Origin of the sequence: Streptomyces sp. NPDC057854 (assembly GCF_042797055.1) — a bacterium.
In the GTDB taxonomy this organism is placed as follows: Bacteria; Actinomycetota; Actinomycetes; order Streptomycetales; family Streptomycetaceae; genus Streptomyces.
Window position 1 is genome coordinate 1 of sequence record NZ_JBHVMF010000011.1, and the last position, 57,671, is coordinate 57,671.

The 57,671-nt window shown below is 71.1% G+C and carries 42 protein-coding genes and 6 pseudogenes (1 of these 48 running past the window's edge); 17 read left to right on the plus strand and 31 right to left on the minus strand.

Going from position 1 to position 57,671, the window contains the following annotated elements:
• The first annotated feature begins 765 nt into the window (after window positions 1-765).
• Both ACFVQZ_RS17395 and ACFVQZ_RS17400 read left to right on the plus strand, forming a co-directional pair.
• Window positions 766-3,657, plus strand: a complete 2,892-nt coding sequence (locus tag ACFVQZ_RS17395; RefSeq protein ID WP_383623411.1) for a Helicase associated domain protein — start codon at window positions 766-768, stop codon at window positions 3,655-3,657.
• Between the two features lie 369 nt (window positions 3,658-4,026).
• Window positions 4,027-4,419 (plus strand): hypothetical protein, encoded by a 393-nt coding sequence (locus ACFVQZ_RS17400; RefSeq protein WP_383623413.1) that lies wholly within the window; start codon window positions 4,027-4,029, stop codon window positions 4,417-4,419.
• A gap of 444 nt (window positions 4,420-4,863) precedes the next feature.
• Here the strand turns inward: ACFVQZ_RS17400 and ACFVQZ_RS17405 are convergent, their stop codons facing one another.
• Window positions 4,864-6,003, minus strand: a complete 1,140-nt coding sequence (locus ACFVQZ_RS17405; RefSeq protein WP_383623415.1) for a PucR family transcriptional regulator — start codon at window positions 6,001-6,003, stop codon at window positions 4,864-4,866.
• Between the two features lie 132 nt (window positions 6,004-6,135).
• On the opposite strand from ACFVQZ_RS17405, the gene ACFVQZ_RS17410 reads away from it, so the two are divergent.
• The 3 genes from ACFVQZ_RS17410 to ACFVQZ_RS17420 all read left to right on the plus strand — a co-directional run bounded on the left by ACFVQZ_RS17410 (window position 6,136) and on the right by ACFVQZ_RS17420 (window position 9,403).
• Complete coding sequence (locus ACFVQZ_RS17410) at window positions 6,136-7,146, plus strand: ferredoxin reductase (protein WP_383623417.1); 1,011 nt, start codon at window positions 6,136-6,138, stop codon at window positions 7,144-7,146.
• 7 nt (window positions 7,147-7,153) lie between these two features.
• Window positions 7,154-8,275 (plus strand): fatty acid desaturase family protein, encoded by a 1,122-nt coding sequence (locus ACFVQZ_RS17415; RefSeq protein ID WP_383623420.1) that lies wholly within the window; start codon window positions 7,154-7,156, stop codon window positions 8,273-8,275.
• 606 nt (window positions 8,276-8,881) lie between these two features.
• Window positions 8,882-9,403 carry a hypothetical protein gene (locus ACFVQZ_RS17420; RefSeq protein ID WP_383623423.1) on the plus strand — a complete coding sequence of 174 codons (522 nt, stop codon included), beginning with the start codon at window positions 8,882-8,884 and terminating at the stop codon, window positions 9,401-9,403.
• A gap of 317 nt (window positions 9,404-9,720) precedes the next feature.
• Here ACFVQZ_RS17420 and ACFVQZ_RS17425 read toward each other — a convergent pair whose 3' ends face one another.
• Complete coding sequence (locus tag ACFVQZ_RS17425) at window positions 9,721-9,924, minus strand: cold-shock protein (RefSeq protein WP_329201883.1); 204 nt, start codon at window positions 9,922-9,924, stop codon at window positions 9,721-9,723.
• A 241-nt stretch (window positions 9,925-10,165) separates the two neighbouring features.
• Window positions 10,166-10,504, minus strand: a complete 339-nt coding sequence (locus ACFVQZ_RS17430; protein WP_383623427.1) for a MerR family transcriptional regulator — start codon at window positions 10,502-10,504, stop codon at window positions 10,166-10,168.
• Window positions 10,505-11,161: 657 nt separating this feature from the next.
• On the opposite strand from ACFVQZ_RS17430, the gene ACFVQZ_RS17435 reads away from it, so the two are divergent.
• The gene (locus ACFVQZ_RS17435) at window positions 11,162-11,548 is read left to right on the plus strand and encodes an ATP-binding protein (RefSeq protein WP_383623430.1); all 387 of its coding nucleotides are present in this window, start codon (window positions 11,162-11,164) and stop codon (window positions 11,546-11,548) included.
• A gap of 213 nt (window positions 11,549-11,761) precedes the next feature.
• Here the strand turns inward: ACFVQZ_RS17435 and ACFVQZ_RS17440 are convergent, their stop codons facing one another.
• The 4 genes and pseudogenes from ACFVQZ_RS17440 to ACFVQZ_RS17455 all read right to left on the minus strand — a co-directional run.
• A complete protein-coding gene (locus ACFVQZ_RS17440; RefSeq protein ID WP_383623433.1) occupies window positions 11,762-11,956 on the minus strand; it encodes a hypothetical protein in 195 nt (64 codons plus the stop codon).
• Between the two features lie 104 nt (window positions 11,957-12,060).
• Entirely contained in the window at window positions 12,061-12,756 is a 696-nt protein-coding gene (locus ACFVQZ_RS17445; RefSeq protein WP_383623436.1) for a hypothetical protein, read from the minus strand.
• Window positions 12,757-12,856: 100 nt separating this feature from the next.
• Window positions 12,857-13,585 (minus strand): annotated as a pseudogene (locus ACFVQZ_RS17450) (hypothetical protein); the annotation flags it as partial.
• Window positions 13,586-14,660: 1,075 nt separating this feature from the next.
• Window positions 14,661-15,050 (minus strand): annotated as a pseudogene (locus ACFVQZ_RS17455) (pentapeptide repeat-containing protein); the annotation flags it as partial.
• Between the two features lie 298 nt (window positions 15,051-15,348).
• On the opposite strand from ACFVQZ_RS17455, the gene ACFVQZ_RS17460 reads away from it, so the two are divergent.
• From ACFVQZ_RS17460 to ACFVQZ_RS17470, 3 genes and pseudogenes are all read left to right on the plus strand, one after another.
• Complete coding sequence (locus ACFVQZ_RS17460) at window positions 15,349-15,510, plus strand: hypothetical protein (RefSeq protein WP_383623439.1); 162 nt, start codon at window positions 15,349-15,351, stop codon at window positions 15,508-15,510.
• Between the two features lie 11 nt (window positions 15,511-15,521).
• Window positions 15,522-16,988 carry a glycosyltransferase gene (locus ACFVQZ_RS17465; protein ID WP_383623442.1) on the plus strand — a complete coding sequence of 489 codons (1,467 nt, stop codon included), beginning with the start codon at window positions 15,522-15,524 and terminating at the stop codon, window positions 16,986-16,988.
• A gap of 49 nt (window positions 16,989-17,037) precedes the next feature.
• Window positions 17,038-17,271 (plus strand): annotated as a pseudogene (locus ACFVQZ_RS17470) (hypothetical protein); the annotation flags it as partial.
• A gap of 295 nt (window positions 17,272-17,566) precedes the next feature.
• Here ACFVQZ_RS17470 and ACFVQZ_RS17475 read toward each other — a convergent pair.
• Genes ACFVQZ_RS17475 through ACFVQZ_RS17485 form a run of 3 tightly spaced genes read right to left on the minus strand, consistent with a single transcriptional unit; the run spans window position 17,567 to window position 18,673 of the window.
• The gene (locus tag ACFVQZ_RS17475) at window positions 17,567-18,031 is read right to left on the minus strand and encodes a hypothetical protein (protein WP_383623445.1); all 465 of its coding nucleotides are present in this window, start codon (window positions 18,029-18,031) and stop codon (window positions 17,567-17,569) included.
• A gap of 29 nt (window positions 18,032-18,060) precedes the next feature.
• A complete protein-coding gene (locus ACFVQZ_RS17480) occupies window positions 18,061-18,429 on the minus strand; it encodes a fic family toxin-antitoxin system, toxin component (protein WP_383623448.1) in 369 nt (122 codons plus the stop codon).
• 16 nt (window positions 18,430-18,445) lie between these two features.
• On the minus strand, window positions 18,446-18,673 hold the full coding sequence (locus ACFVQZ_RS17485) for a hypothetical protein (RefSeq protein WP_383623451.1): 228 nt from the start codon (window positions 18,671-18,673) through the stop codon (window positions 18,446-18,448).
• Window positions 18,674-18,941: 268 nt separating this feature from the next.
• Between ACFVQZ_RS17485 and ACFVQZ_RS17490 the strand changes: the two genes are divergently transcribed.
• The gene (locus ACFVQZ_RS17490; RefSeq protein WP_383623453.1) at window positions 18,942-20,729 is read left to right on the plus strand and encodes a hypothetical protein; all 1,788 of its coding nucleotides are present in this window, start codon (window positions 18,942-18,944) and stop codon (window positions 20,727-20,729) included.
• Window positions 20,730-20,925: 196 nt separating this feature from the next.
• Here ACFVQZ_RS17490 and ACFVQZ_RS17495 read toward each other — a convergent pair whose 3' ends face one another.
• Window positions 20,926-21,480, minus strand: a complete 555-nt coding sequence (locus ACFVQZ_RS17495) for a DUF6292 family protein (RefSeq protein WP_383623455.1) — start codon at window positions 21,478-21,480, stop codon at window positions 20,926-20,928.
• On the opposite strand from ACFVQZ_RS17495, the gene ACFVQZ_RS17500 reads away from it, so the two are divergent.
• Window positions 21,386-21,931, plus strand: a complete 546-nt coding sequence (locus tag ACFVQZ_RS17500; protein WP_383623458.1) for a helix-turn-helix domain-containing protein — start codon at window positions 21,386-21,388, stop codon at window positions 21,929-21,931. The genes ACFVQZ_RS17495 and ACFVQZ_RS17500 overlap by 95 nt on opposite strands.
• 1,683 nt (window positions 21,932-23,614) lie before the next feature.
• On the opposite strand, the gene ACFVQZ_RS17505 is transcribed toward ACFVQZ_RS17500, so the two are convergent.
• The 4 genes from ACFVQZ_RS17505 to ACFVQZ_RS17520 all read right to left on the minus strand — a co-directional run bounded on the left by ACFVQZ_RS17505 (window position 23,615) and on the right by ACFVQZ_RS17520 (window position 27,361).
• Window positions 23,615-24,130: a DUF2716 domain-containing protein gene (locus tag ACFVQZ_RS17505; RefSeq protein ID WP_383623862.1), complete on the minus strand. Its 516-nt coding sequence runs from the start codon at window positions 24,128-24,130 to the stop codon at window positions 23,615-23,617.
• 139 nt (window positions 24,131-24,269) lie between these two features.
• The gene (locus ACFVQZ_RS17510) at window positions 24,270-25,736 is read right to left on the minus strand and encodes a hypothetical protein (RefSeq protein ID WP_383623864.1); all 1,467 of its coding nucleotides are present in this window, start codon (window positions 25,734-25,736) and stop codon (window positions 24,270-24,272) included.
• Window positions 25,737-25,930: 194 nt separating this feature from the next.
• Window positions 25,931-26,593: an alcohol dehydrogenase catalytic domain-containing protein gene (locus tag ACFVQZ_RS17515; RefSeq protein ID WP_383623461.1), complete on the minus strand. Its 663-nt coding sequence runs from the start codon at window positions 26,591-26,593 to the stop codon at window positions 25,931-25,933.
• A 198-nt stretch (window positions 26,594-26,791) separates the two neighbouring features.
• Window positions 26,792-27,361: a DUF4230 domain-containing protein gene (locus ACFVQZ_RS17520; RefSeq protein ID WP_051787999.1), complete on the minus strand. Its 570-nt coding sequence runs from the start codon at window positions 27,359-27,361 to the stop codon at window positions 26,792-26,794.
• Window positions 27,362-27,862: 501 nt separating this feature from the next.
• Here ACFVQZ_RS17520 and ACFVQZ_RS17525 point away from each other — a divergent pair.
• Window positions 27,863-28,390: a VanZ family protein gene (locus tag ACFVQZ_RS17525; RefSeq protein WP_383623464.1), complete on the plus strand. Its 528-nt coding sequence runs from the start codon at window positions 27,863-27,865 to the stop codon at window positions 28,388-28,390.
• A gap of 105 nt (window positions 28,391-28,495) precedes the next feature.
• Here ACFVQZ_RS17525 and ACFVQZ_RS17530 read toward each other — a convergent pair whose 3' ends face one another.
• From ACFVQZ_RS17530 to ACFVQZ_RS17570, 9 genes and pseudogenes are all read right to left on the minus strand, one after another.
• Window positions 28,496-31,255: an AAA family ATPase gene (locus ACFVQZ_RS17530; protein WP_383623467.1), complete on the minus strand. Its 2,760-nt coding sequence runs from the start codon at window positions 31,253-31,255 to the stop codon at window positions 28,496-28,498.
• Between the two features lie 294 nt (window positions 31,256-31,549).
• A complete protein-coding gene (locus ACFVQZ_RS17535; RefSeq protein ID WP_383623470.1) occupies window positions 31,550-32,482 on the minus strand; it encodes an NADP-dependent oxidoreductase in 933 nt (310 codons plus the stop codon).
• 135 nt (window positions 32,483-32,617) lie between these two features.
• Window positions 32,618-33,601, minus strand: a complete 984-nt coding sequence (locus ACFVQZ_RS17540) for an alpha/beta hydrolase (RefSeq protein WP_383623473.1) — start codon at window positions 33,599-33,601, stop codon at window positions 32,618-32,620.
• A 240-nt stretch (window positions 33,602-33,841) separates the two neighbouring features.
• The gene (locus ACFVQZ_RS17545) at window positions 33,842-34,498 is read right to left on the minus strand and encodes a hydrolase (protein WP_383623476.1); all 657 of its coding nucleotides are present in this window, start codon (window positions 34,496-34,498) and stop codon (window positions 33,842-33,844) included.
• Between the two features lie 581 nt (window positions 34,499-35,079).
• Window positions 35,080-36,273 (minus strand): PP2C family protein-serine/threonine phosphatase, encoded by a 1,194-nt coding sequence (locus ACFVQZ_RS17550; RefSeq protein WP_383623479.1) that lies wholly within the window; start codon window positions 36,271-36,273, stop codon window positions 35,080-35,082.
• A gap of 275 nt (window positions 36,274-36,548) precedes the next feature.
• On the minus strand, window positions 36,549-37,148 hold the full coding sequence (locus tag ACFVQZ_RS17555) for a SpoIIE family protein phosphatase (protein ID WP_383623867.1): 600 nt from the start codon (window positions 37,146-37,148) through the stop codon (window positions 36,549-36,551).
• Window positions 37,129-37,221, minus strand: a pseudogene (locus ACFVQZ_RS17560) (hypothetical protein); the annotation flags it as partial. The pseudogene ACFVQZ_RS17560 and the gene ACFVQZ_RS17555, both read right to left, overlap by 20 nt.
• Window positions 37,222-37,724: 503 nt before the next feature.
• Window positions 37,725-38,660, minus strand: a complete 936-nt coding sequence (locus ACFVQZ_RS17565; protein WP_383623870.1) for a discoidin domain-containing protein — start codon at window positions 38,658-38,660, stop codon at window positions 37,725-37,727.
• Window positions 38,643-39,425, minus strand: a pseudogene (locus tag ACFVQZ_RS17570) (Tat pathway signal sequence domain protein); the annotation flags it as partial. The pseudogene ACFVQZ_RS17570 and the gene ACFVQZ_RS17565, both read right to left, overlap by 18 nt.
• 1,119 nt (window positions 39,426-40,544) lie before the next feature.
• Between ACFVQZ_RS17570 and ACFVQZ_RS17575 the strand changes: the two are divergent.
• The gene (locus ACFVQZ_RS17575) at window positions 40,545-40,994 is read left to right on the plus strand and encodes a hypothetical protein (RefSeq protein WP_030495773.1); all 450 of its coding nucleotides are present in this window, start codon (window positions 40,545-40,547) and stop codon (window positions 40,992-40,994) included.
• Window positions 40,995-41,018: 24 nt separating this feature from the next.
• Here ACFVQZ_RS17575 and ACFVQZ_RS17580 read toward each other — a convergent pair.
• The 3 genes and pseudogenes from ACFVQZ_RS17580 to ACFVQZ_RS17590 all read right to left on the minus strand — a co-directional run.
• Window positions 41,019-41,318, minus strand: a pseudogene (locus ACFVQZ_RS17580) (transposase); the annotation flags it as partial.
• A gap of 346 nt (window positions 41,319-41,664) precedes the next feature.
• On the minus strand, window positions 41,665-41,868 hold the full coding sequence (locus ACFVQZ_RS17585) for an EF-hand domain-containing protein (RefSeq protein ID WP_030495772.1): 204 nt from the start codon (window positions 41,866-41,868) through the stop codon (window positions 41,665-41,667).
• Window positions 41,869-42,199: 331 nt separating this feature from the next.
• Window positions 42,200-42,865, minus strand: a complete 666-nt coding sequence (locus tag ACFVQZ_RS17590) for a hypothetical protein (RefSeq protein ID WP_383623484.1) — start codon at window positions 42,863-42,865, stop codon at window positions 42,200-42,202.
• A 464-nt stretch (window positions 42,866-43,329) separates the two neighbouring features.
• On the opposite strand from ACFVQZ_RS17590, the gene ACFVQZ_RS17595 reads away from it, so the two are divergent.
• A complete protein-coding gene (locus ACFVQZ_RS17595; protein ID WP_383623873.1) occupies window positions 43,330-43,704 on the plus strand; it encodes a VOC family protein in 375 nt (124 codons plus the stop codon).
• Between the two features lie 1,158 nt (window positions 43,705-44,862).
• On the opposite strand, the gene ACFVQZ_RS17600 is transcribed toward ACFVQZ_RS17595, so the two are convergent.
• Window positions 44,863-45,228, minus strand: coding sequence for a hypothetical protein (locus tag ACFVQZ_RS17600; RefSeq protein WP_051787990.1), 366 nt, complete (start codon window positions 45,226-45,228; stop codon window positions 44,863-44,865).
• Window positions 45,229-45,457: 229 nt separating this feature from the next.
• The gene (locus ACFVQZ_RS17605) at window positions 45,458-51,709 is read right to left on the minus strand and encodes a DNRLRE domain-containing protein (RefSeq protein WP_383623487.1); all 6,252 of its coding nucleotides are present in this window, start codon (window positions 51,707-51,709) and stop codon (window positions 45,458-45,460) included.
• 799 nt (window positions 51,710-52,508) lie between these two features.
• Here ACFVQZ_RS17605 and ACFVQZ_RS17610 point away from each other — a divergent pair.
• A complete protein-coding gene (locus ACFVQZ_RS17610; RefSeq protein WP_383623490.1) occupies window positions 52,509-53,132 on the plus strand; it encodes a hypothetical protein in 624 nt (207 codons plus the stop codon).
• A gap of 323 nt (window positions 53,133-53,455) precedes the next feature.
• Here ACFVQZ_RS17610 and ACFVQZ_RS17615 read toward each other — a convergent pair whose 3' ends face one another.
• Together ACFVQZ_RS17615 and ACFVQZ_RS17620 are read right to left on the minus strand one after the other, a co-directional pair.
• Entirely contained in the window at window positions 53,456-54,358 is a 903-nt protein-coding gene (locus ACFVQZ_RS17615) for a serine hydrolase (protein WP_383623493.1), read from the minus strand.
• Window positions 54,355-55,296 carry a LysR family transcriptional regulator gene (locus ACFVQZ_RS17620; protein WP_383623495.1) on the minus strand — a complete coding sequence of 314 codons (942 nt, stop codon included), beginning with the start codon at window positions 55,294-55,296 and terminating at the stop codon, window positions 54,355-54,357. The genes ACFVQZ_RS17615 and ACFVQZ_RS17620 overlap by 4 nt, the downstream gene beginning before the upstream one ends.
• A 105-nt stretch (window positions 55,297-55,401) precedes the next feature.
• Here ACFVQZ_RS17620 and ACFVQZ_RS17625 point away from each other — a divergent pair, with 105 nt between their 5' ends.
• Window positions 55,402-57,000 (plus strand): penicillin-binding transpeptidase domain-containing protein, encoded by a 1,599-nt coding sequence (locus tag ACFVQZ_RS17625; RefSeq protein ID WP_383623498.1) that lies wholly within the window; start codon window positions 55,402-55,404, stop codon window positions 56,998-57,000.
• Between the two features lie 267 nt (window positions 57,001-57,267).
• Window positions 57,268-57,671, plus strand: partial view of a class A beta-lactamase gene (gene bla, locus ACFVQZ_RS17630; RefSeq protein ID WP_383623501.1) — the 5' portion only. 529 nt of this gene lie beyond the right edge of the window; only the first 404 of its 933 coding nucleotides appear in the window; the start codon lies at window positions 57,268-57,270; the stop codon falls past the right edge of the window.

Consider the following 57,671-nt stretch of genomic DNA (forward strand, 5'->3'; position numbering starts at 1 on the left):
ACAGGCGGGTACCACCGCGCTGCGCGCGGTGCAGGGAACCCCCCGGCTTCGCCGGGGGGGTGAACGGGCACGCTTCGCGTGCCCGTTCACCCCCTGCGGGTGCTGCGCACCCGCAGGGGGTGCCCTTCCGCTGCGCTTCAGGGCAGCGGTCTCCGCTGCGCTTCGACCGCCGGCCGATCCGCCGTCAGGTCTGGTACGGGTGGATAAGGGTGAGGGCCCGTCCGCTGCGCTCCCGGGCCCGGCCCGCATTCGCGGGCGGCTGGCTACGAGAGAGGGGGGGGGGGTGGGGCGGGTGGGCTGCATCGGATTTGATGCAGCATGTAGTATTGGTAGAAACCGATAACTACCTAGGGCGCTTGTGAATCAGATCAGGACGGCATATTTCACAGGCGCCTCGTCGAGCTTGCACATCGCTGCGTGGGACGGACTGAATATCGTGGATCTCGTCTCCCCTCCAACGAGCGTACCGCTGACCGTCTTGGATACCTTCACAGTCAGGAATCCTGTGGTAGACGCTCCCGCCTTTGGTGACGTACACCCGCCGGGAAAGTTCCGACCGTGCGGTTCGGCAGTGGTCGCACTGGGAGCTGGGCAGGAGCATCACTTCACAGAAGTCTTCGGCCATGCGCCCAATTTTCCCGTACCGGAGGCCGTCGTGACCAGCCCATATAAGTCAACTACCGTGCCACGGCAGACCTTGACAGTTAGTTTTTGAGCCGCTCGTACCCGAGGTCCGTCAACAGGCAAATGTGGGGTTCCATCTCGATGATCCAGCTTCGTGAGCACCAGGTGGACCAGCGGAGGGCGTTCCGCGAGTGGGTGGGATTTCCTTCAAGGTCATCTGTGCCGCCGCAGGGTGCCCGTGCCACGATCGTGTCAGCAACCGGGTCGGGTAAGACGATCACGGCTGCCGCGTGTGCGCTGGAGTCGTTCGCGGAGGGGCGGATCCTCGTCACGGTCCCGACCCTGGACCTGCTCGTACAGACCGCCCAGGCGTGGCACGCGGTGGGCCACCGGGCGCCGATGATTGGGGTGTGCTCGCTGGAGAACGACCCCGTGCTGAACTCGCTGGGGGTGCGCACCACCACCAACCCGATCCAGCTCGCCCTGTGGGCTGGGCACGGACCCGTGGTCGTGTTCGCCACGTACGCCTCTCTCGTGGACCGCGAGGACCCGGAGGATCCGACGGGCCGGAGGAAGGTTCGCGGGCCGCTGGAGGCCGCTCTGACGGGCGGGAAGCGGCTCTACGGGCAGCGCATGGACGGCTTCGACCTCGCCATCGTGGATGAGGCCCACGGGACCGCTGGTGATCTTGGGCGTCCGTGGGCGGCGATCCACGACAACGTCCGGATCCCGGCGGACTTCCGGCTCTACCTGTCCGCGACCCCGCGTATCCTCGCCGCTCCCCGACCGCAGAAGGGCGCGGACGGCCAGGAGGTGGAGCTGGCGACGATGGCCGACGACCCGGAGGGCACGTACGGCGCGTGGATCGCGGAGCTCGGGCTGTCGGAGGCGATCGAGCGGGAGATCCTCGCCGGGTTCGAGATCGACGTGCTGGAGATCCGCGACCCCTCCCCCGTTCTGGGCGAGTCGGAGGAGGTGCGGCGGGGCCGGCGTCTGGCGCTGCTGCAGACGGCGCTCCTGGAGCACGCCGCCGCGTGGAACCTGCGTACGGTCATGACGTTCCACCAGAAGGTCGAGGAGGCCGCCGCGTTCGCGGAGAAGCTGCCCGAGACCGCGGCCGAGCTGTATATGAACGACGCTTCCGAGGCCGACCTGGCGGCCGCGGAGAGGCTGCCCGCGTCGTCGATCGAGGCCGAGTTCTACGAGCTGGAGGCCGGCCGTCACGTGCCGCCGGACCGGGTGTGGTCGGCGTGGCTGTGCGGCGACCACCTCGTGGCCGAGCGGCGCGAGGTCCTGCGGCAGTTCGCCAACGGCATCGACGCCAACAACCGTCGGGTCCACCGCGCCTTCCTCGCCAGCGTGCGCGTGCTCGGGGAGGGCGTGGACATCACCGGCGAGCGAGGCGTCGAGGCGGTGTGCTTCGCCGACACCCGCGGCTCGCAGGTCGAGATCGTGCAGAACATCGGGCGGGCGCTCCGGCTGAACCGCGACGGCAGCATGAAGCTGGCCAGGATCATCGTGCCGGTGTTCTTGGAGCCGGACGAGGACCCCGAGGACATGGTCGCCTCCGCCAGCTTCAAGCCGCTTGTCGCCGTGCTCCAGGGCTTGCGCAGCCACGATGAGCGCCTGGTCGAGCAGCTCGCTTCCCGCGCGCTCACGAGCGGCAAGCGCAAGGTGCACTTGCGGCGGGACGAGGACGGGCGGATCGTCGGCGCCGGCGGCGCGGACGGAGGCGAGGACCAGGAGGACGACGACACCCCGGCCGCCGCCGAAGCCGCCCTGCTGCACTTCTCCAGCCCGCGCGACGCCGCGACGATCGCGGCGTTCCTGCGGACGCGGGTGTATCGGCCGGAGTCGCTGGTGTGGCTGGAGGGCTACCAGGCGCTCATCCGGTGGCGGAAGGAGAACGGGATCACCGGCGTCTACGCCGTCCCCTACGACGTCGAGACCACGGTCGGCGTCACCAAGGACTTCCCCCTCGGGCGGTGGGTGCACCAGCAGAGGAAGGCGCTGCGGGCCGGGGAACTGGAGGATCGGCGCAAGACGCTGCTGGACGCGCCGGAGGCCGGGATGGTGTGGGAGCCGGGCGAGGAGGCGTGGGAGGCCAAGCTCGCCGTACTGCGCTCGTACCGGCGGGCCACCGGGCACCTCGCGCCCCGGCAGGACGCCGTGTGGGACGACCCGGCCAGCGGCAGCCCGGTGCCCATCGGGCAGTACATGGCGAACCTGCGCAGGAAGGGCGGCCTGGGCAAGGACCCGCAGCGGGCGGCCGAGCGCGCGGAGCAGCTGGCGGCGATCGATCCGGACTGGAACTGCCCGTGGCCGCTGAACTGGCAGCGGCACTACCGGGTGCTCGCCGACCTCGTCGACGCCGACGGCCACCTGCCCTACATCGCGCCGGGCGTTGTCTTCGACGGCGATGACATCGGCACCTGGCGGTGGCGGCAGCAGGAGCCGGGCACCTGGGCGCAGCTGATGCCCGAGCAGCGGGAGCGGCTGACCGCGCTGGGCGTGCAGGGCGCTGCCCTCCCCGTGGCGGCCGCCGCCCCGGCGGAGCTGCGTCCGGAGCTGGCCGCCGCCCTCAAGGGGCCGAAGAGGCCGGGGAGCAAGGCGGAGGCGGCGTTCCAGCGCGGCCTGGCTGCCCTGGCCCAGTGGGTCGAGAAAGAGGGGCAGCGGTCCGTCCCGCGCGGCGCGGTCGTCGAGGTCGAGGTCGAGGTCGAGGTCGACAGCGAAGCGGAACCGGTGCCGGTCAAGCTGGGCGTGTGGCTCTCCAACACTAAGAGCCGGCGGGACAAGCTCACCCCGGAGCAACGCGCCGCGCTCGCCGGGCTGGGCATGGCGTGGGCGGGCGTGGTGCCGGCCGCCGAGCCCCGGAGCCGCCCGCCCCGGCAGCCCGCGCTGGTGGCGGCCCCGGTGAGGCGGCGGGTGCGGGAGCACCACGTGGAGTGCGACGGGGAACTGTACGAGGGCGGGAACTGCACCTGCTGGCCCACCGAGCGGTTCGGGCCGCCCTCCGATCAGGAGAGCTACTGACCGGTTCCCGCGTCGTGACCGGACCCCGGGCCTGCAGTGGGCCTGGAGCGCAGATCAGACAGAGGATTCGATCCGCTCGTCGAGGACGGGCTTGTGTCCCGGCGTGCTGGCCGAAGCCGGCTCCAAGCCGTCCAGCCCACTGAAGCGCGTATGAAAGCGGACCTACCACAGTCGTCGCCGGCAGTCGCACTCGGCCGACTGTCTCCCGTCGAATCCGAGACTGTCATGACGGGACCGGCCCTCCAGGCCGTATGACTCGACCTGTGGCCCGAACCTACATCCGACTCGTCGGGTTTCCGTCTCGGATACCGTGTTCCTCTATGGGGTGCCATTACGGATGTGACGCCCCCCATCGGAGGTAATCAGCGTATGAGTTCAAAGCGCAGCAAGAATCCAGCCCTGCCCGTACTTGACGACGCGTTCCGACTCGAGTCGGTCAAGGACGCTGAAGAGTCCGCCCGTGACTTGGCCGCGCGGCTGGCCACCACCGAGCTGCGCCGTGTTTCTCATCCGGGCCGGGTCACCTGGGAGCCCGTCGATCAGGCGGAGCCCGTTCCGGTGCCGCCGACTGTGGTCGACGGTGACGGGGACCTGTGGCTGCGGGACCGGGGCACTGGCACCTGGACCATGCCCGAGTTCAACCCGAAGGAGTTCCCGGACCGCTGCGGCGAGGTTCTGACGTGGAACGAGCTCGCCTGCGAGTTCGGCCCACTTACCGCACTGGCCGACGACCGCCGCATCGGCGGCGGCCGGCGTCGCTGACCACGCGTTCTTCGCGCGGATCGTAGGGCCGAACAGGACTCTGGATTGCCGTCGGGTCCGGTGTTCGCGGCTAGCAGCGAGGCGGCTTGGCTGGCGAGGACAGCGGCCGCGGTCGTCCCCACCGGGCGCGGACCTCGATCAGTTTGCGCACGGCGTCGTCGATGCGGTTCGCGGCCTCCTCGTTTCGGAGGAACAAGCGAGCCGGTCGGCGAGGAACATGCAGAGGACCGCCACACCGTCGGCCTGGTCGGGGGTGAGGGGGTGTGCTGGATGGGGGCACCGCTGCAGACGCGGGTGAGGGGGCGTCGCCGTCGAGCACCAAGGCGCGGTACGCGGGCTCACCATGCGGTGGTCAGCTCCTTCGCGGTGGGGCGGTCGGCGTGGTCGGGGGCGACGGCGCGGGCGGTGCCGGTGAGCAGCGGGGCCGTCTGGTCGACGTACGTGTCAGCTGACCCGAAGGCCGACCGCCAGCATCAGTTCAAGGACCCGGTGCGGCGATGCGAGATCCGGAAACAGCTCCCGCAGCTGCGACAGCCGGTACCGGACCGTCTGGGGATGGACGAACAGCGCCGCCGCCACTTCCTCCCGCCTGCCCTGGTGCAGCAGCCACGCCCGCAACGTTTCCTCCAGTCGCCGTGCGGTCGCGGCAGGCAGGGGCCGCAGCGGTGCGAGGGCTCGGGCACGCAGGTCTGTGAGCGCGTCCATGTCGGCGCTCAGTACCAGCTCGGGCAGGTGGTTCTCGGTGTCGCGGATGTCGGGGTCGAGGGAGCGGGCGCGTGCGGCTCGTGCGTAGGAGGCGGACGCGTGAGTCCATGGCCGGGCGGGGCCGGCCACGGCGGTGCGGTCGGTGAGTTGCCTCAGGAGATGTGGTCGGTCGGCATCGGGGACGAGCAGCACGCCGGTGGCGTCCGGCAGGTCGTCGAGGACGAGGGTGTTCGGGTCGAGCGTGCGGTAGGCGGGCCGGGTCTGGGCGGCGGGTAGCAGGACTGCGGTGAGGGAGGCCGGGGGCTGCCACCCGGCCCGTTGCGCGGAGGCCAGCAGGACGTCCGGGCTCGCGCCGGCGAGGAGGTCGCGGGCCAGGTGTTCCAGGTGGCGCTCGTGGGCTCTGCCCCGGGCGGCGAGTTCGTCGGCGTGGCCCGCGGCGCTCGAGGCGGAGAGCTCGTCGATGTAGGCGAAGGTCAGCTCGGCGAACTTGGCGACCTGGGCGGCGGGGAGACCTGCGGATACGGCGCCCGCTGCCAGGCATCGCCAGGCCACGCGGGCGCCGACGCGGTAGGCGCTGAGCAGGGCGTCCATCGAACGGCCGTCGCGGACCTCGCCGCGGCCCAGTTCGTAGGCCGCGTCGCCGCCGTCGCCGCCGGTGGCGTTCCCGCTGGCGAGGTCCAGGTAGTGGCCCAGGGCGGTGCGGACGGCTCGGCGGATGGTGGCGCCCATGTGGCCCGAGAGGGCGTTGGCGTAGGGAGGGACCTCGTCGATGATCGCCTGGACGACCTCGTCGGCGGTGGTCTTCAGTGCGGCCCGAAGTGCGGTGGCTGTCGTCTCGTCCAGGGCCAGTTCGCTGACCCTCCGAATTGCATGGCTCACGGTTTTGTTTCCTGCGAACAATTCAGTCGATTATTTTTACGTCTTGCGGTCAGGACTTTACGTCTTGAGGGGTAGCAAGCTGGTGTCATGACGAGTGCAGCCCTTCGCGGCAGGGCGTGGAAATTGTTGGAGATGGTCACGACGCCGCTGCTGCCGTCGGACTACCTCGACCTGGTCAGCCCGCTGCGTGCGGGCGCTGACCTGCGCGGGCGCATCGAGGCCGTGCACCCCGAGACGGGTGACGCCGCGACTGTCGTGATCAGGCCGGGGCGGGGCTGGCGCGGCCACACGGCCGGCCAGTACGTGCGGATCGGGGTCGACGTCGACGGGGTGCGCCTGTGGCGTGCCTACTCCCTCACCTCGCCGACGAACCGTAAGGACGGCCGCGTCACGATCACCGTGAAGGCGATCCCGGGCGGCAAGGTCAGCAATCACCTGGTCCGCAGGGCGAGACCGGGCACGCTGATCCGGCTCGACCAGCCGACCGGTGACTTCGTGCTGCCGCAGGCCGAGCCCGCCAGGGTGCTGTTCCTGACGGCCGGCAGCGGCGTCACTCCCGTGATGGGCATGCTGCGCGACACCGAGTTCGACGACGTCGTCATGGTCCACTGCGCGCCGCGGCCGCAGGACGTGATCTTCCGCAGGGAACTGCACGACCTGGTCGCGGCCGGGAAGCTGCGGCTCACCGAGGTGCACACCGAAACGGACGGCATGCTCGACATCGCCCGGCTCGACGAGCTCGTGCCCGACTGGGCCGAGCGCGAGACCTGGGCCTGCGGGCCCGCGGGCCTGCTCGACGCCGCCGGGGAGCACTGGAGCGAGCACGGTGTACCGGAGCGCCTGCACACCGAACGCTTCCGCCCCGGCAGCGTCGTGGCCGGCGACGGCGGCGAGGTCACGTTCAGCACGACCGGTAAGACCGTCGACGCGGACGGCGCCACGCCGTTGCTGGACATCGGCGAGGAGGCCGGCGTGCTCATGCCCTCCGGGTGCCGCATGGGCATCTGCTTCGGCTGCGTCACGCCGCTCAGGGCGGGTGCCGTTCGTGACCTGCGCACCGGCGAGATCACCGAGGCCGAGCCGGGCGTCCTCATCCAGACCTGTGTGTCCGCCGCGGCGGGCCCCTGTGACATCGAACGGTAGGAACACCTTGGTCGCTATCGACCCCACCGCCCACCTGACCGCGGAGCAGATCGAGGAGCTCGGCCGCGAGCTGGACGCGATCCGCGACGAGGTGATCGCCGGCCGCGGTGAGAAGGACGCCGTCTACATCCGCAAGGTCATCTCGGCGCAGCGCAAGCTCGAGCTGGTCAGCAGGGGTGTGCTGCTGTTCTCGATCTTCCCGCCCGCGTGGCTGCTCGGCACCGCCGGTCTGTCGGTGGCAAAGATCATGGACAACATGGAGATCGGCCACAACATCCTGCACGGCCAGTGGGACTGGATGCGGGACCCGAAGATCCACTCCACCACCTGGGAGTGGGACCACGTCTCGCCGGCCGACCAGTGGAAGCACTCGCACAACGAGCTGCACCACACGTACACCAACGTCCTCGGCAAGGACAACGACCTCGGCTACGGGATCATGCGCGTCGACGAGGACCAGGAGTGGCACCCGTTCCACCTCGGCCAGCCGCTGTGGAACTTCGTCAACGCCTGCTTCTTCGAGTACGGCATCGCGGCGTACGACCTGGAACTCGGCAAGAACCTGCACAAGCGCCGCCGCAAGGACCCGGAGTTCCGCGCGCGGGCCAAGGCCGTGGGCCGCAAGATCCGCAAGCAGGTGCTCAAGGACTACGTGATCCACCCGCTGTTGTCGGGCCCGTCGTTCCTCCCCACGCTCGCCGCCACCTTCACCGCGAACCTGGTCCGCAACCTCTGGACCCACTCGGTGATCATGTGCGGGCACTTCCCCGAGGGCGTGCAGGTCTTCGAGCGCCGGTCGATCAAGGGGGAAACGCGCGGCCAGTGGTATCTGCGCCAGATGATGGGCTCGGCGAACATCAGCGGCAGCAGGGCCCTGCACTTCATGACCGGCAACCTGTCGCACCAGATCGAGCACCACCTGTTCCCGGACCTGCCGAGCAACCGGTACGCCGAGGTCGCGGTGAAGGTGCGCGCACTGTTCGAGAAGTACGAGCTGGAGTACGTCACCGGGCCGCTGCCCAAGCAGGTGTTCTCCGCGTGGCGCAAGGTCTTCCGGCTCTCGCTGCCGAACAAGAAGCCCAAGGGCACCTCGTCGGACCGCCGCGAGCAGGAGCTCGTCGCGGCCTGATTCCCGTGTTGCATCCCTCCGGCGGGTCAGCCCGAGCGGTCGTGGCCTCCGGGTCGGCCTGGGCGAGGCTCCCGGTGAACTCGGGGTCGCCGTCGACCGGGGTGCCAGTGCGGGCGAGAACAGCGAGGCACGGGCGCGGCGCGGACGGGGACGCGGACGGGGACAGGGACAGGGACGGGGACGGGGACAGGGACGGGCAGCAGGCCGACGGCGGCGGCGGCGCGGTAGTCGCCGTCCTCGTCCAGGAGGTCAGGTGGTAACGCGCCCCGGTGGCCGCTGACACCGAGGACCTCCTTCGCGCCCCGGTTCCCCTGCCGGAATCGGTGGCCAGGGACGTCCTGGCCCGAGCATGAACGGGAACTCGTGAAGCGCGCTGTCACCTCACGCGGATGATCAGCGAGTTCGCGGGTGTACTGGCCGCAGTCGGTGAGGCCGCGTCCCGACCCACGCCATCGGATGACATGGCTCGGCCAGACGAGTGATAGCGGCCACTGCCGGACGGGGCGGTGTTCCAAGATCGGTGCCGCCGCCTCCGGCGACATCTGCTCTCCGCCGCGTCTGTGCCGTGTGATCGGATCGACCACGGCTGTTCGAGGAGTCCCACCCATGCGTTCACGCGTCATCGCCCTCATGGCCGCCGGGCTGGCGGCCACCGCAGCACTCGCGCAACCCGCCCACGCCGCCCCGCTCGCCGACGGGGTCTACCGGTTCGCGGCTCTCACGGACGGCACGTGTCTGGTCTGGCCCAAGACACACGCGAGCATCGGCGTGGTGTCGTTGGGCGACTGCGCGGAGACCGCGTCCACCTCAGCGAACTGGCAGGTGCTGCGCCGCCCCGACGGAATGATGGAGGTCTCCCCGTCGGGTTCGGACCCGCGCACCTGCATGAGAGTGACGTCACAGCACAGCGTGTCGGTCGCCAGCTGCGGTGACAGGCACGCCGAGTGGACCGTCTCCTACGGCTCCGCCGGGCCCGGCAGCGTGGTGTGGGCCGACATCGAGCACACCCCTGGCGACTTCTCCCCCTCATACGGAAAGATCGTGGACGATCCCGGCGTCAACGGCCGGATCGTGGTGAGGCACGCCCCCATCGAACCGCACTACTGGACACTGCAGCCGGCCGGGTAAGGGTCGTCGGGCCGATCGCGGTCCCGGACGCCCGGTACCCCTTCCCGCCTCGTGCCGCAGGCGTGTCCCACTGGCCCTGCTCGATGCCGGGAGACCTGCTCGGCGAGCGCGGCCGGACTTCCCCTGCCGTACGCCGACGGCACCAGAGCCTGTCCCTCCCACCTGGGCGGGACGACTGCGCGGTGGGCGGTGTCGACCGGGCGGTAGCTGGTCGACACCTCGTACGGCGGAGGCCCGCACCTGTGGGGTGCGGGCCTCTTCTGCATACGTCGGCCCGGGCCAAGGACCGCAACGATCTCGGTTCCCGCGGGTCAAGGTCAGGCGAGGGTGATGTTCTCCGCCTGGGGGCCCTTCTGGCCCTGGGTGACGTCGAACGTCACCATCTGGCCCTCCTGGAGCTCACGGAAGCCCGTCGAGTTGATCGCCGAGTAGTGGGCGAAGACGTCCGGGCCGCCGCCGTCCTGGGCGATGAAGCCGAAGCCCTTCTCCGCGTTGAACCACTTCACAGTTCCCGTAGCCATGTCCCGTGCCTTCCAGTCGATGAACGCCGCCCACACAGTGCGGGAGGCGGAGGTGATCGCCCTGGCTCCTGCGGCACAGCACAGCAAAAAGCCCACGCCGGAGGCATGGGCAAAGGGAAGATCCGAACCACGACAGCTAACAGGGACGGTACACGCCCGCACCCACTGTCACCACAGAAAAGGCTTCCTGCTTCACGTCTTGCCCTGTGCGGGGGGCCGGTGTCTGGCGGGCGCGCAGGTCTCAGACTGCGGTCGGCGGCCTTGCCGTTTCGGTGGTGCGGCGGTATTCGGCGTTGATGCGCTGGGCTTCTTCGAGCTGGTCTTCGAGGACGATGATGCGGCAGGCGGCCTCGATGGGGGTGCCCTGGTCGACGAGTTCGCGGGCGCGGGCGGCGATGCGGAGCTGGTAGCGGGAGTAGCGGCGGTGGCCGCCCTCCGAGCGCAGCGGGGTGATCAGACGGTGTTCACCCAGAGCCCGCAGGAAGGCGGGGGTGGTGCCGAGCATGTCGGCGGCCCGGCCCATCGTGTAGGCGGGGTAGTCGTCGTCGTCAAGACGGTCGTACGAGTCATCTGCTGTCATCTGCACCTCTCTCTGGAACGCGCGGAAGAGGGCCCTGGTGCCGTACTGGCACCAGGGCCCCGAAGGAACTACTACAGCACCTGCCGGCCCTGATACTGCGCCGGCCTTCTGTGTCCGCGCACCCGACCTGACCGATGCCGGGGCTGCGGGGATCGCGGCTGCTTGACCGAAGACCACCTCACTAACGATGTCCTGCGGTACCCGGACTCAAGACTTCTGTCCGGGCGATCCTGATGGTGCTTCGTTCCTCCGTTCTTCCCTCGGTGATCAACTACCTGTCGGGGTACTGCTCACTCACTTCACTGCTGGGTACTGGCGGCCCCTGATCACTGCGGGCCACCCGGTCCGGTCGTCAGTCCCGTCGCCGTCCTGCAACAACCCTGGCTTCGAAACTCCACCACCGCACCGTGCAACTGCGGGTACTGCTGCCCGGCAGTTCGTCTCTACCGGGCCGTGCGGTCTCTCTGCCTACGAGAGAAACCATAACCACACCACTACCTAATGTCTACTCCGGCCACGACAGATTTTCGTCTGTTCGGCAGCGAGATAATCGCCCTCGCGCAGTGGAAGGTGCGGGAGCGGGCCGGGTCGACGGGCCGCAGCCGGGGTACGCGCTCCGGGTAGATGGCTGGACATTTGCGGACACTGGGGGATCAGATGGACAGTGCGAGCGTCATCGCAACCCTCCGCTCGACAACGTCCACCGCCGGCGCACGCGACAGCGCCCGGGCTTTCCTCGAAGGGCTCGCACCGACCCTCGCCTCCGAGGCCACCGACACCGTGATCCTCATCGTCTCCGAGCTGGTCACCAACGCCCTGCGCCACAGCGGCGGCACTTGCACCCTGGACCTGACCGCACACCGGGACAGCATCGAAGTAGCCGTACGCGACCCCAGCCCCCAGGCCCCGCGCATGCGCACCCCCGACCTGAACGGCGGCACCGGAGGCTTCGGCCGGCCCATGGTCAACCGCCTCGCCCGCGCTACCGCCGTGACCCGCCACAGGGCCGGCGGCAAGACCGTAAGCGCCCTGCTCCCCCGCTGACGCCAAGGCGCCGACGCCGGACAGTCCTCCCGTTCGACAAGCACCCGGCAGGCCAACGGGGCCGAACGATCGGCTTGCCGCCCTCCTCTCAATCGATCCGGTCGGCCGCCGCGTGACGGTGGGGCCGCAGCGTCGTTGGACGGTGCGGCTCCCCAAGCCGGGCCCCGGGGATGTCATGGCTGCCCCCCCCCGGGCCCCTGGTGTGTCCGCCGGTCAGACCTTCTCGGCTACCGTAGCGGCGGCCCAGTCGGCGGCTTCGGTGTCGGTCAACAGCAGGACCCGCGTCGGATGGGCGGTGGCGCCCTGGACAACATGGACGCGGCCGGGGCGGTTGCTGCTCCTCGGGGCGGGGTGGATCTGCGGGGCGACGCGGCTCCAGGTGCGGGTCGTGACCCGCCCCAGAACCACGGTGGAGAGCTGCTCACGGGCGTGCGCGGCGCCGCGATCGCCGCCCTTACCGAGCAGGCGGAGTCCCGGGCAGGACGGGACGCGGCCGGTGGCGAAGGGAACCCTCAGCGTCGTCGGCAGAGCCAGCCGCGGCCCCTCTTCGCCTCGGGACCGTCCTGCGGCTCCGACGGCGCCGCGGCCTTGAGGCAGGCGGCTTCGGCGGCGGCCTCCTGGCGGGCGACGTCGTCGGCGCGGCACGGGCCGCATACCGACCTGTCCCCGGTCCGGACGGCGGTCCGGCGCACGGTGATCTCCTCCCATCGCTCGTCACTGAACTTCCGCCCGCACCGCCTGCACACCGGGCGCTGCGCCTCTAGCTCAGCGGCCCGGCGCCGCTTGTCCGCCGCGTCCGCGCGGGCTTCCTGGGCGCGGTAGAGGGTGTGGCCGTCGGGGTTGTCGAGCGCATCGGTCAGCGTCTGCTCCCCGGTCCGCCCCAGGCGCCGCCACACCGCAGCCCCGGCGCCGTGCTCCGTCACCTGTTCCAGGGTGGTGACGACGACGGGCACCGCCTGGCGGTAGTCGAGCACGGTGATGGCCTTCTCGTAGAAAGAGTCGTACCGGCGCGGCGCCCAGTAGCGGCGGCCGGCCTCCTCCAGCACGGCGACCGTGTTGGCGACCTTCGCCTCGGTGGTGTCGGCGAACACGAACACGAGGGGGGCGAGGCCCTCGCGGCCGGTCGGCGGGTAGACGCGGCGCCACAGCCGCTGCTCGTGGCGGCCGACGCGCTCGATCGCGTCCGGCCGGGAGCGGACCAGGTCCACGGTGCGCTTGTCCGCGTCCCTCGCCAGCAGGCCGGCCCCACTCCCAGTACCGGCGCAGCTTGACGACCAGGTCGTGGGCGCCCTCGGAGCGGCGGTCGACCTCCCCCAGGAGCACGGGCACCCCGGCGTCCGCCGCCCGCACCACCAGGTCCGCCCGCTGCACGTACCCGTCGGCGAGCCGGTGCGCGATCTCGGTCTGGAAGCCGAGCCGGTGGCCGATCCCGGCTCGGTGGAGTTCGGCGGCCGTCGAGGTGACCGCAGCAGTGTGGTCGTCGTAGCCGGCACCGAGCAGCTTCCCGGTGACCGGGTGGTAATTCTTCTCCCGCAGCGCCGAGATGCGTATGCCCTTCGGCTCCAGCGGCTCCTTCGCCTCGTCGTGTCCGCGCTTGGTCAGCACCCACACCTGCCGCCGGTCTCCCCGCACCGTCTCGATCCTCACCAGGCGGTGGTCCTCCAGGTCCAGGAGGTAGTCACGTACGAGTTTGTCGTGCTGGTTGCCCGGGCGGGTCAGCTTCCACAGCTGGCCGGGCGTAGCCCGCTGGAAGATCCCCAGCGCCTGCTGGATCTCCCGGCGCCGGGGCCCGGTCGAGTTCTTCCGGTGAGTAGGACGCCCTGCTACATCTCCATGAAGGAGATCGGCGCTGCGGCGACCCCCTTTCCGCCTGGCCTCACCTGCGGAAACGCCCAGCTTCCGACGGCGGGGCGCGGAGGGGGTGATGGAGGGGTCCACGGAGGGCCTGTCCGCCGGGTCAAAGGGCTGCTCGGGCTCGTCTGCGGTGCTCGCCACAGGATGCTCCTGAAGGTCGGGCGGGCCTATCCCGCCATTCACCTTCTACAGGTGCGGTTTTCGGGCTCGGTGTGACGCCGGCCTTCAAAAACCTCTCCGCCGTGACCGCATCGTGATCGGTCCTGAGGTCCTCTTGACAGTGGCCTTGGACCGCCTGAGTTCGAAGCTGGACGAATTGACCGAGCGTGGATCGGGCACCCGGGTGGCGGGCCGTAATCAGTTACACGGACGGGAGCGGGAAACGACATGTCGCTCATGCAGCTCTTGGCCAAGGGAGCGGGTGAGGGCTCCCCACCCTTCTGGATCATCGCCATCGCTTTGACCGTCATCGTTGGAGCGGCGTTTCTGGTTGCACGGGCGCGCAGGAGATAGAGCGCGACGCTCACGCCGTCCAACTTCGGTGGCAAGCGGTTCAACTGTGCCTGGCCGGCACTCAGGGCATGGCCGACACCATCGTCCGGTTCACCGAGAACATCCCCACCGAGGACCGCAGCGGCACGGGGCACGGCTGTCTGAGAAGGCCGCTCGGCGGTCGGGCGGTGGTGAACATGCGCGACCGCCCCACACCCGAAGGGGGTACGGGCAGGGCGGTCGCAAGACCACAGGCCGACGGCAGCAGTTCAGCATCGGCGAGATCGTCGCCGAGGCCGCCCGCGCCGAAGCAGAGCAAGGACCGCTGTCCTGGACCCGCGGCGACGCGCTGCGCCACCACCTCGGCGACGAAGCCACCGCCGACTACCTCCGCCGCCTCGCCCTGACCGCCTGACGCCCTGGCCGTGCCCGCCCGACACCGCCAGGCGGGCACGGTCCGCTGACGGAGGCCGCCCCGTGCGGCATCTGCCCCCTCGCGCCCCGGGGGCGGGGCATCACCTCCGGGCGCGCCGTACCAGGCACGCGTCCGCGACCACCGCTCCATGGTTCCTGCGCCGGTGGGTGCCGGGAGGCAGGCGTCCGCCCCACCCGCTTCCCGGAGCGGACTGAGGGCGTCGGCCACTTCGCTCTCCGGCCCAAGCCGAGCGTGCCGTGCACGTGTCGCGACCTGGCCTGCTCTCGGCGGACCGCCCTTGCCGGACATCTGCGGCCATGGCCGCCGCGGCTGCCGGGTTCCTGGTCGGTGTCAGCGCTTGATGCGCCCCCGGATGGCGAGGACGGCCAGGGCGAGGAGGGCGGGTTCGAGGATCCGGGAGGTCATCTCGATGTAGGTGCCGGTGGTGGTGAGGTCCTGACCGCTGGAGCGGAAGACCACCGAGTTGAGCGTGACGCTCAGGGCCCTGTCGAAGCGCTTGCCGGTGAACCTGTCCCGGGCGGGGTTCTTCAGGTCCTGCTTGTCGATGACGAAGGTCACCGTGCCGCCACCCGCCGGAACCGTGCCGGTCGCCTCCTGCTTCGGGGACGACGCCGGCAGCCCGAACGCCATCAGCAGCACGATCGTGGCGATCATCGCGGCCGCCAGCCAGCCCAGGACGCGGCCGGCGCGCAGGCCGTAGCCGGACAGCAGCCAGTACGCCCACGCCACCGCACACGGAGGGGCGCAGGCCGACCGGGACGGGGCTGTGCGTGAGTCCTCCCCGGCGCCGGCCGATGCCGGCTGTCCCTCTTTTGGACCGCTCCGCTGGTGCCAGCCCGTTCCCGCGGCCCTGCCCGGGCGGGGCGGGTCCCCTCCGAAGCGGACCGGGCGTCGGAACGCGGACGTCGGCCGGGAGCAAGCACAGGTGGAAAAGCAACACGATCGAATGACCGGGCGTTACACGAACCCAAGAAACGCACATAAAAGGCAAATCGTTTCTTCGTCTCTTGGAGGTGTCATGCCCTACGGGTCGATCGTGGGTCCGGGAAGCACGCTGGCGGCCACGGGCCTGGCGACGGGTCAGGTGTGGCTGGTGGCGATCAGCGTGATCGCGGTGCTGATGGGCGTCGTGGCGGTTCGGACGTCGTTCCGTCGGGGAAAGGGCCCGGTCGAGCAGTGACCCTGCCCTCGATGAGCCGTCGGCGCGGGCGGCGGTCGGCTGCCGGCCACACCGCGCCGCCCGTGAAGCCGGTGCCGAAGCGGTGGCCGGGCGTGGCCCCGCTCCCGCGCGCCTGGCACGCCTCGTCCTTCGGTCTGGTCCTGCTCGGGGCGGTGCCGCTGACGGCGTTCCTCGCCTGGGGCGTGGCGCATGTCTACAGCACGGTCGCCGCGCTGGCGGGCGGCAGCCAGTCGATGGTGCTGCCGTGGCTGGTTTCGTTCCTGCTGCTGTGGTGGGTGCCGCTGTCCTGGCTGGAACGCCCCCGCACCGCACAGCCCGAGGCGCAGGCGGAGCTGGACCGGCTGCGGGTCACGGTGCAGATCCCGGTCTACAACGAGGACCCGGACGCGCTGCGCGGCTGCCTGCACTCCCTGCTGGTGCAGTCCCGGCCGGTGGACCGGATCCGGGTCGTCGACGATGGCTCCGTGAACGCCGACGGCACGCCGATGACGTACGACGGCGTGCGCGCCGAGCTCTTCGAGCGCGCCGCCGCCCGCGGCGTCGAGGTCACCTGGGACCGCACGCCGAACCGGGGCAAGCGCCACGCCCAGATGCACGTCCTGGCCACCGACGACGCCGACGTCTTCGTCACCCTCGACAGCGACTCCCTCCTCGACCCCGAGGCGGTCGCCGAAGGGCTGAAGCCGTTCGCGGACCCGGAGGTCACCTCCGTCGCCGGGCAGGTCGTCGTCCTCAACCACGACGCCAACGCCCTGACCCGGCTGATCAACCTGCTCTACCTGCCCTTCACCCGCGGCCTGCGCTCCGCCCAGTCCGTCCTGGGCCGGGTCACCATCAACTCCGGTACCCTCGCCTTCTACCGGGCCCGCATCGTCCGCGACGCGGCCGGCGTCTACGAGAACGAGACGTTCCGCGGCCGGCCGATGCAGATGAACGACGACTCCATGCTCACCTTCTACGGGCTCCTGGCCGGCGACACCGTCCACCAGCCGTCCTCCCTCGTCTTCACCCTCGCCCCCGAACGCTGGTCGCACTACCTGCGCCAGCAGATGCGCTGGATGCGCGGCACCACCGTCCGCCACCTGTGGTGGCTGCGCTACATGCCCGCGACCGGCATCGTCTTCTGGTCCACGGTCGCCGAGTACGTCCACATCGCCCTCGGCATCGCCATCCCCGCCGTCGTCCTCGCCGACCCCGGCCTGCGCGCCCACGCCGGCACCCTCGTCCTCGCCGGCGCCGTCATCGGCACCGCCATGAGCTACCTGATGGCCCTGCGCCTGTTCACCGTCCACCGCACCGACATGCGCCCGCGCCAGGCCCTCCTCCTCTTCGCCCTCGCCCCCCTCGCCTCCGCCTGGCGTGCCCTCGTCCTGCGCCCGCTGTACTTCTACGCAATGGCCACCTGCCACCGCGTCAACCGCTGGGGCACCCGCACCACCGTCGAAGTCACCCGCACCCGAAAGGCCCCCGTGATGTAGGCCCGCACGCCGAAGATGAGCTCGTCGCCGCTGCCGGCGCCGCACGCGGATCGCGTTCACCGACTCCGCCGCCAAGCAGCTGGAGAACATCACCAGCGAGGCCGAGATCCACGCCCTGGACCGCGCCCTGGTCGTCGTCTCCGTCGACCCCGAAGTCGGCGAACCGGTCCCCGGCCACACCACCGGCCCCCAGCTGCGCGAATACACCGACGAAGTCGAACGCGTCCGCTTGCTGTACTGGGTCACAGCACTTCGCACCGTGGTCGTGGTCGCCTACCTCGAAACCTGCCCCCCGACATCACGGGGCAGGCGCGGCCGGCCTCCGCGCAACAGCCCCCGCCGGGCGCCGGACGCCTCCCGCTTCCAGGACGGCCTGAAGCCCCGGACCACCCCCGGCCCGCTACCTGGTGACCCTCGGTTCCCAAAGTGGTCGACATCTGCAGTCTGTGCTCGTCGCCGAAGCGGGCTTCTTCTCCCCGCCGCGGGGCGGACGTCATGAAGGTGCGCGTCGATCACGTGACAGCCGGCGTTTCCAGCCTCGGCCTCTCGGCCTGCCCGGCAAAGAAAGGGGAACCTGTCTATGCGGCCGGCCACATCTGGAAGGTGTATCGCTCCGTTCCGTCATGGTCGGGCAGCAGTCCAGCCAAGGATGCTTCGTCGACGACTCTGCAAGCTTCCTCCCTGCCGAACGCCGTAATGCGCACACGGTACATGCCTTCCGGGACAGAGATGTCCCAGGCACCGCGCGTGCGTTCCGAAATGACCAGCTGCCCGGTTGGAATCTCCAGCTGCATTTCCTGGTAGCCCTCACCTCCGTCGAGGAGTGGCGGCGCCCCCGTCCAGGTTTCGATCGCAAGTTCTACTTTAGATCGGCTCTGGGCGCAGCAGACACAGATTTCCCAACCGTTCCCTGCAACCCCTCGAAGGCGTGCGGGACTAAGCAAGTCGAGATCACGGACATCGAAATCGGCGTCATATACATCGAATCCCCCGTAATCGGGCATGACGAGGGTTCGATATTCACTCAGGCGTTGCGCCATCATTCGCCTCCAACAGGATTACGGGCGCGCTGTCAGGTGTGTGCCTTGAGTACGGCCGCGATCTGCCGGACGCCGATGGCGCCTGCCTTCGTCTTGTCGATGAGGTCGACGGCGTCGTGGCTGGTGAGGGTCGGCCGGTGGCCGGAGGCGTGGAGGTAGCCGGTGGCGACGGCCAGGGCGAACAGCTCGTTGGAGTGTTCCAGGGCGGGGACCCGGACGAGCTGGTGGAGAAGGGCCGCGGCGCGGTGGTGGGGGCGTTCGTAGACGGGGGTGTCCATGACGCGGAAGGCGTGGCGGGCGCGGGCGGCTTCGAGGGCGCCCCAGTCGGTGATCTCCGGGTCGCCGGGGATCTCGTGGTGGGCGATGTCGAGGAGCCAGGCCAGGTCGACCTGCAGGATCACGTGCTGGTCTTCCCGCTCAGGCGGCTTCGGTGGTGCCGGTGGCGGGGCGGGCGTAGCGGGCGGCGAAAGCCTCGCGGTGTTCGGCGACGGCGAGACGGGCGCCGTCGAGGAAGCGGGCCCGGGCGAGGTCGGCGTGCAGGACCTGGCCCGCGTAGTCCTCGGCGGCCACGTGCCTGGCAGCGGCCGCGTGCTGCAGTGCTTCGTACGCCTCGTCGCTGATCTCGATGCGGAGTTCCCGTGCCATAGCGACCACGGTAGCGGGCCGGGCGGCTGCAGGGCAGTCCTCGTGAGTTTTACGGCAGGCCAGCGGCGCCGGGCGGGGTTCGGCAGGATGGGTCTCCCGCCCGCCGGATGCCGCCGACGACGTTCGGCCGGAGGTCTGCTCGCCCACTTCTGCCCCTGCGACGACGAATGGATCTTCAGCCATCGTGCAGCGCTCCTCTCTCCAATCCGTACCGCGGCAGTCACCGGCGCCGGCCGCGGAATCCCCCTCACCCCTGACGTTCCAGAGCGTGCTGTCGGTCCCGCCGGGCGACGGGATCATCCCGGAGGTCCGCCGGGTGACCGGGCGGTGGCTGAACCGCAAGTTCGGCTCGCCGGCGCCACTGGAGACGGGGGTGCACTTCCTGCGCGAGGACGTGGTGCTGGCGTCGCAGGCGTCCTACCACGAGGACGGCGGCGAGCTGGGGCTGCGGATCCAGCTCCGGGAGGACAAGCCGGAGGCGACCTGGCGCGTGACGGTCACCGCGGTCGCTCCGCTCGCCAGCGAGCAGGCGGTGTGCGTGAGCCTGGAGTGCTTCGACAACAACATCACCGCCCTGCGCCCGGCCCGGCCGGCGCTGGTCGAGCAGCTCGTGGAGGCGCTGCGCCCCCGCGACGGGCTGGCCCGGCTCACGGTGAACGCCCAGGTCGTGACCACGGAGGGTGTCGAGGGGCTCGTGGACGTCCTGTGCGATCCGGACCGGCGGCTGCCCGTGGTGGTCGCGGCCCGTCTGCTGCAGCCCGACCCGGTCTGGTCGCAGCGGCTGAAGACGATGATGCCGAAGTGCGCCGGCGACGCCTCGCTCTACCTCCTGGACGACATCGAGGCCGTCGACGCCTTCCGGCGGACGATCGGCACGCATCACCGGCTCAGTCCAGGCGCGGTGCGCACGTTCCTGCGCGAGGTCGACCCGGCCTGGCCGGCCCACGGCCCCCGTCACCGCCTGCTCAGCGGATCGCGGATCAGCACGCGGTCGGACCTCGTGTACACGCTGGTCGCCCGGGAGGTGCAGCGGCATGCCCGCGGGGCGCCCGAGGCGCTGCGGACACTGGTCTTCCCCGACCTGCAGAAGGTCGGCGCCTTCGCTCTCTGGACACCAGAGGCTCGAAGCCACCTAAATCGGGTGGCCGGCAGCCTCCCGCCCGGTCATCCTGACTCAATGGGAGACAGAGCCAACGTCATCGTGGTCCGGGAAAACGGCACACATGAGCTGTACCGGACCGGCTGGGCGGTCGGAATCGACCTCGACCTGCTGGAAGGACCGGCGCCGGTTCTCGCCATGCTTCCCGAACTCCGCCAGGACAGCTGGTGGTTGGACGACACCATGGCCCAGGGCGGGATACTGCTCGACCTCGGCCGGAAGGTGCTCCTGTTCTTCGCCTGGGAGGGGCCTAGCACTGAGCTACGCCACCGCGCGGCCATGCTCGAGCTGATCCGAGCCGCGTGGCCGGGCTGGGAGGTCCGCTGGCTATACGACGGCTCGGCCGAACTGCGTGAGTACGTCGGACTGGACCTGGAGTACGTCCGCTCCCGCGATTCGGCCCCTTCCTTGGCCCCGTTCCTCGCCCCCGACGACCCAGACTTGGCCGGGCCAGACCCAGGCGGTGTGGTGATCACGGTCAGCACCGACCGCTGCCACATCGCCTCTGACGCCTTCGACCACCCTGTCCGCGAGGGCACCGCCCTGCTCGACCGTCTGGCAGACGCCCCCGGGCACGGAAGCTGCCACCTGCACGTCAACGCCGGCATCCATCTCGACCCGGAACGCCGCCGTCTGGGCTGGTGGTCCCTCTACTCCTCGCCACAGGCCTACCAAGTACCAGAGTTGTGGCCAAGCTGGACGGTGGAATTCTGGCAGGACGAATGGAAACGGCACGTCAGAGCAGCCGGCCACTTCTCTCCGGCGGCGTTCGACGCCGGAGCCGAAGCCAGAGCCGCGGTGCTCGCCGAGGCCAGGAAGCGGATGGCGATCCGGGCCCGCAACCGCGCCCAGGTCACCTCTCTACAGACCGCACCGGCTCGAACCCAGGCAGGATGAACGCAACCGGCCTGATCACGGACTACTGACCGACATCACACATTCAAGCTCAGTAGCCGTCGTGACGTGCGGGCCATCGGGCTTCCCCAACTAGTAGACGCGATCGGGCTCTTCCTCCCGCGCTGCTCCTCCTCAGTCCTCGTCGCCGGCGGCCTGGTCCGTATGCCATGTGGGGCGCCTGGTCCCCCTGCGGCGGTCACGCAGGGCGTCGAGCAGTTCCTCCGGTTCGGGCCGTGGTCCGCCGGCCAGGTAGCGGATCCCCCTCTCCTTCGGGGGCGGTGTGGGTGGGCTTGCCGATGGGGTGGCGGCGGCTGGTCGCGGTGCGCCAGCCGAAGCGTTCGTCCCACACGAGGGCCGGTGCCGGCTGGCCGGCTTCGAGCAGAACAGCGGTAGCCAGGTGTCCGCTGTCGAGCCGGCGCACCTCGACCTCGGCCTGCGGTGCGGCGCCGGCCGCGGCCAGGGCGTCGGCGACGTGCTGCAGGTACGGCTTGGCGCTGCGGGCGCGCAGCTCTCCTTCGGCGTTCGCGATGGCGCCGCGGTGGGTGACGGTGGGGTAGCCCAGGCGGCGGGCGGCTTCCTTCGGGTCGAGGGCGGGGTCGGCTTCGACGAGGTCGGCGATCCGCCGGCCGCGGAGGGTGGCCAGGCCGGCCTGGGCGGTGGGGAACCTGGCGACGCCGGCACGCCGACGACTTCCGCGCGCACGTCCCCGACCTCCTCCCCGACAGCCGCAACCCGCTCTACGACCGGGCACAGGCCGAGGCGTACCTGGCCGGCAAACCGATGCCGCTCTGCCGGAGAACGAGCACCCCGACGACCTCCTGTCCGCCGGCGAGGTCGCCGAGATCCTCGGCATCAGCACCGGCACCGTCCGCACCTACGCCACCAGCGGGCACTTCTCCCCCGGCATCACCATCCACGGCTCCCGACTGTGGCCACGCCACGAAATCCACGACCGCCTCCACAACGCCCCCGGCCGCGGCACCGGCGGCGGCCGCCGCCCCGGCGAACCCCAAGGCCCCCGCAAAACCCACCCCTACGCAGGAGACCCCCGCCTCCACACCGCCCGCCAAGCCCTCAACACCGCTCCCGCCGGCACACCCAAGGGACGCCTGGCCACCGAACTCGCCGCCACCCACGGCCACACACCCCGCACCTGGGAACGCCTCCTCACCACCGCAGCAGAACACCCCCACAACAACTAACCGACAGACCACCCCAGGACCCACACGACCGGAACACAAGCCGCAGAGCCGCAGACAGAACGGAAACCCCGGCCTCGGCACGCGCACAACAGCAGGGACCTGCTCCCCGCAGGAGCGGGGAACAGGTCCCCGACGGCCGAGCAACTCAACGACCCGGGGGCCATCCCCGCGCGAGCGGGGAGCAGGAGCCGACCATCGCCACGATCACGTCGATGATGGGGCCATCCCCGCGCGAGCAGGGAGCAGACTTCCTGACCTGCAGTTCTACCCGATGCCAGCCCGCTCCCAAGCAACTTTCACCGAAACAGACAAAAACCCCAGACCCAGCCCCCGCACGTTCGGCGAACGCAGCGAGCTTCCCGAGGACATCGTCGAGGCAGCCGTCGAACAGGGCTCATCCCCGCAGAGCACGGAGCAGTCGTCGCCCCGGCCGGAGCAGAACCGTCGCGAAGAACCATTACCGCGCCAGGCCAGGGATCCAGCCGCGGGGCGCCCAGACGCACCTCGATCAGCGTCCACTCCACCAGTTCGGGGGCCCAGGCCGCCTGTGCAGTACGCAGCGACGTGACCGCCGGCTTCTGCGTCGCCACGGCGAGCGGCCCGTTCACGAACCGCGCGCCCACCGCCACGGGCCGCGGCGGCAGCCGGATGACCACGCCAGTGGCCGCACGCGCAGCCGGACGAGGAAGGGACAGCAGCTCGGACCGCATGACCAGGGGCCTGGTCCCGGTGTCCGCGGGCCAGCCCGCTTCCTCTCACCGCCCAGTGTTAAGGGAAGCCCCGGCGCCCTATCAGATCGCCTATCAGCAGGGCCATCCACCTGGGAAAACAGGGTGCCGACCTATCAGGTTCCCGGGCCCGCACACCACGAAGGCGCCGCTGACCGCGGCTCCGCGAACGCCCGACGGCGCTACTGGGCCGCAGTGGCGGTCTCGCCCCGCCCGCGCCCCTGCCGCCCGCATGCGATCAGTGACGTGAACGCCTTCCGGGCCCGCCCGGATCCCCGTCCGGTCCAGCCCTCCTGCGACTTCTGTGCGTGCGGGAGCGGTCATGCACTACGGCACGGCCGCATTCGTGATCACCCGGCACGGCGGACCAGTACTCCGGATGCCGGTTCTACGCCTGCCCCGGCTGCCGGAACCTGGTCGAAGCCGGGGAGTGGCCGGGGCTGATCGCTACGCCAGCCTCTGGCCCACGGGGCCCGGGGCGTACGCGGCTTCCGCGACCACCACACCCCTGCCGCCCGTCGCCTTCCCCCCGGCACCGGTTCCGAGGCCGGCCGGAGACAGCCACCCGTCCCGCCGCCAGGCGCCGGGCCGTCCGGGCCGCGCGGGACTGTGACCTGCGATGGTACGCGTGGTGGTAAGCGACGGCGGGCCGTGGTGAGTACCCGTCCAGGTCCGCGTTCCAGGGGGGCGCTGCCGCGGGCTGTGGTGGCGGCCGCTCCACCGGCACAGCACCGGGCGCCGCGCACCATGGGAGAGATCAATGTGCCAGGGCACCGGCCGGGGGCGTCAGCGGGACTCCGGCGGCCGGCCATCGCGGTGACGTCGCCTGAGCCCTCGATCCGCGGTGAGGCGTGGTCGGCACCCGCTGAGCTCCAGCACGCACAAGGCCCGCCCGAAGCCGAGTCTCGGGCAGGCCAGCCTTCCCGCTGTGCTGATGAGGATCGTCGAATTTGGCTCAGGCCGGGCCTACCGCCTTGCCTGACCTGCGGATCGGCGGGCCAAGAACTTTGTCGACCTCCATGGCCGCGACGTCGAGAAGCTCCTCACCGAACAGGCAGAGAGACTCTTCCCAAGGGTGTCCGAAGCTGCCTATGCGGAAGTCCTCTGCAAGGAAGATGTAGTAGTCCCCGTCGGGATACGGGCTCAACGGCCAGGCCGGTTGACCAGGACCGCCCACCTCTTGCGGTGCGAAGCGGTACGACGGGTGCTGCCAGTCGAGGGCGAACAGAGTGCCTGACGGGCCCACGCAGGAGGACAGTCCCTGCTCGACGACGGCGACCAGGCGGTCCAGACGCTCGTAGTCAGGGTCGTCGGGAAGCGTTGCCAGACTCAATGTAACTGACGCACCGGGCTCTTCAATGGCTGGCCACTTGGACGGACTCGTGCTCGGCTGGAAGCTGAACTTCTCGTAGAAGCGGTCCCAGACGCGACGGTCCTCAGCGTCTGACAGCTCCATCACAGGTTCGTCCATCACCCGTCGATCGTACCGACCGGCCAGCAGAGAGGGCGCTGAGAGATCGTTCACGAAAGTGCGGACAGAACCTTGAATTTCCCCACCCGGGGCTCACGGGGTCCCCAGACCTGCTCACCGTGTTCCCCACCCGCCGGCTTCATCTCATGGCTCGCGTGATGAGCTGTTCCATCACTGTCCCGGGTAGTGCCGGGTTGCTCGCGGCGGCACGGGCGAGGGAGCTATCGGGGGCGTTGATCAGGCTTTCCAGGACCGGGAGGGCCAGAGCGGGGTGGGCGGCCGCGTGGCGCCGTGTGTCGGAATCCGGGGCGGCCAGGCAGCGGAGCAATGTCTCGGACCGTGTCGTCGGGTGGCGGGCGATCTCTCGCAGTACGCGGCTGGTGCTGGCCGGGTTCGCCGCTATGCGGTGCAGCAGGGCGGGTGGACAGCCGGGGTGGCGGGCGACGGCGGCGAAGACGGGCGCCCCGTGCCGTTCGACCAGTTCGGCGAGCCGTTCAGGAGGCAGTTCCAGGCGCGCGGCGATCCGCTGGGCTACTGCTATGTCCGGGTCGGTGGCGAGCTGTTCGGCGAGGTCGCTCGGCAGCCGGGTCCGGTCGGCGACGAGTGCCCTGGCCTGCGCCACCCGACTCGTGGCAAGCGTGCGGAGTTCAAGCTCGGTGGCGGACTCGACGCGGGGCGCCGGTTCGCCAGGCAGCCGTTCGTGAGCAGCAAGAGCGGTGAGCAGGTCGAGGGGGACGGCCGGGTTCTCCGCAATGGCTCGGCGGACCGCGGGAGCGGGGTCGGCGGCGAGTGTACGCAGCAGGGGTTCGGGGGCAGCGGGGTTCGCGGCGATCACAGCGCGGACGTCGCAGGAGGGGTGTGTGGCGAGCCGGTTCAGGAAGTCGGTCGGCAGGTCGGTGCGGGCAGCGAACGTCGTGACCGTCCAAACCTCGGGGGCGTCCAGGAAGTCAGCGAGCCCTTCAGGTGGGATGGCCGGGTGGCTGGCGGCGGCCAGCCGGACGCGCCGGATGCCGGGGGTGTGGTCCGCACACGCCGCCTCGCGGCGGTGGCAGGCACCGCAGCGGGTCGGGGCTGGCCACCCGCCGTCGGCGAGGAGGGCGGCGAGCAGCGAGGGCGGCGCGTTCTCGTTGTCGGCGACGGCCTGCCGCACGACAGTGCTGGGGTGGCGGGCGAGTTCGGGGAGCAGCTCGGGCGGAAGGTGCGGGCTCCCGGCGGCGCCGGCGACGACCGCCGGGTCCGGGTCGCGGGCGAGGGAGGTGATGACGTCGGCGGGTGCGTCGAGGGCGTAGGCGACCTCCTGCCGTGTCTCGGGGTCTGGATCGGTGGCGGCCTTCCGCCAAGCGGCGGCCGGCGCCACCCCGCCGAGGACCGCGTCGAGCAGCCGTCCGGGGTGCTCCTGGGGAATCTCGGGCCACGGCACCAGTCCGCTGCGGACCAGAAGACAGGTAAGCGACGGGTTGCCGGCGGTGAGAAGAGCCCTGACCCGCGGGGGCGTCAGCCGCTCGCGATCGGCCAGCGTGAACAGCACCTCCTCGTCGCCGCTCGCCACGAGCCGGGCGAACACTCCCGCGGGCAGAGCCGGGTTTTCGGCCAGCCCCAGCAGCACGTCACGCAAACGATCCCTCCCCAACAACTGACCCTGTCGGCCATCCGGTCACGGCCGGCACGCCGATGTAACAGGAACGGTCGCTCGACCGTCCATCGCATATCGCTGGCGACACCGGCGGACTGCCGGGACGGCTGGAGACTGGCTGACCGCTGGTGAGACCGACGAAGTCCGATTCGGGATCCCGCTGCGGTTTACAGGTGGCGTCCGTCCCAGCGGATTCCTTTCCCGCCGGGGATACGGGCGCTTCCCTTGCGTACTGCCGCCGCGGACCTCCCCGGCTCGGGCCCGGCGTTCGCCGGGTCGAAGACGACATCGACTCCGCCGGGCACCAGTCGCAGCGCCTCCTGAGCGATGTCCGTGTGCTGGTAGTCGATGGGGGACCTGGCTCCCAGGCCGGCCAGGAACTCCTGGTCGTCGTTGCGCCCGGTGGCGAGGACGACGAGCCCCGCGAGCGCCGCCGCGGTCAGGGCCGCGGTCGGGAGTGCGGCACCTTGTGCCGCCGTGAGGCCGGCGGGACGTACGGCCGCCGCGGCGGTGGCGTTCACCAGCGTGTACTCGGCCAGTGCTCCGGAACGGACGCCGTTCCAGGCGATGACGGACTCGCCGGTGCTGAAGCCGGTGACACCGGGGCCCACGGCCTCGATCACACCGCTGACGTCGACGCCCGGGACGAACGGGTGGCGCACGGGCAGTGCTCCCCGTGCCTCTCCGGTGACCAGTACGTGGTCGACGGCGTTGAGGGCGGCCGCCTCCATCCGTACCAGGAGCCGGCGAGGGCCCGGCTCGGGGTTGGGCAGTTCGGTGAACTCCACACTTTCCAGAGGTCCGTACGTCTGCGCGACGAGGGCTTTCACAGTGTTCTCCTCGGTCGCCCGTCGTGGGCGCGGGATCGGTGAGTGGGAGGGTCGTCCGGTGTGGTGCGCGCCGCGCCGGCCGGAGTCGTACCGCCCGTCGTCATGGGTGTTCGTGTCGGGCACCTGCCCGTCTGTGGCCTCGGGTGCGCCTGTCCGCGGCCACACCACCTGGAGCACGCGAACGACGCGGCTCCCCGCTCAGCCGTAGGTGATCGTCACCCGCTCGAAGCCCAGCCCGCCCAGGAGGCTCTTCAGCATCGCGGTCGTGTTCCGCTCGGCCCGTGCCGTCAGGCCGGACTCGCGGGCGGCGTCGCCGATCCGCTGGGCGGCGAGGACGTTGACGGCTTGCTCGCTGGACGGGTTGTCCGAGAAGAGGTCGCCCAGACGGTCGAGCAGACCGCGCTGCTTGGACACGGCGTATGAGCGCTCGGGGTCGAGCGCCGGGGCGGCCAGCCGGGCGTGCGGCAGGCGCAGAGAGGCCTCGGTGCGGTCGGCGTCGACGGTCACGGCGTCGTCCCCGAGGGCGCCCAGGTCGACGTAGGCGCCGACGCTGCCGTGGGCCACGTACAGGGTCCGGGTCCCGCGGATCGCGTCCGGCAGGAACCGCGCGTCGTGCTCCAGGTCGACCACCACCTGGTAGCTCCCGGAGGCGCCCTCGAACCTGCTCAGGTCCTGGACGGACTTCAGGACGGCGGGACCGGAGCGGTCCTTCACGTCCGTGGCGAAGATGCCCGGCAGGGCGATTCCCTGGAGCCAGCTGATCAGCATCAGGATGGCGGCGAGCACGAGCAGCACGGCAGTGACCACGCGCCACCTCCCGTCGGATCGCGCGCGCGTCCGGGCGGCCGGCGAGGGTCTGCTCTCGGTGTCTTCTCCCATGGAAGCCGAGTGCCCGTGCCTGCCTTCTTCATGCTCAACTCCATTGGAATCGGCAGCTGTTGATGCTGCCGATGCGCGTGGTCCGGGTGAGGCGGCTCCTGCGGAGCGCGCGGCATGCGGGACCCCGGCGGGGGTACGCGGGGTCCGTTCGCAAGCGCTCGTCAGGCGGTCACCGAGCGACCGCCGAAGGGGAGGAAGAGGCACATGGCCGGTTGGAGACCGAGGAGAAAGCGGGCCGGAGCGGCAGGGGGCGGTACGACGGCGCCTGCCGTGAGCCGCGAGCGGCAGAGCGCTGGGCACCCGGACGGGAAAGGGCCGCGCGGGAAAGGACCGGACGCGGACGGCCCGGGCAGGACGAGGCCGCACGCCGGGGGGCCGGAGGGGGAGCCGATGAAGACGCCGGAGCCCGCGGCCCCGGTCCGCCGCGGGCCGGGGCGGTTCGTGCGGGCGCTGGTCGCCCTGCTGGCCCTCATGGGCATGGTGGCCTTCGCCGTGGTCCTCGCCCGGCTCACCCTGGAAGCGTCGCCCGAGTCCGTGCCCCTCACCCACAGCAACCTGACACCGGGCCGGTCGATCGAGAGCTACCTCAGCCGGCCCGAGTTCGTCGACACCGTCAAACAGCTCGGCGGCAACATCGCCCTGGGCATCCCCTTCGGGATCCTTCTGCCGCTGCTGTCCCGCCGGGCCCGCGGCTTCCTCCGCGTCGCGCTCCTCACCGCCGCCACCATGCTGCTCGTGGAACTCGTGCAGGGCGCGCTCATCACCGGCCGCGCCTTCGACATCGACGACGTCCTCCTCAACACAGCCGGAGCCCTCCTCGCCTACGTGCTCATCGGCCGGCGGATGGGACGCGCCGTCCACCCCCGCACCCGAACCCGCCGGTGGTGGCACCGGCACCCCGTCGAACCGTCGCTCTGAGGAACCGGCACCGAGCGGCACACGACCGGCGGAGCATCCCGAACAACCCGACGCCGGCACACCGACCCCCTCCAACGGGGGCAACGTGTTCGGAGTTGGTGCTGGTCAATCGGCACGCCCTACCGCCAGGGGGAGGTCGCGGAGCTGGCGGCGGGAGGTGACGCCGAGCTTCTTGAAAACGTTCCGCAGGTGGGCGTCGATCGTGCGCGGGCTGAGGAAGAGCTGGGTGGCCACCTCTCTGGAGGTGGCGCCGGTGGCGACGAGCCGGGCGATCTGGAACTCCTGGGGAGTCAGCGGGTGTGGGGTTCCGGTTCTCCGCGCCGGCACCCGTTCGCCGGACGCCTCCAGTTCGCGGGCGGCTCGTGCGGCGAACGCGCCGGCACCGATGGCGGCGAGTTCCTCGTGTGCGGCGCGCAGTTGAGCACGGGCCTCCGTGAGGCGTTCCGCGCGCCGCAGCCACTCCCCGTGGAGGAGTCGCGCCCGTGCGAGGTGGACGGTTCCTTCGCTGCGGCCGAGCTGGACGATGGCTTCACGGTAGAGCTCGTCGGCGGCCGGCCCGTCGGTGAGCAGCGCCCTGGAGCGCAGCTCAACCCCGGTCGCCCAGTGGGTGCCGCCGGCCGCGGTGCGTTCGGAGAGGCGTTCCAGCACCGGGACGGCCAGGTCCCGGCGGCCGGCTCGTACCGCGGCCTCCACGAACTCGACGGGCACCCAGGAGTTGAAGCCCGGTTCGTCGAGATCGCACGCGGGACGCGACGCCTGCAACGCCGACTCGTACTGGCCCAGACCGTTGTACAGGACGGCACGGGCGTACTCCGTGACATTGGCCAGCCGGCCCTCTCCCCGCTCGTGCGAGGCGCGTGTCGCGACATCGGCGAAGGCGGCGGTCCCGGTCTCGTCCCCGCGCCAGGCTGCGAGGGAGACGTCGACGTACACCACGGGGGGAGCTCCCGCGTCGACCGCGATCGTGTGCGTCTCGTCGACCAGTGCCGCCGCGTGGCTGAACTCCCCCGCGTGGATGTGCGCGAGGGCGCGAAAGCTCAGCAGGACCGGCAGGTCCGCCAGGGCGCCGCGCCGTCGGGCGAGGGCGATCTGCCGGTCGGCCAGCGTCCGCCAGGCGGCGTCGTCCCAGAGGTCCATCGCGGCGTTGCAGGCCATCCACACCTCGCCCAACCCGTATTCGTCACCGTTCCCCGCACGGCGGTAGGCGTCGATGGCCCGGCGCAGCAGCGGGGCGGCGGGGGCACAGCCCTCACTCACCTGGGTGGCCAGGCCGTCGAGGAGCAGGTCGAGAGGGCGGGCGGGCCCGACGAGGGGCGGCAGGGCCCGTGCCGCGCCGGCCGCGTCGAGGAGGCGCGCCCCGTGGGCGAACCGGCCGACGAACACGGCCGCAGCGAAGGCGTCGAGTACCAGTTCGCGGGCTGCCGCCGGGTCGCTGTGGGCCGTCACCTCCGCGGCCCTCAACAGCTTCGTCACCGCTTCGTCGTCGCGTTTCCTGTCGAAGGAGACGCGGGCGCGGAGGGCGGCTGCTTCCGCCCGCCGGGGGGTGTCGTCCGCCCTCAGGTCCGTCTCGGCCATCGCCACCAGCTCCAGAGCCGCGTCGGCGGCGCCGGTGTCCCGTTTGGCTCGGGCGGCCGCCAGGGCCCGGGTGGCGCGGCGGTCGGGGTCCGGTGTCAAGGTGGCCGCCCGTTCAAGGAACGCGGCGGTGGCCGCGATGCCGCCGCGTGCCCGGGCTCGTCCGGCGGAGCGTTCGAGCGAGGCGGCGACATCTTCGTCGGGGCCTGCCGCCGCCATGGAGCGGTGCCAGGCCCTTCGGTCGGGCTGATCGTCGTCGGTGACCTCGGCAAGTGCCCGGTGTACCGCGCGGCGGTCTTCCGGGAGCGCGGTGCGGTAGACAGCCGAACGCACCAGTGGGTGGCGGAACCTGACCCATGGGCTGACGGTCAGCAGCCCGGCGTCCTCCGCCGGTGTCGCCGCTTCGGGATCGACGCCGAGGAGTCGTGCGGCACGGTGGAGCAGGGAGGGCTCCCCGATGGGTTCGGCCGCGGCGGTCAGCATCAGGAGCCGGGTCGGGGCGGGCAGTGCCTCCAGCCGCGTCCGGTAGCTCGCTTCGACGCCTCCCGGTGCGGGCCCCGTCGCCGGCGGCGCGAAACCGCCCGCCAGGTCCGCCGTCTGCGGCAGTTCGAGCAGTGCCAGGGGGTTGCCCCCTGCCTCGGCGACGATCCGCTCGCGCACCTGGCGGTCGAGCGGTGCCCGCAGCCGGGAGTCGAGCAGCCCTCGGGCGTCGGCGTCGGTGAGTCCGCTGAGACGCAGTTCCGGTAGCCCGGCCAGTTCCTCACCGCCCGCCGGCTCCCGGACGGCGAAGATGACCGTGATCGGTTCGTCCTGGATCCGCCGGGCGACGAAGGCGAGGACCCGCGCCGAGGCCCGGTCGAGCCATTGGGCGTCGTCGATGAGACAGAGCAGGGGTTGCTTCGCCGCTGCCTCGGAGAGGAGGTTGAGCACCGCGAGACCGAGGTGGAACCGGTCCGGTGTGCCGGTGCTCAGCCCGAAGGCCGCCTCCAGCGCGCCGCGCTGGGGGTCCGGCAGCCGCCGCAGCACACTCAGCATGGATGCGCAGAGCTGGTGGAGGGCCGCGAACGCGAGCTCGCTCTCGAACTCGGCCCCGGACACCCGCAAAGTACGGACTCCTGGTGCCGTCCTCGCGTAGTCCAGCAGAGTCGTCTTGCCGATGCCCGCTTCGCCGCGTATGACAAGGGTTTCACCCCGCCCCGCGCGCGCCCGGTGCAGGAGTCGGTCGATCACCTGGGCCTCGTGCGAACGGCCGAGGGGTACCTGGCGTTGCGGAGGCAGGTGGGGGGTGGGCATCGATGGTCCTCCGCCACCGTGGCACCTCGGTGTCCGGCCTCCGGGGGGCGGGGGCGTCGGGCTTGCCCGGGACGGCCGCCGAAGCCACACGGCACTGTCTCGGACAGCGGTGATACCCCCTGATCACGAGCCTATGACATGCCTGATGGGCCGTCAACGAGGGAGTTGCGCGGGCGGTGCCGGTGTCGTCGTGCCGGTCGCGGCGGGGGGCGTGCCACAGGGGTTCGGGGAGGGGAATGGGACCGGTCGATGCGCACACCGTCCGGTCCCGCCGGTTCCGCGCGTCACCCGGGGTCAGAAGGTGACGGTCACCTTTCCTCGGATGTGTTTGGTGGCGAAGTCGGTCAGCGCGCGACGGGCTTCGGCGAAGGGGTAGTCGGCACCGATGGTGGGGCGGAGTTCACCGGTGGCCGCCAGCGCTGCCAGCGAGGCAAGCCTGCCCTCCGGGGTGGTGGTCCCGCCGTAGACGGCGGTGACGCCGCGTTCGAAGGCGGCCGGTCCGCGCAGCGGTGAGACCAAGCGGCCGCCCTTGCGTACCGCCGCCGCGGACCTCGCCAGCGCGGGCCCGGCGTTCGCCAGGTCGAAGACGACATCGACTCCGCCCGGTACCAGTCGCAGCGCCTCCTGGGCGATGTCCGAGTGCTGGTAGTCGATGGGGTAGCTGGCTCCCAGGCCGGCCAGGAACTCCTGGTCGTCGTTGCGCCCGGTGGCGAGGACGACGAGCCCCGCCCGGTCTGCGAGCTGCACGAGGTAGGAACCCACTCCCCCGCTGGCCCCCACCACGAGCACGGTGTCGCCGGTGTCGGCCCCGGCGAGGTCCAGGAGCGCCGCCGCGGTCAGGGCCGCGGTCGGGAGTGCGGCACCTTGTGCCGCCGTGAGGCCGGCGGGACGTACGGCCGCCGCGGCGGTGGCGTTCACCAGCGTGTACTCGGCCAGTGCTCCGGAACGGACGCCGTTCCAGGCGATGACGGACTCGCCGGTGCTGAAGCCGGTGACACCGGGGCCCACGGCCTCGATCACACCGCTGACGTCGACGCCCGGGACGAACGGGTGGCGCACGGGCAGTGCTCCCCGTGCCTCTCCGGTGATCAGCACGTGGTCGACGGCGTTGAGGGCGGCCGCCTCCATCCGTACCAGGAGCCGGCCAGGGCCCGGCTCGGGGTTGGGCAGTTCGGTGAACTCCACACTTTCCAGAGGTCCGTACGTGTGCGCGACGAGTGCTTTCACTGTGTTCTCCTCGGTCGCCCGTCGTGGGCGCGGGATCGGTGAGTGGGATGGTCGTCCGGTGTGGTGCGGGCCGCGCCGGTCGGCGCGGCCCGTTGGCCCGTGGGTGCGGAGGCGTGCCGCGAGGGGCCCTTCGCGTCACAGGGGCAGGGTGCGGTGCAGCCAGCGCACCCGGGCCGCCCTTGCCTCACCGGACAGCGTGGCCTGCGGTGCAAGGGCGTCGAAGCCGTGGAAGGCGCCCGGCCAGACGTGGAGTTCCGCCTGCCCGCCGGCCCGCCAGATCCGGGTCGCGTAGGTGACGGCCTCGTCGCGGAACGTCTCGGCCGAGCCGGCGTCGATGAAGGCCGGTGGCAGCCCGGACAGATCCGCCGCCCGCGCCGGCGCCGCGTACGGGGGGACGTCGGGACCGCCGCGCAGGTCCCCGAGCAGAGCGCCCCAGCCGGTGTTGTTCGATGTGCGGTCCCACACTCCTTTGCCGGCCATCTGGCGGCCTGACGGGGTGTCGTCGCGGTCGTCGAGCATGGGGCAGACGAGTAGTTGTCCCGCCGGCTGCGGGTCGCCTCGGTCGCGCAGGAGAAGGGACAGGGCGGCGGTGAGCCCGCCACCCGCGCTGGCACCGGCGACCACGAGCCGGCCGGGGTCGATTCCCATTGCACGGGCGTGCCGGATGGTCCACAGCAAGCCCGCGTGGACGTCCTCCAGTGCCGCGGGGTAACGGTGTTCAGGCGCCAGCCGGTACTCGACCGAGACGAGGACCAGGCGCAGGTCCTCCACCCAGTCCAGCATCTCGGCCAGGAGGGTGCGGTTGTCGCCGAGGACCATCCCACCGCCGTGGGTGAAGTAGACCGCCGGCAGCGGGACCGTTGCCCCGGCCGGGCGGCAGATCAGCAGCGGGACACCAGGCGCACCGGCCGGACCGGGCACGGTGCGCTCCTCGAACTCGACGGCACCGCCACGGCGCAGGTCCTCGTCGGACGGTCTGGTCGAGGCAAGGGACCGTCGTAGGGCCGGGATCATGCCGGGCAGGACCGTGGGCGGCATGATCGCGAAAAGAGGCCCGAGCGCTTCGGCCAGTTCCGGGTCGAACGGGGGCGGTGGTCCGGCGCTGCTCTCGGGAGTCATGACGAACTCCTGCTCGATCGTGGGGATGAAGAGGGGGGACGTGGGGGTGAAGAGGGAAAACAGGGTGCGGCTTCCGGGCCCCGGGCGAGCGGGGTCGTGGTCGGGCGCGACCGGACCGGACCGGCGGCGGGACGCCAGGTCACCGCCGCAGGCCGGCCCGTCCTCATGTCCGGGCGTCGTGTGGACCGATGGACCGACGGAGGAAGCCGCTCCCCGGGCCCCGGGGGGGGGGAGCCGGTGTCACGCCTGGTCGAGTCCGAGGAGCTGGAGTTCCCAGGCGAGGCTCGTGCCGAAGCTGCCACCGTGCTGGAGCATGATGTCGGTGATGCCCGGGACCGTCTTCTCACGGGCCCAGTCCCGCTGCCACTCCGATATGACGGTGCCGGCGCAGGTGGGGACGACACCGGCCTGGATCATGCGCTGTACGCCGCGCTCGTGGGCCTCTGTCGTCGTGGCGCCCGAGGCGTCCGTCACGGCGAAGACCCGGTAGCCGTCGGCGATGGCGTGGACGGCGGGCCAGGCCAGGCAGATGTCTGTCCACAGGCCGGCCATGACGAGGTCCTTGCGACCGGTCGCGGCGACGGCGTCCACGACGCGCTGGTCTTCCCAGGTGTTGATCGCGGTACGGTCGATCGACTCCTGGTCGGGGAAGACGTCCTGCAACTGGCCGATGATGCGACCGCCGCGGTCCTGCACCACGGTGGTCAGGATGGTCGGCACGTCGAACAGCTTGGCGCCCTTCGCCAGGGCGGTGACATTGTTGACCACCAGGTTGGTGTCCGCGCTGCCCATTCCCGCGAACTGGGCACCCTGGTGGTCGATCAGCAGCAGCACCGACCTCTCGGGGGTGAGCAGGGCGTCGAGGCCGGTGTAGGTGATGCCGTTGGTGGCTGCCATGAAGTCTCTCCGGTGTCCGTATCGGTCACGGCGCTCGCTTTCCGCCGCTGAACCGAAGTTCTCACGCGGCCGGCCGCCTCGGCATCGGTGATGATCGCCTACAGCCGTTGCCTAGTTCTGCAACGGTTTCCGCTGCGACGGTAGGCAGGTGGGGGACTCCCGCTCCCGAGCCGAAGTCGACACCGAACGGTCCGTGCGCCGCGGCGAACTCCTCCTCGCCGTGGCCACCGACCGCGACCTGAGCGCCCCCTCCGCCCCCTTCCCGACAGCCGGCTGCGGTCTCCTGCGAAGCACGCTCCGCACCAGGTCCACGGCCGTCCACGACCGCACCGGGTGCACTGGCTCTCCGTCGCCACCACCCCGACCCGCCTCGCCGAACGCAGCGAGGGCCTTCGAGCCGCCCGAGCCACCCACCGGGAACGCGTGGCCCAGGTCAACGGCTCCGCACCCCGTCCACGCGAACTCGGACCGCCCACCAGGAGCTCACGCCTCCAGCCTGCCGGTTCCCGGCGTGCCCCGGCCTGAGCGGTGAGGCAGGTCGGTGGGTTGTCCAACGACGGGCACAAGCCCGGCCGGCATGGCTACAGGCTCATGGTGCTGCGGGCCGGGGTGGGACCGTGCCAGTCCAGGCACAGGACAGTGGCGTCGTCCCGGGGCGGACGGCCGTCATAGGCATCGCTGACCGAGCTGACCAGAGTGCGCACCACTTCGCGGGGATGGTCGGCGGCGGTCTTGCGCAGGAGGTCCGGCAGGTCCACGCTTTGGGCGTCCCGTTCCTGCATGCCGTCCGTGTGGAGCAGCAGGCGGTCACCGGGTCGCAGGTCGAGGGGTTGGACCTGGTAGGCGTCTTGGATGACGACGCCGAAGGGCAGGTTCACGGTCAGGCTCAGTTCGCTGACTGCGCCGTCCCGCAACCGCAGCGGCCAGGGGTGGCCGGCGTTGACGAGCTGGGCGCCGGTGCCGTCGAGGGCGATGCGCAGGAGCTGGCCGGTGGCGATGGTGTCCCGGCCGTGGTCGAGGAGCGCCCGGTGGACTTGGCGGGCCTGTTCGGCGAGGTCTTCGCCGGCGCGGCGGGCGCCGCGGGAAGCGTTGACCAGGAGGGTGGCCATCAAAGATGCGCTGACGTCGTGGCCCATCGCGTCGGTGATCGACAGGTGCAGGGTGTGGGCGTCGAGACTGTAGTCGTATGTGTCGCCGGCGATGTCCGAAGCGGGGACCAGGGCACCGGCGAGGGTGAACTGGGGAGCTTCGCAGGCGGAGGCGATGGGGAGGAGCTGGCGCTGGATCTCGGCGGACAGGCTCACGTCCGTAATGCGGTTGCCCCAGTGGTAGAGGTCGGTGAAGCGCCGGTCGGTGACGATGACGTACGCCAGCGCGTGCGCTGCCTCCTGGATCTGCTCCAGCACGTCCTGAGTGGCGTCGGCGAGGAAGAGTTCCAGGACGCCGATGGCGTCGCCGCGGTTGGTGACCGGGGCGAGGACCCGCTGCCCTCCCGGGCCGTCCGGTGCCCGGAGCAGGCGCTGGCTGCGCAGGACCTCGTCGTAGACGCCGCTGCCGGCCAGGGGAACCTGCTCGGCGCGGTTCTCCTGCTGCTGAGTGGCGGTGTCGTGGACCCGCAGCAGGCGTCGGCCGACGACGTCGACGAACAGGAACGACACATACCGGGCGCCGAATCGCTGTCGTAGATTGCGCGCCACCACGTCCAGCGAGTTCACCGGAGCAGCGGCCTCGGCAGCCGCCAGCACCTGCTCCAGCCCCATCCGGTCACCAGCCACGTCAGCCTCCAAGGGGTTGCGGGCTCTCCTTCTCGTTCGGCCGAAACAATCACCACGCGGACCTTGTCGGCAACCCCGACACACGTCGGAAGAAAGACATCCACCGATCTCGTCGCTCGCGGTGAAGCCCGGAAGCGCCTTCACGTCGCGAGACCTCCGGGACAGGTTCGCCGCAGTCCCGCGGGCGGCGGCGCTTCGGTCGACGGGGCAACCACGCCGAGGTGCAGATCCCGCCATGCCTCGACAACGGGGACCCTGATCGGCCGGACACGACCTCATCGGCGAGCAGCCCTGCCCCTGGGCGGAGCCGACCATGCCCTCCGCAAGGGCACGCCGACGGGATGAGCCTGCTGAGGGAGAGCAGGAGCAGGACGTGATCCACGAGGGGCGTCGGCCGTTACCACCTGCTCACCAACCCGGATCGAGGCATTCTGGCGGTGCTGGTCGAACCAACGATGTGTCAGCCAGTCACAGGTCCCGGAGCATGGGCGTCCTGAGCAGATCCTCCCGCCCGGCCCACTCGAAGAGGCTGACGCCAGCACGGCGTGATGCGTGGGGTGTGGCGTCTCCCCGACGTCGAGGAGCCGGGCGGCGTCGGGGTCGGAGTCCCACCGTTCGGTCAGGCCGTCGGAGTGGAGCAGGACGGTGTCGCCCTTCGCCAGTGGCGTCTCCGCGGCGGCGCAGGGCTGGTCGGGGAGGACGCCGAGGATGAGTCCGGGGCCTCCGGGAAGCGGAGGAAGGAGTGAGGCGCGGCCGTCTCGGAGGGGTACCGGGAGGGGCGGCCGCGCAGTTCCGGCGGAATACCTCGCGCTCGGCGTGGTAGCGGGCGATGACGGCGGTGGCTGAGGACTCGATGCCGTCGCCGCAGGCCATATGGTCGAGCCAGTGGGGAGTTGTTCGACGGGAACGTCGGTGGAGGCCGGCCAGGGCGTACCGGAGCTTGGCCATGAAGGTGACGGCCTCCAGGCCGTGGCCTCGGGCGTCACCGAGGGCGGGCAGGAGCCGCCCGCCGAGGAGTCTGCGGGCCTTGGCCAGTCACCGCCCGCCCCGGAACCGGTGGAGTCGGGACGGTGGACAACAGCGGTGTCGATGCCGGAGGAGGCGAGCCCGCCCGGGGAACGGGGCAGAACGGCCACGCGGAGGGACTCGGCGACCTCGCCGAGCGCCTCGGCCCGGCGCGCCGGTGGCGGGCCTCCTCACCGGCAGCCGCCGCCAGGGACCGGGCGACGGTGTCGTCGGTGATGTCGACGAGGACAGCGCTGACGGCCCGGACCGGGCCGCCACGCGGCCTGACCGGTTCGGCGAACGAACCGGATGACGCGCTCATTGGAGGCCGCGGCACCGCTGTCCTTCTCTGATGAGGAGGACAGCGGTGCCGCCGTCGGCCATAGCGGGCACAGCGCGGTGCACCGGCCGGAATCCGGGGCGCCACCGGCCCGCACGGATCCGGTTCACGCGGAGGGTCGCGAGGACCGTTCCCACAGCGCGGGGCTTGTGGAAGGCTCCCAGCCCTGCTGCGAGGTGTGGGCCTGCAGGCAGCGGTAGCCGTTCCCGTTGTAGGTGACCTGGTCTCCCACGGCGTAGGCGACACCTGCCTGCCAACTGCTGGACGAAGTCGGGGTCGGTGTCGGAGATGGCGTCTGCGTCGGGGCCGGCGTCGGGCTCGGGGAGCCGGTGGTGCCGTAGACCTTCAGCTCGTAGAGCGAGTAGCCGTACGGAGTGGCCCGCTGAGTGCCGTAGACGCGGACATAGCGCGCGTCGCCCGTCACCGCGATGTCGTCGGTGCCGCCGTCGCCTCCCGTGACGGTGGCGAGGTCGGTCCAGGTGGCGCCGTCGGCGGAGGACTGGATCCGGTAGGCGGAGGCGTACGCGGCCTCCCAGTCGAGGCGGACCCGTGACAGCGCGGCGGCGGCGCCGAGGTCGACGCGGATCCATTGGGGATCGGAGCCTTCGGCGGAGGCCCAGCGGGTGGCGCTCTGGCCGTCGACGGCAAGAGCGGGCTCGAAGCCTGGGCCCTCGGTGGAGGAGGCCGTGGTCGGCCGGCCCTGGGAGAGCAGGGTCACGGTGCCGGGCGCCTGGGCGGTGGTGACGGTGAGGGGTGTGGACGCGGCCGAGCGGTTGCCGGCGGCGTCCCTCGCCCTGACGGTGTAGCTGTACGGGGTGGCGGCGGCGAGGCCGGTGTCGGTGTAGGTCGTGCCGGAGACGGTGGCGGTGAGGGTGGTGCCGCGGTAGACCTCGTAACCGGTCACGCCGACGTCGTCGGTGGCCGCGTTCCAGGCCAGCGAGGCGCTGTCGGCTGTGGTGCCGGTCGCCCGCAGTCCGACTGGGACGGTCGGCGGCTGGGTGTCGGGGCCGGGGGTGCCGCCGGTGAGCTGGTAGGCGCGCATGTTGCGGAGCAGCAGGTAGGTGTCGCGCAGGGAGTTGGAGGTGTCGCCGAGTGAGCGGTAGATGCCCCACTTGGGTCGGACCCGGTCGGCGAGGAAGGTGTCGACTCCGGTCTTGGTCGCGTCGACGACGGTGGTGGCGCCGTTCTTGACCACCCATCGCACCGAGCCGGCCGCGCCATCGCCGATCTTGATCTCGTACTCGATGTCGATCCACTTGTTCTGGAGGGGCTCCAGGTTGGTCCTGCCGACCAGGACGTCCCCGGCGATCACCTTGTGCTCGATGGTCTGCACGCCGTTCACCCGGCGCAGCGAGGTCACCGTGATCGGGGAGCTGCCGGTGCCGGGCTGCTTGGTCTGCATGATGTGGGTGAAGCTCGTGGTGGCCACCAGCGAGGTGGGGATGTACATCGAGTACGTCACCCGCCAGGTCTCGCCGAGCTTCCACTGGAGGTAGGCGGAGGACGAGGTCCGGTTGCCGGTGACCTCGTGCCGCTGCCGGTCGGTTGACGTGTCCCGGTCGACCACATGCATGTCGAATCGATAGGCGTCGCCGGCGACCTTGATGTGCGGCCCGCCCGCGGGGTGCGAGTCCGCCCGGTCGTCCTCGATGGTCTCGAAGGCGTCGAGACCCTGGACTCCCGGAGCGGGAGACCATCGGAGCGTCCAGACGGGCGCGGCTCCGGCGGGCCCTGAGGAGAGCAGCGGCCCGAGCAAGGCCAGCAGGAGCGCGGCCAGCAGGACCGGCAGCGCGCGGCGGTGCTTCATGCGTCACCCCTCGAGTGAGATTGTCAGGTACGCGGCATACTGCCGCAGGAAGTGAGTGTCAGTAAAACTTCCTAACAAACAACGCCCGGCGAGGACCGCCCCCGTCCGACGTCGGCCCACCATCCCGGGATGACTTCGGACCGGAGGCAGGCAGGAGAGTCTCCTCGGTCCCCTCGTCGCTCCGCCCACAGCCGTGGATCGCGACGCGTACCGCCCGGGCGAGCGCGCGTCGCCCGCAGAAGTCCTTGCGGGAACACGCGGGTTCATGCCCCCGGTGGCGCACGTGAGGGACGTCCGCCTCGACCGGGTCCTGGAGCAGCGAGCGGGCGCCCGGGCGAGCGGCGAGACGGGCCCGCGGGCGAACTGGCGAACGGCCGCACCATCCGGTCGGAAGCCGCGTTCCACGGCTCTCGACGGTCTACGCCCGGACCTGCCGTGGACCTGCCCGGCTCGCCGACGCGTACGCCCCGAGCTCTGCGCCCGGGACGTGACGCGCCGGGCGCGGGGCACGCGGCACGCGGCACGCGGCACGCGGCACACGGCACACGGCACACGGCACACGGCACACGGCACACGGCACACGGCACACGGTACGCGGCACACGGCACGGCCGGCATCCCCATGACCGGACCGGCACCAATCGGCCGTGCCCTGCTTGGACGCATCCTTCTACACCACCCACAGGTGACACACTGACGACCTTCCCGAGCGACGATGCGGCGATCGTCCACTTGGATTCGTCGGGAGCGCGGCGGGCGGTTCGGGATCGTGGAAGTCCTCCGCGTGGGTCGGCTGCCCGACTTCAGGTAGCCCTGGAGCGGTCGGCGCGAGCGAGGTTGTCCATCTGCCGATCGGCAACACCAGCGGGTACAGCGCGACGGCGGCCGGCGGAGCCGGAAAGTGCGCCGCTCGCCGCGCGGGCAACCTGTGGCCCCATCCCGGCAGCGGATCGCTTACGAGCGGATGGACGCTGGTGAAGACCGACCGACCTGACAAGCCACGGCAGTCGTTCCGACCGCACACGCGCACCTCAAAGAGCGTTTCATTCCTTCTTATGCGTTTACACCCCCAATGCGGGACGCTATTGGACCATGAGAGGCGCAGTGGCAGGATGTACTGATGGGGATGATCGATAGCGACAGCGAAGCCGTCCAGTACGTACGGTTCCAATCGCCTCACCGGAACAGCCGAGGCCACTTCACCGGCGTTTTCGGGCTCGTCAATAATCTGGCGAGGGAGGGAAAGCTCTCGGACGAGCAGGAGAACTTCCGCCGCCGTAACAACAGTTGGTACGACGCCGCGTACACCGACCCCTCGACCGTTGACCCCCACGTCTACGACGATGAGATCAATCCCGGCGCGGCGGCATGGTTCAAGCCGTCTGCCATTCATCTCCTCGCTCGCGTCTCCGGTTACCTGGAGATCCTGTCCGCGCACGGCGTCGACTGTCGGGCTGTGCGTTCCGCAGACCCGGGGAGGGTCATTTACGAGGACGACGTACAGATCGTGGTCGTGCCACATGCACTGGACGAGACTGCCGCCCACGAGAGCACCCACACCCAGAAGTGACGCGGCGCGCGGCCAGGTTGCGCATCAGGTGTCGCGCAAGTTCGGAGTGGATTCGCGGGTGAGTCTCCGGCTTATGAGGTCGATCATGACGATATGGATCATGGCTTCGGAGCGGTGGGGGTGAGCTTCGTAGACACGGGCGAGCCGGCGGTGGTGCGTGAGCCCGCCGAAGGTAGCCGGTGCCGGCCCATGCCTTGGTCACAGGCGGGTGGCGGCGATGTGGGGCATCAGGTGCAAGCCGCCGACGTTGTCGGAAACGCTCGCCGCGGTGACGCGGACGGCCAGGAGCAGGCCGAGGGTGTCCACCACGATATGGCGCTTGCGGCTGGGGCGGAGCGGTCCGGGCGGCGGCCGTCCGTGGTGCCTGCCGCAGGCGGACCGGATGCTGCTGGTGGCGGTGGACTGAGGCCGCTGGCTCGACGGGGACCAGGACCATGGCGAGTCTCGTGAAACGGCGCGCACAGCCAGGACGTCAAGGCGGCGAACAGTTGACCGGCAGTACGGGTCCGGGTCTGCTGGTGGTAGGGCCGCGGCCCCCCGGACCGTCGACGCCGCGGTGGAGGGGTGCCGGGCGACTTCAGGGCCTGCCCGACGCGCCGGTGGCCACGGGGAACCCAGCGCACGGGGCGCCTGGAGCAGAACCCAGGCGCCCGCGTCGTCCGGCCTGACGCTACTTCAGCAGGGTGCGGAACTCGTCGAAGTCGAGGACCCCGTCGTGGTTCGCGTCGGCCGCCATGGCCTTCTTGACCTCTTCCGCGAGGTGCCCATGGGCGCCCTCGGCCTTGAAGCCCTCCGCCAACTCGACGACGTTGATCCGTCCGTCGCCGTCCCTGTCGATCTCGTCAAACAGCGCCCTGAGTTCGGCCTCGTTCACGGTATACCTCTCTCATGTCCACGGGCCTCGGAGGCCCACGTCCCACCACCCTGCCATACCGTCGAGGGCACGCTGACGGCCAAGCCTTCGGGCGGGACCGCCTCGGTGACCATCGCCTCGGGCCACCGCACTCCGAACAACACGCGGGCCTGTCGAGACCGAAGGACGCCGGCGCGGACCCGCGCACCGGGAGCAGGAACCACGGGCGGGGGTGTCATGGCCGGCCTGGCGGCCGCATGGGGCGTCGGCATAGACCTTGATGGCGTCGGCCTCGGCCTGGTCCGCGCTGCCAGCGCGCGCTCCTGTGCCACGGCAAGCGCGGAACCACCCATCAGTCCTGCGGGTAGCCGATCTCGGTGATGTCCTCGGCCAGGTCTGCGAGAGTGACCTCCGCGTTCAGCGATGACACGAGCTTCTGGCTCAGTGGTCGCAAGGCGTACACGTCACGCACCGCTTGCAGGTCCACGGGAACCTCGTAGTAGTCCTCGGCGAAGCGCCGGAAGGCTTCGGGCGAGCGGTCGACCAGGAGCTCGAACAGGCCCGTTGCCCCGTCGGGGTCGGAACTCCCGGTGGGGAAGTCGATCACTCCGTGCCGCCACCGATCATCCGTCGCCTCCCGCCACAGGCAGGCCGTCACGACGGGGACGTCGTCCTCGTCGCTGAACGCCGGCTCGTCGACGAAAGGCTTGAAGACCTCCGGAACCTCGTCGATCACTCCCGGCCAGGGCTCGCCATCGTTGCCGTACGGGCTCATCGGTGCTTCGTGGTCGAAGCCGCGGACGTACGCTCCGGCTGCCGAGAACACGATGGAGTACTCGTCTCCCGACCCGTTGCGCATCGAGGCCATCTCCTCGCCGTCGGCCCAGACGGAGTTCAAGGAGTGGTATCGGCCTTCCCGGTCCGGGCTCAGGATCGCGTCGAGCATCGCCAGTGAGCGGCACAGGTTCCGCAGGTCAGCGGTCGAAGGCAGCCGACGGGCCACGTCATGGACAGTCACGTGCTCATCCAACCGGATGCCTCTGACACCCCTGAATCCTCCCCAGGGCTGTCACGCGCGCGAGCCCACCAGTACCGAGGCCGGTATCGCAGGCGCGTCAGCTGGTGAAGGCAGCGAGTAGGTCGGCGCGGGGGGCCGGGCGGGGGCGACGGTTGTCGAGGGCGGTGCAGGAGTGCCGGCCGCGGGAGGCCGTCCGCCGTCCGGGGTCTTCTTCCCAGCGGCGGGACGGGCCCTGCTCCTGGGCGTCCGGTGAGAGGAACCGGCTATGCGCACCGCGCCCCGCGTGTAGGGTTGTTGTCGTGAACACCGGACCGGCACTGCGCCATACACGGATTGGCCACCCGGTGGGCGGCTGATCGCTCGGCGGGTGCTAAGCAGGCACCCCCGTTCGGCACGCGGACCTCCAGCGCTCGCGCACCTTGAGCCCCATTTCCGCCGTGTCGAGCGACAGCGAGGCCATCCTCATGACAGTCACGTTCAACCACACCATCATCGCGGCGAAAGACCGCCGCGAATCGGCTCGCTTCTACCGCGAGCTCTTGGAGATCCCAGAAGCGCCGTCCTGGGGCCCGTTCACGAACATCCAGCTCCCCGACGGTGTGCTGCTGCAGTTCGCGGAGCCCCCGATGGAGATCCAGATGCAGCACTACGCGTTCCTGCTGGACGACGCAGCGTTCGACCGAGCCTACGCGCGTCTGCGTGATCGCGGCGTCGAGCACTGGGCCGATCCGCAGATGCGGCGCCCGCGCGAGATCAACAACGAGCACGGCGGCCGCGGCGTGTACTTCAAGGACCCCGCCGGCCACCTGATCGAGCTCATCACCCGCCAGTACCTGTAACGGTGTCCGGCCGGGTACCCAGACCTTGTACCCGGCCAGACGCGGTTCGGCCGAGCCGTCGTCCAACCAGCGGATTCCGAACCCGGCCAGCAGCTCGGATCAGCTTGAGCGCGGCCGCGCGGGGACGGCCTCAGTGCTGGGCCCTCCCGGGGGAAGGGTAGAAGCGCCTTGCGGCCGAGGTCGAGCGGTACCCAGCCCCGGGCCACGGGCTCGTCCCCTGGCGGAGTCCGGGAAGTGCCGGCCGTTCCAGCAGGTCCAAGGTCGGTTCCGACCGCCCAGCCGGTCCGGTAGAACCCATGCGTGCCGTTCTCACGGGCCACGATGACGTCGGCTCGGTTTCCGGGTCAGGATGACCGGTCAGGAGGCTCTCGGCCATCCCATTTCGGCGTCGAGGAGGCCTGGCAGCCGGGACAGGCGTAGGACCGGTACAGAGGGCCGGTCCTACGCGCCTCGGGCGACCGGAACCTCGATCGTGCGGTAGTAGTCGACCGCTCCACCGCGCGAGCAGAAGCGGGCGGCGAACGCGCGGCCGTGGCGGAACCGCCGCCGTGACGGGACTTCCTCTGCGGGCGTTCGCCTGGTCCATGGTGAGCGGTCCGTGAACCTGATGGACGCCTCAGGCGCGCAACTCGTCAAGTCGGGCGGGTCGTTGTTCGAGTGTGCGTCGGTGCCAGGGTAGATCCCCAGCGTCTCGGACAGGCGGTCCGTGTCCCTTCACACGTCATGGGACCGCCATCACTCGGTGAGCGCCACGCCCGTGGTCAGTTCGCGGGGTGTCCCGCCTGCGCCAGTACGTCGGGCGGGGCCCGGAATACGTCCGCCGCCGCGATCCGCCCCCTCTCAGGCCCCTCTCTGGTCCCTGGCGACGAGGAGTTGGTCTGGTCGACCCAGACGGTATGGCAAGCACGGTGGGCGCCGACCGCTGCCATGCCTCCTCCGATCACCCTGTCCGCGAGGGCACCGCCCTGCTCGCAGGCGAGCGGACGGCCCCGCCCGTCGCGGACGAGGCGGGCGGACGAACTCCCCACTCGGCATCGGACAGTCATGGCGACGTATCACGCCACCACGATCCACCAACGGTGATCATTTGAAGACACCTCCCGGGGTGCGCGTCCTCGCGACGTCCGGCCGGCGCGTGTGCCCGGGGGGCCGGGGTGGTCAGTGGTGGGGGCGGCGCAGGCTTCGGGTCAGGCGGACCGCGCCGTACACCAGAAGGACGTTGACGGCCGCGCCGGCGGTGACGAGGGCGGCGGAGGCGAAGGGGTTGCCGGTGGCGTCCGGGTCCGGGTCGGTCTCCGGGTCGAGGAGCGCGAGCGGGTACAGGAGCCCGACGGTGACCAGGACCGAGCCGGGGAAGGTCGACAGGTGCAGGAGGTCGAGGAAGCCGTCGGGCCGGGCTCCGGCGAAGGCGCGGACGAGTCCGGCGACCGCGACCAGGCCGGTGTAGCCGATCGCGAGGACGCATCCGGTGCGGCGCTTGCGGCCGGTGGATGGGCCGGTGGACGGGGTGGGGCCGGAGTTCATGGGTTCTCCTCGCGGGTGCCGGATGCACGGTGGGCCCGCGCCCCGTGTTCGGGACGCGGGCCCACCGGCCCTCATTATTGAACATGTTCAATTGTTATGTCGACCTGGGGGCTCACCCCGGGGCGATCCCCGCGCGTCTCACCCGTGGACGAGCCGTGCGGGGATCTGCCCCGCGGAGTCGGCCCGGGCGTGTCCCGTGGGGGGTCTCTCCAGGCCGAGCCGGTCCGGGTCAGAACTTGTCGCGGACGACCTTCCGCAGGTTGCTGCCCAGCTTGTCCCAGTACTTCTTCGCCATCGCCTCGTTGAAGCTCCGGCCGAGGACTGCCGCGCCACCGCCGAGGTGACCGCGGATCTCCAGCTTCATCCGGCCCTTCTTCTTGTAGAGGTCGAAGCCGACCCAGCCGCCGGGCCAGTCGGGGTGTCCGAAGCGGGCGCCGAGCTGGAGGTAGCTCTTGCCGATGCTGTTGACGTTCACGGGGAAGTACCACGAGACGCCGAGCACGACGGGCCGGAGGGTGAAGTCCTGTCCTTCCCGGGTGATCTTGTTCGGGCGGCCGGGGATCGGGAAGACGGCCTTGAAGTGGCTCTTCCAGTACTTGAAGACGGACTTGTCCGACGCGCCGGTCCTGCCCAGGTCGTAGTAGCGGTAGTAGTCGGCGAGGCCGCTGGTGTCGCTGCAGCCGACCGGGTCGCCGCCGCAGTAGACGTAGGCGTTCTTGCCGCCCGCGTACTTCGGGTCGGCCTGGAGGAAGCGGCCGGTGGCGGGGTCGTAGACGCGTGCGCCGGTCAGGACCCGGCCGCTGAGGGTCTCGCTGGAGACCTGGGTGGAGCCGAGCCAGCCGTAGCGGGCCGCGCGGGTGTCCTCGGCCGGAAGCCCGTACTCGTCGTAGCGCTGGACCGACGTGCCGGCGGGGGTGGTCAGGTCGAGCTGGACCGCGATGTCCCCGTGCAGGTTGGCCAGCTGGAGCACGACGCCGCCGCCGGGGCCGGTGATCGCGCCGAGTCCGCCGGTGAGGTCGTTGACGAAACGGGTGACCGTGCCGTCGGAGTGCGCCGCCCAGTCGGGGTTCGAGGAGTCGTCGCCGAAGTGCTGGGTGACGGTTCCGGCGGCGTTCCACACGCCGTCCTGGCCCCGGGCCCAGGTCGTGGCCACGGCGGGCCGGCTCGCGGCGTCGAGGTCCCAGACGCGGCGCTGCGTGCCGACGGTCTCCGACCGCAGCAGGTCGCCGGTGAAGTACTCCAGCGTGGCGGTGCCGTCGGTGGTGGCACGGCCGAAGGCGTCGTACGTCCGGCCGGAGCCGGTGAGCCGGTCCGCGCTGTCGTACGTGTACGACTCGGTGGTGACGGCCGCGTCCGCGGTGGCCCCGTCGCAGTCGTCCCGGGTCGTGGACTTCGACGTCCGGTTGCTGTTGGCGTCGAAGCCGTAGGTGCGGGCCAAGCACCCCGCCGCGGAGGTGTCGGTGGCGCCGGTCAGCCGTCCGGCCGCGTCGTAGACGAGGTCGGTGGAGACGCCGGTGCCGTCGGTCTGGCTGTGGCCGGCCATGCGGCCGTTGACGCGGTGCTCGGCGATGTCGGCGAGGACGGTGGTGCCGGCGGCGTCGGTGTACTCGCGGGCCGTCGTCCGGTCGGCCGGGTCGGTGGTCACCTTCAGCCGGTAGCCGCCCGGCATCGCCTGGGTGACCAGCCGGCCGTCGGCGTCGTAGCCGGCCGTGAAGGTGCCCGCCGCGGAGTCGGTGAGCGTGGCCAGCCGGCCGGCGGGGTCGTACCCGTAGGTGGTGCTCGCCCCGGTGGAGTCGGCCGACTTCACCGGCCGGTCCAGCAGGTCGTACTCGGTGGTGGCGGTGTTCCCCGCCCCGTCCTGGTACGAGACGAGACGGCCGAGCGTGTCGTACCGGTACGAGATCGTCTTCCCGCCGGACGTCTGGCCCGTCGTCTTCCCGGTCTCCGGGTCATAGGTGAACACGGTCTCCGGCACGGCCGTGCCCGGACCGCCGGTCGAGCTCGTCCGGGCGCGCCGGCCGGCGTCGTCGTAGGTGACGGTGCTGGTCAGCGTGGCGCCGTTGGCGGTGCGGGTGGTGGTGGCCACGCCGCCCCAGCGGTTGTACGTGTACGCGGTGGTGGGCGCGTCGGCGGGCGTGCCGCCCGTGACCTTGCCCGCGGGCTCGGTCCGGCACAGCAGGCCGGCCCATTCCGGGCGTCCGGCGCACGCTCCGGTGCCGCCGGCGGTCCAGTACGTGTACGTCAGGGTGCCGGCGTCGGTGCCGTTCGAGGCGGGGAGGCTGGTGGTGGCCAGCTTGCCGTCCGCGCGGTACGTGGAGCGGGTGTTGCTCAGCTGGTTGCCGTCGGCGTCACGGGTGAGCAGGTCCTCGCCGGTGGCCCAGTTGTAGGTGGTGACCGTGGTCCGGGTGTCGGCGTCCTGGGGGTAGCCCTCGATCGCGGCGCCCGTGACCGAGGAGGTGGGCAGACCGGACACGGCGGCGTCGGCCGGACGGCCCTCGTCGTGCTTGTTGGCCGTGTGCTCGCGGGCGGGGACGAGCGCGCCGGCCGGCAGGGCCGGGTTGGCGCCGGATGCCGCGACCGGTCCCGCGAGGGAGACCAGGTGGAGGGGGCCGTAGGAGTGCAGCACCCGCTGGCCGTCGGCGGAGTACACCGTGGAGGCGGAGAGCCGCTCGGCCCGCTCGGCGGTGCTCAGGCCCGCGATGCCGAGGGCGGAGAGCTGGTCGGCCGCGTCCGGACCGGTGCCGAGGGCGAGGTTGCGGTTGGCGGCGGACAGCGAGGACACCTCGTTGCCGAAGGCGTCGTACTCGGTGGTGGTCAGACCGCCTCCGGGTGTGGCCGTGTTCGTCTCGCGCCCGTTGGCGTCGATGTAGGTGACCGAGGCGCGGCCGTAGCCGCCCGCGGCGAGGTCGGCTCCGGTGGAGGAGGCCGGGACGGAGTCGGCGGGGAAGACGGCCGTCGCGTCGGTGGGGACCTCGTTCTGCGCCCAGGCGCCGACCGTGGCCCGGTCCATCGTGCGCGGCGCGGCCGCGCCGGTCAGCGGGACGTCGTAGACGACGGTGCTGGTCGCGGTGGACTCCGCGGTGTCGACCGTGCCCTGCTTCAGGGTCGGGCGGGTCACCTTCAGGAGCATGCCCTCACCGGCGGTGAGGGACGAACCGGCCTTGCCGTAGTGGAAGTTCCACGGCTGCTCGGTGCCCGGCATCATCCAGAAGACACGGCCGGCCGCGTCGTACGAGTACTGGACCTGCGTGGCCTGCGAGTAGTGCGGGTTCCACTGCTGGCGCAGCCGCCCGGACTTGTCGTAGCGGTAGCGGGAGAGGACCTCGTCCCGGGCGGAGGCGGCACCGGGGTCGGTGGCCCACAGCTTGATCTCCTTGACCTGGCCCGCGATGTCGCCGAAGTCGGCGGCCGTCGACCAGCCGGTGGCCGTGGTGGCCGTCGCGTAGACGAACTCGATGACCCGGCAGCCCTTGGTGGACGGCGCGGCCTGGCAGGTCGCGGCCGGGACGGCCTCGGTGGGGGAGATGAGGTACTTCGGACGGACGACCGTCGCGGAGTTCTGGGTGACGGTCTCGGAGACGACGGCGACCGTCGAGTCGTCCACGGCGGCGGCGGAGGTCGCGAGCGTCCAGGTGGTGGCGCCCGTACCCGCCTTCGCGAAGACGGTGACCGTCGCGTCGGTGTCCTTCAGGGTGAAGGTGTCACCGGTGAGCGAGCCGGTCAGGGTCAGCGTGCCGGCCCCCGCCTCGGGCTCCCAGCCGCCGCCCGCCTTGGCGGTGAAGGCGGTGGAACCGCCGTCGGCGTCGACGATCTCCACGGAGGTCGCCGACGTCTTCCGCAGCTGCGTGTAGCCGCTGCCGGAGGTCTCGGCGCTGACGGAGGAGACCCAGCCGGGGCCGAAGATGGCCGACTGGCCCTCCGAGTCGTCGGGGTTGGCGCGCGAGGAGGCGGTGCGGTTGACCGCCACGTCGAACGCCTGGACGTCCTTGGCGCTCAGCTTGTAGTCACCGGTCAGCAGGTTCACCGACCCGGGGCCGACCTGCGCGGTCGGCGCCTCGCCCGCGTTGCGGTCGACGACGACCTCGGCCTCCGGGGAGGCGTCGGTGGTGGTGCCCTCGCCGAACACCGCGCGGATGTCCACGGGGCCGTCGTTGGCCAGGGTGTCGGTGATGTTCCAGTACAGGGACGCCGGCTTCCCGCCGGTCACGGCGAGCGGCCAGGTGCCGACCGTGGCGCCGTCGAGGGAACGGCGCACGTCGGCGACGGGCACGTCCTTCCAGGCGTCGGCCTCGCCGTGCCGGTACTGGTAGCGCACGTTCGTGTAGGTGGTGCGGCCCTCGGACGCCAGCGTCACCCGGCGGGCCGGGCGGTCGCCCTCGGCCGGGGAGACCAGGGCCGCGCCCTTGCCGGCGGAGAAGGAGTACACAGTGTCGGCCGACACGTTGCCCGCCGCGTCACGGGTGTGCGCGGTCAGGGTGTGCGCGCCCGCCTTGAACACGAGGGACCTGGTGACCGCCGCGCCCGTGGTGGCGGCGGTGATCCAGGCGCCGGAGTCGAGCCGGTACTGGACATCCTTCACGTCCGCGGTGGGCGGCGTGAAGGTGAAGGAGCCGGTGAAGTCGCCGTCGGCGTTCGGCGTGCCGGACCACTGCCCGGCCGGGAAGTCGGCCGAGGAAACGGCGGTGACGGCCGGCTTGGCGGTGTCGACCGTGAAGGTCTGCCAGGCGGACCAGGTGCCGTTCCAGCTGGTGCCGTCGTGGACCGCGGCGCGCCACTTGTAGCTGCCGGGCGCCAGCGCGGTCGCGGCCGTCCACGGCGCGTTGGCGCCGGAGGCGACGAAGGCCGACTTGCCCGTCTGCACGGCGGCGGTGCCGGTCGGCGTCCAGATCTCGTACGTGAGCTGGACGGTGTTGCCGTCGGCGTCGGTGGCCTTGCCCGTCAGAGTCGGCGTGGTGTCGTTGGTCGACGTGCCCGACAGCGGGGAGAGCGGCGTCGCGGCGCCCGGCTTGGTGTTGTACGTGACGGTGAGGGACGGCTCGTACGCGGCGTTGTGGGAGCCGTCGGTCTGGTTGGCCGAGTGGTAACGGCGCCAGGTCAGCACGTCGGTCTCGTCCACGGCGGCGAGCCGCACGCCGTGGTTCGGCTGCCCGTCGGCCCAGGCCTGGACGATGGCGTCGATGTCCCACGACACGTGACCGGCCGGGCAGCTCGTGCTGTAGCCCTTGGCGGCCTTGTTCACCACGGCGCCCGCGGTGGTGGTGGCCGGCTGGTTGGACCAGGAGATCGCCGAGGGGTCCCAGGCGCCGGTGATCCGGCGGACCTCGTTGCCCGAGTTCGTGGTGGTGCAGGTGGACGAGTAGGACGAGTACAGGCGCAGATCGGTGTCCGTGATCACCTTGCCCTTGTACTTGTCCACGTTGAACTGCAGGAAGGAACGGGCCTTCTCGGCGCCGTTGTACGTACCCGCCTTGAGCTCGGTCGAGCCGCGCTGGGAGGTCAGGTAGTCGTCGTACTGGATCCAGGTGTCGGTGACCGGACCCATCAGCGAGTCGGTCGGGTCGATCGTCACCGGGTAGACGAGGTTCGGGTCCGCGAGGAACGTCGCGTCCGGCTTGAGGACCAGGACCTGGCCCTCGCCGTCCTCGCCCTTCTCGACCTGGACGTCGACGGCGGCGATGTGCCGGGCGTCGCCGGAGGCGCGGTCGTAGGAGGAGTCCCACATGACCGGGGCGGGGGCGGTGGCCTTCGCCTTGTTCCGGGAGTCGTCCCAGCGCAGCCGCTTGTCGGCGGTCTCCTTCAGGGTCAGGCCGCTCGCCTCGACCGGTATCCGGTACTCCACCGGACCCTTGGGCTTCTCATGGAGGACGACGGAGTGCGAGAAGCCCTCCTTGAGGGCGGTGACGACGAGGTCGCCGCCCTCGACGGCGCCCTTGTACGTGGCGGTCGAGCCGCTCAGCTCGGGCGCGGGCAGCTTGCCCGCCCAGCCGATGCCGAGCGACTGCGTGCCGCGGGCCACCTCGACCAGGGGCTCGCCGGAGCCGCCGTCGGAGAGCGTCACGTCGGCCGCGGCCCGCTTGGGCCTGACGGCCGTGCCCGTGTCCACGAGCGAGGTGTCGATGGTCTGCCAGCGGCCGGCCGCGTCCTTGACCCGGATGGGACCGGTGTACGAACGCACCGACGTGCTGCCGTTCGGCAGCGCGTACGAGCTGGTGGAGTCGGTGCGCTCGTCGAGGATCTCGATCGCGCGCTTCTGGAGCCGCGCCAACAGGTGCGCGGTGGAAGCGTTCTGTGCCTCGGCGGCACCGAGGGCCGGCGTGACGGTGGCTGGGGTGCTCTCGGGCACGGCGACCGCCTGAGCGGCCACGGCCGTCTGAGCCGTGAGAGCGGCGACGGCCAGGGCGGCGACGGCGCGGAGCCGCCCGCCCGAGCGCCGGTCCGACGGCGCCGAGGCGCCGCCGGACCGGGATATGGAGTGGTTCACGTGGTGCGCAATCCTCTATGCGAAGGGTGCTGACCTGGGAAACCTCACACCATGCCCTCAAGTCCCCCACACACCGCCCCCCTCCTCGTTACCCCTTCGAGACAAGCACCCTGACGGAAACTCAGCTCGGAACGGGCGGTGGCGTAAGGAGGTTGAGGCGTTTTGACCTGGCGTCGGTTCTTCGGGAAATTCGGGATGACCGCGACGGGTGCATCCGGGTTTGGTGGTGCGTCGAAAAGCGGCAGCGATTCTTCGGAGTTCGGGGCGCTGCGCGGCTGGGCGGCGGCGTGCGGTCGTCACCTACATGCAACGGGCAGGAGACCAGTCCCGTCGGACCCCGCCCGGCACCGCCGGTCTGCCGGAAAACCGCCACGGGCATCGGCGCCCGGTACATCCCCCCTCGGAAGAGGACTCCGGGCGCGGCCGGTACGACACGTACCGGCAGGCGCAGGAAACCTCCTCTGCCAGCCGTGAGGCGTTCGTGGCTGAGGCGACCACGCTGCTGCAGACGGCTCCCGACACGAGACGGCTTTCCGACAGCCAGACCTGCTGGACCCGACAGGTCTGACGGTCCCGGAACAGCAGCAGGGCTCCCAGCGCGACGCTAAGAGCCCTGCTGCGTTGGGTGGGAGTCTCCTGATGTGGGCGTGACACGTGACGACAGAACCCACCCAAGGGGGGCTTGGCAGGTCTTCATGCGGCCCGGCCGCGCCTGGGTCTGGACGTCATGGCCGGGGCGGCTGGCAGGCCGCTCCGGCCGGGTGGAACCGGGCGCTCGGGGGCCCACGTCCCCCCGTACATGCTGACCGTCCTGGGGTTACTCTTCGCTGTCGCGCCCGCCGTCGTCTGGATGGCGATCGCCCGCACCCGTTCCGTCGGATGCGCGGTCGGGGGCCTGCTGCTCGCCGGAGCCGGTCTGCTGGTCGGTGTCCAGCAGGGCTGGCTCGACGCTCCCAGACCCGACGCCCATCTCGTGTTCACGGCTCTCGCGCCTCTGCTCATCGCCTGCGGAGCGGGGTGGGAGGGACGGCGCGGGAGCTCGCCTTCGCCGCAATGGGTCTCCCGTCGCAACGGGGCGATCGGCTTCCTGGGGGTGCAGTTCGCCCTCACTCTCGTGGTCGGCCTCCTGTACGCGCTGTTGATCAGCGATGGTTCGGAGGCCCCGCCGTCCAAGGCCCTCCCGTCGTTGCCGCCGGGCATCAGCCTGGTCGACGAAGACGTCAGCTGCGGGTCCGGCGGCTGCTGGCGCGTCGCGACGGTCACCAGTGAGGCCGGCCTGTCCCGCCAGGAGATCATCCGCGAGCTGGGTCTCCAGCGGGAGAGCTGCCGTACCAACGGCTGGCTGCTCGATCGGCGTGACCTGTGCGTCGGAGCCACGGACAACGGCAAGAGCGTCAGCATCTACGCCGGCTTGGGGTACTGAGAGAGGGCTTTCTGGTCAGCGGTGGTGGTCCTGAACGATGATCCGGAACAAGCCGCGCGCGGGTCCCTGAAGGCGTCGGCCCGGCGGCTGTCCCGGACCTTGCCCGCTCCCGGCTCCGCTCGGCCCCACGCCGAGCGGAGCCGGGAGTTCCTGCCGGTCAGGCGGCTGGAGTCGGAGCGGCAGTCGGCCACGTGCACCGGCCCCGCCCCCGCCCCGCCCCGCCCCGCCCCCCCCCCCCCCCGGAGACGTTCAGGAAGACCTGGCACCACTCGTGAACTGAGGCGGTGTGTCGGGACGAAGACGCCCGGCGGCTCTCCGGTCGCTCACGCCGGGGATCGCAGCGCGCGCAGGTGGTCTACGGCGATGCGGGCGCTGGTGCCGATGACGGCGTCCGCCGCGGGCTGCCGTGCGGCGGTCCGGATCGCGCGGGTGAAGACGGCCACCGCGTACGGTCCCCCGTCCGGGTAGTCGACGACGCCCACCTCGGCGCGCAGCGTGGGCAGCGTGCCGGTCTTGCCGGCGACGCGTACGTCGTCGAAGGGGAATCCTGAGGCGAGCCGGTGGGGCCATACCTGCAGGTTCAGGATCCGGCGCAGTTCCTCGGCTCGTTCGGGTGAGCACGCCTCATCACGCCACAGCGCCCGCAGCAGGCTCGTCATCTCGCGTGGGGTGCTGCGGTTGGTGCGCAGGGGGTCGAGCACGCGCAGACGTGTCAGGACGCCGGGGTCGAGTTGGAGCAGTGACTCGTCGCCGTCGCAGTCCTCGGTGATGGATTCGATCAGCTCGCGGGTGGTGTGGACGGCGACGGTGTGGTCCAGGCCGAGTTCGCGCATGGCGGTGTTGACCGCGTCGACACCGACCCGTGCGAACAGGACATCCGCCGACGCGTTGTCGCTGACGGTGAGGGCCAGGGCGAGCAGGTCACGCAGGGACATGGTGACGGGGTCCCGCAGCATGGACAGGCCGGTCAGGCCCGGGGTCCGTTCCGAGGCTGCGATCTCCAGCCGTTCCGCCGGGTCGAGCCGGCCCGCGTCGGCGAGGCGCTGCACCGTGACCGCGAGGCACAGTTTGTGGACGCTCGCCGTGCTGACGAGGCTGTCGGCCCCGACCGCCACTTCGGCCCCGCTGTCGATGTCGATCGCGTGCAGCCAGCCGGTGACCTGGGCGTCTGCGAAGGCGCCTCGAATGCGGCGTTCCGGCCCGCCGCCGGAGGATGTGCCCCTCACACCGGGAACCCGTCGTACGCCGGGCGCGGCCGCGCAAGCCGCCGTGCCACCGCCGTCTCCGCCACAGGCACCATGTCTCCTCGCTCTGCAAGTACGCGTTCCAGGACCTCGGCGAAGAGGCGCACCGCCGGGTCCTCCCGGCGTCCGCGCAACCACGCCGCGGACACCTGCTCCATCAGCGGCGCCCCGGCCAGAGGACGCCACACCGCCCCCGGTGGGACGGCGCGAGCCCGCGGCGCGAACGTCACAGCGGTGCCGGAGAGGACCATGCCGTCCAGGAACGCCGCGTCCCGCCCCGCGATGACCGCTCCCGGCTCGAAGCCGTGCCGCCGGCAGGTTCCCAGTATCTCCGCATGCACGGCCGGTCCAAACTCGGGAGGGAAGAGCACGAGGTCCCGGCCGTTCAGGGCCGCGAGTTCGACAGGACCATGACCGGTCGAACCGGCCATCAGCACGCCCAGCGGGCGGCACATCACCACTCCCAGCCCCAGGCCCGCCACCTCGCAGGGATGCCGCAGGACGCCGGCGTCGAGCGTCTCCGCCAGCAGCTCGTCGAGCTGGTCTCCCGCCGAGAGTTCGCAGAGGTCGAGCCGCACGCCGGGGGACCGCCGGCCGAACTCTCCGACCAGTGCGGCCACCACCGCGCTGCCCAGTTCCTGCGGCACCGCGGCGCGCAGCACACCCGCCGTACCGCTGCGCACCCGGCCCGCGACCGCCAGGAAGCCGTCGGCGCGCTCGAGCAGGGGCCGGGCCTCCGCCAGGAGAAGGCGGCCCCCTTCCGTCAGGTCGACGCCGCGCGCGGACCGGTCGAAGAGCCGGACTCCCAGCTCCTTCTCCAGCCGTTGGATGCGCTGCGACAGCGTCGGCTGGGCGAGTCCGAGCCGCGCCGCCGCTCTGCCGAAGTGTCGCTCTTCTGTAACAGCGACGAAGTAGCGCACGTGCCTGATCAGGTCCACAACCTGCGATCATAGTCGTATCGCTATGGGCGTCTGCTGCATAGTGCTCTTGGACCGGTGACGTGAAGTGCTGCTGTCGTAGGCGCCATGCCCGATCACTTCGACCCCTATCCCCACCGCAGGCGCCGCCGTTCGCGCCGGCCCGTGCTCCTCCTGCTGGTGACCCTGGTGGGCCTGGCCGCAGGTGCCACCATCGCGTGGCGCCTCCTGGGCGAGGACGTCCCCGACGAGCGGACTGCCGCTCTCGAGACGTTCTTCTCCGCCTGGTCCAGCGGCGACATCGGCCAGGCGGCCCGTCTGACCACCGAACCGTCCGCTGCGCAGGCCCGGCTGGCACAGCTCCGCAAGGACCTCCCGGTACCCGTCTCCTTCGAGCACGAGGCCCCGGAGGGATCCACGGGCACGTACCGCTTCCGGTCCACGTACGACCTCCAGGGCGGCCGGTGGTCGTTCGAGAGCTCTGCCGCCGTCGTGGAGCAGGAGGGAGAGATGCGGGTGCGGTGGAGCTCCGCCCTGATGCACCCGCGTCTGACCGACGGCAGCAAGCTCGCCCTGCGCGAAGGCAGCTCCGGACGCGGCGACATCCTCGCCGCCGACGGCCGGCCACTCGACGGACTCGCCCCCGCCCTGGTCGGCAGCCCCGGCAGCAGCGGCCTGGAGTACCGCTACGACGACCGGCTCCGCGGCCGCCCCGTCCAGACCGTCGCGATCGTCGGCACGAGCACCGGCAGGGTGCTGGCCACGCTCCACAGCGGCGAGGGCCGCCCGGGGCAGAACGTGACGACCACCCTCGACCGGGATGTCCAGCAGGCCGCGGAGCGGGCGCTCGACGACGTGGACGAGAACGCCGCTCTCGTGGCCATACGCCCCAGCACCGGCGAGATACTCGCCGCCGCCGACAACCCCCGCACCGGGCAGAACCGCTCACTGATCGGCCGCTACCCGCCCGGCTCCGACTTCAAGGTCGTCACCGCGGCCGCACTGCTGGAGACCGGGCTCAGCGTCGACTCCCCCATGCCGTGCCCTCGGTACGAGACGGTCGCCGGGCAGCGTTTCGAGAACCAGGACCTGTTCAAGCTCCCTGCCGGCTCGACCTTCGGTGACGACTTCGCCCACTCGTGCAACACCGGCCTCATCGCCCAGCGAGGACGGCTCGGCGCCACGACCCTCAAGGACACCGCGGCGGCCTTCGGCATCGGAGTCGAATGGAACGTGGGAGCGGTCACCTTCGACGGCTCGGTGCCCGCGAACACCAGCGACAACGACAAGGCCGCCGCGATGATCGGCCAGGGACGCGTGGAGGCGAGCCCTCTCGTGATGGCCTCGGTCGCCGCCACGGTCAAGGACGGCACCTTTCGCCAGCCCGTCCTCGTACCCTCCGCGGTGAAACAGCGGGCGACGGCGCCCCGGGCACTGAAGCCGGGTGTCGCCGACAGCCTGCGGACGATGATGCGGTCGGTCGTCACCGAGGGATCGGGCGCCGCGCTGCGAGGGATCCCCGGCGAACCGGGCGCGAAGACCGGCACCGCGGAGTTCGGCACGGAAACCCCGCCCCGGACCCACGCCTGGTTCATCGGTTACCGCGGAGACCTCGCCTTCGCGGTCCTGCTCGAGGACGGCGGCTCCGGGGGTGCCGACGCCGGCCCTGTCGCGGCCCGCTTCCTCCGCGCGGCCGGGACGCCCTAGCCGAACCCGGGGCGCGTGAAGGCGATGCGGACAAAATCGCCCTCTGCCCCGAACACGCCGATGTCCGAACGGCCTTACGCACTCTTCGCGACGGAGCCGCCGAGAAAGCGCGCTCCGCCACGGACTGACCATGCAAGACGAGGTCCGAGCACAGGAACCCCTGCGTTCCTGTACGCGGGTGGGCCAGGGAGGAGACATGTCCACCCGACGGAACCACCCGGCGCCGGACCGGCCGGCGACAGTCCGGACTCTGACCGACCGACACTCATGTGGAAGGGAACACACGTGACCAGCACAGGACCCCACCCCTCCCGTCGTACCGCGCTCGCCCTCGGCCTCGGCGCGGCCCTCGGCACCGCTCTGCCCCTCGGTGCGCCGGCCCACGCCGCCGCCGGGCGGGACGGCGTCACCGCGCGCCTGAGGGAGCTGGAGCAGCGCCACGCCGCCCGCGTGGGCGTGTACGCCCGCAACATGCGCACCGGACGCTCGGTGGCCTACCGGGCGGACGAGCGCTTCCCGATGTGCTCGCTGTTCAAGACGGTCGCCGCGGCGGCGGTGCTGCGCGATCTCGACCGGGACGGCGAGTTCCTGGCGAAGCGCATCCACTACACCGCGGCGTACGTCGGTCGGTCCGGCTACTCGCCCATCACCGAAACGGCCCCGAACATCGC

Bases quoted from the DNA above. Each gene is read 5' to 3' on its own strand.
- ACFVQZ_RS17410 (WP_383623417.1), top strand. From the start codon at position 6,136: ATGGTCACGACGCCGCTGCTGCCGTCGGACTACCTCGACCTGGTCAGC.
- ACFVQZ_RS17430 (WP_383623427.1), bottom strand. From the start codon at position 10,504: ATGACAGCAGATGACTCGTACGACCGTCTTGACGACGACGACTACCCC.
- ACFVQZ_RS17400 (WP_383623413.1), top strand. From the start codon at position 4,027: ATGAGTTCAAAGCGCAGCAAGAATCCAGCCCTGCCCGTACTTGACGAC.
- ACFVQZ_RS17465 (WP_383623442.1), top strand. From the start codon at position 15,522: ATGAGCCGTCGGCGCGGGCGGCGGTCGGCTGCCGGCCACACCGCGCCG.
- ACFVQZ_RS17595 (WP_383623873.1), top strand. From the start codon at position 43,330: ATGACAGTCACGTTCAACCACACCATCATCGCGGCGAAAGACCGCCGC.
- ACFVQZ_RS17520 (WP_051787999.1), bottom strand. From the start codon at position 27,361: ATGCTGATCAGCTGGCTCCAGGGAATCGCCCTGCCGGGCATCTTCGCC.
- ACFVQZ_RS17460 (WP_383623439.1), top strand. From the start codon at position 15,349: ATGCCCTACGGGTCGATCGTGGGTCCGGGAAGCACGCTGGCGGCCACG.
- ACFVQZ_RS17475 (WP_383623445.1), bottom strand. From the start codon at position 18,031: ATGATGGCGCAACGCCTGAGTGAATATCGAACCCTCGTCATGCCCGAT.
- ACFVQZ_RS17565 (WP_383623870.1), bottom strand. From the start codon at position 38,660: ATGCGCGCCTACCAGCTCACCGGCGGCACCCCCGGCCCCGACACCCAG.
- ACFVQZ_RS17420 (WP_383623423.1), top strand. From the start codon at position 8,882: ATGCGTTCACGCGTCATCGCCCTCATGGCCGCCGGGCTGGCGGCCACC.
- ACFVQZ_RS17625 (WP_383623498.1), top strand. From the start codon at position 55,402: ATGCCCGATCACTTCGACCCCTATCCCCACCGCAGGCGCCGCCGTTCG.
- ACFVQZ_RS17505 (WP_383623862.1), bottom strand. From the start codon at position 24,130: ATGGACGAACCTGTGATGGAGCTGTCAGACGCTGAGGACCGTCGCGTC.
- ACFVQZ_RS17435 (WP_383623430.1), top strand. From the start codon at position 11,162: ATGGACAGTGCGAGCGTCATCGCAACCCTCCGCTCGACAACGTCCACC.
- ACFVQZ_RS17600 (WP_051787990.1), bottom strand. From the start codon at position 45,228: ATGAACTCCGGCCCCACCCCGTCCACCGGCCCATCCACCGGCCGCAAG.
- ACFVQZ_RS17425 (WP_329201883.1), bottom strand. From the start codon at position 9,924: ATGGCTACGGGAACTGTGAAGTGGTTCAACGCGGAGAAGGGCTTCGGC.
- ACFVQZ_RS17545 (WP_383623476.1), bottom strand. From the start codon at position 34,498: ATGGCAGCCACCAACGGCATCACCTACACCGGCCTCGACGCCCTGCTC.
- ACFVQZ_RS17530 (WP_383623467.1), bottom strand. From the start codon at position 31,255: ATGCCCACCCCCCACCTGCCTCCGCAACGCCAGGTACCCCTCGGCCGT.
- ACFVQZ_RS17485 (WP_383623451.1), bottom strand. From the start codon at position 18,673: ATGGCACGGGAACTCCGCATCGAGATCAGCGACGAGGCGTACGAAGCA.
- ACFVQZ_RS17525 (WP_383623464.1), top strand. From the start codon at position 27,863: ATGAAGACGCCGGAGCCCGCGGCCCCGGTCCGCCGCGGGCCGGGGCGG.
- ACFVQZ_RS17575 (WP_030495773.1), top strand. From the start codon at position 40,545: ATGGGGATGATCGATAGCGACAGCGAAGCCGTCCAGTACGTACGGTTC.
- ACFVQZ_RS17610 (WP_383623490.1), top strand. From the start codon at position 52,509: ATGCTGACCGTCCTGGGGTTACTCTTCGCTGTCGCGCCCGCCGTCGTC.
- ACFVQZ_RS17540 (WP_383623473.1), bottom strand. From the start codon at position 33,601: ATGACTCCCGAGAGCAGCGCCGGACCACCGCCCCCGTTCGACCCGGAA.
- ACFVQZ_RS17395 (WP_383623411.1), top strand. From the start codon at position 766: ATGATCCAGCTTCGTGAGCACCAGGTGGACCAGCGGAGGGCGTTCCGC.